49 protein-coding genes (2 of these 49 running past the window's edge) are annotated in these 57340 nt (G+C 71.8%); 23 read left to right on the top strand and 26 right to left on the bottom strand.

The genetic code is table 11. The features are described 5' to 3' along the window. The 8 genes from glmS to ACF1DX_RS01140 form a co-directional block, all read right to left on the bottom strand. On the bottom strand, positions 1 to 1118 hold the 5' portion of the coding sequence (gene glmS, locus ACF1DX_RS01105; protein ID WP_391789158.1) for a glutamine--fructose-6-phosphate transaminase (isomerizing). The gene continues 700 nt to the left of window position 1, outside the view; only the first 1118 of its 1818 coding nucleotides appear in the window; its start codon is at positions 1116 to 1118; its stop codon lies off the left edge, out of view. A 12-nt stretch (positions 1119 to 1130) separates the two neighbouring features. After that, positions 1131 to 1388: a hypothetical protein gene (locus ACF1DX_RS01110; RefSeq protein WP_030217181.1), complete on the bottom strand. Its 258-nt coding sequence runs from the start codon at positions 1386 to 1388 to the stop codon at positions 1131 to 1133. Between the two features lie 108 nt (positions 1389 to 1496). Further along, the gene (locus ACF1DX_RS01115) at positions 1497 to 2378 is read right to left on the bottom strand and encodes a DUF4429 domain-containing protein (protein WP_391789159.1); all 882 of its coding nucleotides are present in this window, start codon (positions 2376 to 2378) and stop codon (positions 1497 to 1499) included. 143 nt (positions 2379 to 2521) lie between these two features. Further along, the gene (locus ACF1DX_RS01120; RefSeq protein WP_391789160.1) at positions 2522 to 4294 is read right to left on the bottom strand and encodes an IucA/IucC family protein; all 1773 of its coding nucleotides are present in this window, start codon (positions 4292 to 4294) and stop codon (positions 2522 to 2524) included. Beyond that, positions 4291 to 4830 carry a GNAT family N-acetyltransferase gene (locus ACF1DX_RS01125; RefSeq protein ID WP_391789161.1) on the bottom strand — a complete coding sequence of 180 codons (540 nt, stop codon included), beginning with the start codon at positions 4828 to 4830 and terminating at the stop codon, positions 4291 to 4293. Before ACF1DX_RS01125 ends, ACF1DX_RS01120 begins: the two co-directional genes overlap by 4 nt. After that, positions 4827 to 6119 carry a lysine N(6)-hydroxylase/L-ornithine N(5)-oxygenase family protein gene (locus ACF1DX_RS01130; protein WP_391789162.1) on the bottom strand — a complete coding sequence of 431 codons (1293 nt, stop codon included), beginning with the start codon at positions 6117 to 6119 and terminating at the stop codon, positions 4827 to 4829. The genes ACF1DX_RS01125 and ACF1DX_RS01130 overlap by 4 nt, the downstream gene beginning before the upstream one ends. Then, entirely contained in the window at positions 6103 to 7545 is a 1443-nt protein-coding gene (desA, locus tag ACF1DX_RS01135) for a lysine decarboxylase DesA (RefSeq protein ID WP_391789163.1), read from the bottom strand. The genes ACF1DX_RS01130 and desA overlap by 17 nt, the downstream gene beginning before the upstream one ends. A gap of 184 nt (positions 7546 to 7729) precedes the next feature. Continuing rightward, on the bottom strand, positions 7730 to 8779 hold the full coding sequence (locus tag ACF1DX_RS01140) for an ABC transporter substrate-binding protein (protein ID WP_391789164.1): 1050 nt from the start codon (positions 8777 to 8779) through the stop codon (positions 7730 to 7732). Positions 8780 to 9206: 427 nt separating this feature from the next. Here ACF1DX_RS01140 and ACF1DX_RS01145 point away from each other — a divergent pair, with 427 nt between their 5' ends. Next, positions 9207 to 9407 carry a hypothetical protein gene (locus ACF1DX_RS01145; RefSeq protein WP_391789165.1) on the top strand — a complete coding sequence of 67 codons (201 nt, stop codon included), beginning with the start codon at positions 9207 to 9209 and terminating at the stop codon, positions 9405 to 9407. 287 nt (positions 9408 to 9694) lie between these two features. After that, positions 9695 to 10219: an ABC transporter permease gene (locus ACF1DX_RS01150; RefSeq protein WP_391789166.1), complete on the top strand. Its 525-nt coding sequence runs from the start codon at positions 9695 to 9697 to the stop codon at positions 10217 to 10219. A gap of 75 nt (positions 10220 to 10294) precedes the next feature. On the opposite strand, the gene ACF1DX_RS01155 is transcribed toward ACF1DX_RS01150, so the two are convergent. From ACF1DX_RS01155 to ACF1DX_RS01185, 7 genes are all read right to left on the bottom strand, one after another. Continuing rightward, positions 10295 to 10990: a hypothetical protein gene (locus tag ACF1DX_RS01155; RefSeq protein ID WP_391789167.1), complete on the bottom strand. Its 696-nt coding sequence runs from the start codon at positions 10988 to 10990 to the stop codon at positions 10295 to 10297. Positions 10991 to 11038: 48 nt separating this feature from the next. Then, positions 11039 to 11344 (bottom strand): hypothetical protein, encoded by a 306-nt coding sequence (locus tag ACF1DX_RS01160; protein ID WP_391789168.1) that lies wholly within the window; start codon positions 11342 to 11344, stop codon positions 11039 to 11041. Between the two features lie 32 nt (positions 11345 to 11376). Then, positions 11377 to 13581, bottom strand: coding sequence for a glycoside hydrolase domain-containing protein (locus ACF1DX_RS01165; protein WP_391789169.1), 2205 nt, complete (start codon positions 13579 to 13581; stop codon positions 11377 to 11379). 607 nt (positions 13582 to 14188) lie between these two features. Next, on the bottom strand, positions 14189 to 15349 hold the full coding sequence (locus ACF1DX_RS01170; protein ID WP_391789170.1) for an acyl-CoA dehydrogenase family protein: 1161 nt from the start codon (positions 15347 to 15349) through the stop codon (positions 14189 to 14191). A 5-nt stretch (positions 15350 to 15354) separates the two neighbouring features. Continuing rightward, positions 15355 to 16302, bottom strand: coding sequence for a hydroxymethylglutaryl-CoA lyase (locus ACF1DX_RS01175; RefSeq protein WP_391789171.1), 948 nt, complete (start codon positions 16300 to 16302; stop codon positions 15355 to 15357). After that, positions 16299 to 18308, bottom strand: a complete 2010-nt coding sequence (locus tag ACF1DX_RS01180; RefSeq protein WP_391789172.1) for a biotin carboxylase N-terminal domain-containing protein — start codon at positions 18306 to 18308, stop codon at positions 16299 to 16301. Before ACF1DX_RS01180 ends, ACF1DX_RS01175 begins: the two co-directional genes overlap by 4 nt. A gap of 14 nt (positions 18309 to 18322) precedes the next feature. Next, positions 18323 to 19939: a carboxyl transferase domain-containing protein gene (locus ACF1DX_RS01185; protein WP_391789173.1), complete on the bottom strand. Its 1617-nt coding sequence runs from the start codon at positions 19937 to 19939 to the stop codon at positions 18323 to 18325. A gap of 87 nt (positions 19940 to 20026) precedes the next feature. Here ACF1DX_RS01185 and ACF1DX_RS01190 point away from each other — a divergent pair, with 87 nt between their 5' ends. From ACF1DX_RS01190 to ACF1DX_RS01205, 4 genes are all read left to right on the top strand, one after another. Beyond that, positions 20027 to 20623: a TetR/AcrR family transcriptional regulator gene (locus tag ACF1DX_RS01190; protein WP_391789174.1), complete on the top strand. Its 597-nt coding sequence runs from the start codon at positions 20027 to 20029 to the stop codon at positions 20621 to 20623. Between the two features lie 115 nt (positions 20624 to 20738). Then, positions 20739 to 21896, top strand: coding sequence for an acyl-CoA dehydrogenase family protein (locus tag ACF1DX_RS01195; RefSeq protein ID WP_356313337.1), 1158 nt, complete (start codon positions 20739 to 20741; stop codon positions 21894 to 21896). Between the two features lie 35 nt (positions 21897 to 21931). Next, complete coding sequence (gene tesB / locus ACF1DX_RS01200) at positions 21932 to 22801, top strand: acyl-CoA thioesterase II (protein WP_391789175.1); 870 nt, start codon at positions 21932 to 21934, stop codon at positions 22799 to 22801. Positions 22802 to 23030: 229 nt separating this feature from the next. Further along, on the top strand, positions 23031 to 23552 hold the full coding sequence (locus ACF1DX_RS01205; protein WP_391789176.1) for a DUF4232 domain-containing protein: 522 nt from the start codon (positions 23031 to 23033) through the stop codon (positions 23550 to 23552). A 67-nt stretch (positions 23553 to 23619) separates the two neighbouring features. Here the strand turns inward: ACF1DX_RS01205 and ACF1DX_RS01210 are convergent, their stop codons facing one another. After that, positions 23620 to 24411 (bottom strand): phosphatase, encoded by a 792-nt coding sequence (locus tag ACF1DX_RS01210; protein ID WP_073931752.1) that lies wholly within the window; start codon positions 24409 to 24411, stop codon positions 23620 to 23622. A gap of 118 nt (positions 24412 to 24529) precedes the next feature. Then, positions 24530 to 26233 carry a helix-turn-helix domain-containing protein gene (locus ACF1DX_RS01215; protein WP_391789177.1) on the bottom strand — a complete coding sequence of 568 codons (1704 nt, stop codon included), beginning with the start codon at positions 26231 to 26233 and terminating at the stop codon, positions 24530 to 24532. 152 nt (positions 26234 to 26385) lie between these two features. On the opposite strand from ACF1DX_RS01215, the gene speB reads away from it, so the two are divergent. Beyond that, a complete protein-coding gene (gene speB, locus ACF1DX_RS01220) occupies positions 26386 to 27354 on the top strand; it encodes an agmatinase (protein WP_391789178.1) in 969 nt (322 codons plus the stop codon). Next, entirely contained in the window at positions 27351 to 29036 is a 1686-nt protein-coding gene (locus ACF1DX_RS01225) for a thiamine pyrophosphate-binding protein (protein ID WP_391789179.1), read from the top strand. The genes speB and ACF1DX_RS01225 overlap by 4 nt, the downstream gene beginning before the upstream one ends. 10 nt (positions 29037 to 29046) lie before the next feature. On the opposite strand, the gene ACF1DX_RS01230 is transcribed toward ACF1DX_RS01225, so the two are convergent. Next, complete coding sequence (locus ACF1DX_RS01230; RefSeq protein WP_391789180.1) at positions 29047 to 29403, bottom strand: peptidase inhibitor family I36 protein; 357 nt, start codon at positions 29401 to 29403, stop codon at positions 29047 to 29049. A gap of 544 nt (positions 29404 to 29947) precedes the next feature. Between ACF1DX_RS01230 and ACF1DX_RS01235 the strand changes: the two genes are divergently transcribed. The 5 genes from ACF1DX_RS01235 to ACF1DX_RS01255 all read left to right on the top strand — a co-directional run bounded on the left by ACF1DX_RS01235 (position 29948) and on the right by ACF1DX_RS01255 (position 34937). After that, entirely contained in the window at positions 29948 to 30367 is a 420-nt protein-coding gene (locus ACF1DX_RS01235) for a hypothetical protein (RefSeq protein WP_391789181.1), read from the top strand. Next, positions 30364 to 32589 carry a tetratricopeptide repeat protein gene (locus tag ACF1DX_RS01240; RefSeq protein ID WP_391789182.1) on the top strand — a complete coding sequence of 742 codons (2226 nt, stop codon included), beginning with the start codon at positions 30364 to 30366 and terminating at the stop codon, positions 32587 to 32589. The genes ACF1DX_RS01235 and ACF1DX_RS01240 overlap by 4 nt, the downstream gene beginning before the upstream one ends. Positions 32590 to 32728: 139 nt before the next feature. Next, on the top strand, positions 32729 to 34006 hold the full coding sequence (locus ACF1DX_RS01245; RefSeq protein ID WP_391789183.1) for an ATP/GTP-binding protein: 1278 nt from the start codon (positions 32729 to 32731) through the stop codon (positions 34004 to 34006). Further along, entirely contained in the window at positions 34006 to 34650 is a 645-nt protein-coding gene (locus ACF1DX_RS01250; protein WP_391789184.1) for an RloB family protein, read from the top strand. The genes ACF1DX_RS01245 and ACF1DX_RS01250 overlap by 1 nt, the downstream gene beginning before the upstream one ends. Beyond that, positions 34572 to 34937, top strand: a complete 366-nt coding sequence (locus ACF1DX_RS01255; protein ID WP_391789713.1) for a YgjP-like metallopeptidase domain-containing protein — start codon at positions 34572 to 34574, stop codon at positions 34935 to 34937. Before ACF1DX_RS01250 ends, ACF1DX_RS01255 begins: the two co-directional genes overlap by 79 nt. A 49-nt stretch (positions 34938 to 34986) precedes the next feature. Here the strand turns inward: ACF1DX_RS01255 and ACF1DX_RS01260 are convergent, their stop codons facing one another. Then, positions 34987 to 35793, bottom strand: coding sequence for an endonuclease I family protein (locus tag ACF1DX_RS01260; protein ID WP_391789185.1), 807 nt, complete (start codon positions 35791 to 35793; stop codon positions 34987 to 34989). A 143-nt stretch (positions 35794 to 35936) separates the two neighbouring features. On the opposite strand from ACF1DX_RS01260, the gene ACF1DX_RS01265 reads away from it, so the two are divergent. From ACF1DX_RS01265 to ACF1DX_RS01280, 4 genes are all read left to right on the top strand, one after another. Next, entirely contained in the window at positions 35937 to 36905 is a 969-nt protein-coding gene (locus tag ACF1DX_RS01265; RefSeq protein WP_391789186.1) for an esterase-like activity of phytase family protein, read from the top strand. 77 nt (positions 36906 to 36982) lie between these two features. Next, the gene (locus ACF1DX_RS01270) at positions 36983 to 40690 is read left to right on the top strand and encodes an ABC transporter ATP-binding protein (RefSeq protein ID WP_391789187.1); all 3708 of its coding nucleotides are present in this window, start codon (positions 36983 to 36985) and stop codon (positions 40688 to 40690) included. A gap of 110 nt (positions 40691 to 40800) precedes the next feature. Continuing rightward, on the top strand, positions 40801 to 41187 hold the full coding sequence (locus ACF1DX_RS01275; RefSeq protein WP_391789188.1) for a hypothetical protein: 387 nt from the start codon (positions 40801 to 40803) through the stop codon (positions 41185 to 41187). Positions 41188 to 41283: 96 nt separating this feature from the next. Continuing rightward, the gene (locus ACF1DX_RS01280; RefSeq protein WP_391789189.1) at positions 41284 to 42717 is read left to right on the top strand and encodes a S28 family serine protease; all 1434 of its coding nucleotides are present in this window, start codon (positions 41284 to 41286) and stop codon (positions 42715 to 42717) included. Positions 42718 to 42733: 16 nt separating this feature from the next. On the opposite strand, the gene ACF1DX_RS01285 is transcribed toward ACF1DX_RS01280, so the two are convergent. The 3 genes from ACF1DX_RS01285 to ACF1DX_RS01295 all read right to left on the bottom strand — a co-directional run bounded on the left by ACF1DX_RS01285 (position 42734) and on the right by ACF1DX_RS01295 (position 46737). Further along, a complete protein-coding gene (locus ACF1DX_RS01285) occupies positions 42734 to 43375 on the bottom strand; it encodes a hypothetical protein (protein WP_391789714.1) in 642 nt (213 codons plus the stop codon). 143 nt (positions 43376 to 43518) lie between these two features. Beyond that, positions 43519 to 45363 (bottom strand): glycoside hydrolase family 3 protein, encoded by a 1845-nt coding sequence (locus ACF1DX_RS01290; protein WP_391789190.1) that lies wholly within the window; start codon positions 45361 to 45363, stop codon positions 43519 to 43521. 456 nt (positions 45364 to 45819) lie between these two features. Then, positions 45820 to 46737 carry a LysR family transcriptional regulator gene (locus ACF1DX_RS01295; protein ID WP_391789191.1) on the bottom strand — a complete coding sequence of 306 codons (918 nt, stop codon included), beginning with the start codon at positions 46735 to 46737 and terminating at the stop codon, positions 45820 to 45822. Between the two features lie 90 nt (positions 46738 to 46827). On the opposite strand from ACF1DX_RS01295, the gene ACF1DX_RS01300 reads away from it, so the two are divergent. The 3 genes from ACF1DX_RS01300 to ACF1DX_RS01310 all read left to right on the top strand — a co-directional run bounded on the left by ACF1DX_RS01300 (position 46828) and on the right by ACF1DX_RS01310 (position 49516). Continuing rightward, the gene (locus ACF1DX_RS01300) at positions 46828 to 47757 is read left to right on the top strand and encodes an EamA family transporter (protein WP_391789192.1); all 930 of its coding nucleotides are present in this window, start codon (positions 46828 to 46830) and stop codon (positions 47755 to 47757) included. Between the two features lie 12 nt (positions 47758 to 47769). After that, on the top strand, positions 47770 to 48402 hold the full coding sequence (locus ACF1DX_RS01305; protein ID WP_391789193.1) for a GNAT family N-acetyltransferase: 633 nt from the start codon (positions 47770 to 47772) through the stop codon (positions 48400 to 48402). 232 nt (positions 48403 to 48634) lie between these two features. Continuing rightward, on the top strand, positions 48635 to 49516 hold the full coding sequence (locus tag ACF1DX_RS01310; protein ID WP_391789194.1) for an aldo/keto reductase family oxidoreductase: 882 nt from the start codon (positions 48635 to 48637) through the stop codon (positions 49514 to 49516). Positions 49517 to 49605: 89 nt separating this feature from the next. On the opposite strand, the gene ACF1DX_RS01315 is transcribed toward ACF1DX_RS01310, so the two are convergent. From ACF1DX_RS01315 to ACF1DX_RS01330, 4 genes are all read right to left on the bottom strand, one after another. Beyond that, positions 49606 to 50046: a winged helix-turn-helix transcriptional regulator gene (locus ACF1DX_RS01315; RefSeq protein ID WP_391789195.1), complete on the bottom strand. Its 441-nt coding sequence runs from the start codon at positions 50044 to 50046 to the stop codon at positions 49606 to 49608. 204 nt (positions 50047 to 50250) lie between these two features. Then, positions 50251 to 51489 (bottom strand): MFS transporter, encoded by a 1239-nt coding sequence (locus tag ACF1DX_RS01320; RefSeq protein WP_391789196.1) that lies wholly within the window; start codon positions 51487 to 51489, stop codon positions 50251 to 50253. A gap of 92 nt (positions 51490 to 51581) precedes the next feature. Beyond that, positions 51582 to 52382: a sugar phosphate isomerase/epimerase family protein gene (locus ACF1DX_RS01325; RefSeq protein WP_391789197.1), complete on the bottom strand. Its 801-nt coding sequence runs from the start codon at positions 52380 to 52382 to the stop codon at positions 51582 to 51584. A gap of 545 nt (positions 52383 to 52927) precedes the next feature. Next, the gene (locus tag ACF1DX_RS01330) at positions 52928 to 53974 is read right to left on the bottom strand and encodes a LacI family DNA-binding transcriptional regulator (RefSeq protein WP_391789198.1); all 1047 of its coding nucleotides are present in this window, start codon (positions 53972 to 53974) and stop codon (positions 52928 to 52930) included. A gap of 243 nt (positions 53975 to 54217) precedes the next feature. On the opposite strand from ACF1DX_RS01330, the gene ACF1DX_RS01335 reads away from it, so the two are divergent. The 3 genes in view from ACF1DX_RS01335 to ACF1DX_RS01345 are tightly spaced (at most 32 nt apart) and all read left to right on the top strand, a layout consistent with a single transcriptional unit that may run on beyond the window. After that, entirely contained in the window at positions 54218 to 55369 is a 1152-nt protein-coding gene (locus ACF1DX_RS01335; protein WP_391789199.1) for a Gfo/Idh/MocA family protein, read from the top strand. Further along, on the top strand, positions 55366 to 56523 hold the full coding sequence (locus tag ACF1DX_RS01340) for a dihydrodipicolinate synthase family protein (protein WP_391789200.1): 1158 nt from the start codon (positions 55366 to 55368) through the stop codon (positions 56521 to 56523). The genes ACF1DX_RS01335 and ACF1DX_RS01340 overlap by 4 nt, the downstream gene beginning before the upstream one ends. Positions 56524 to 56555: 32 nt before the next feature. Then, positions 56556 to 57340: the 5' portion of a sugar phosphate isomerase/epimerase family protein gene (locus ACF1DX_RS01345; protein ID WP_391789715.1), read on the top strand. Its footprint extends 13 nt past the window's final position; only the first 785 of its 798 coding nucleotides appear in the window; its start codon is at positions 56556 to 56558; its stop codon lies beyond the right edge, outside the window.

Below are 57340 nucleotides of genomic sequence, written 5' to 3' on the forward strand. Positions count from 1 at the left end.
CCCAGCACCCGCGCGCCCTTGCGCTTCAGCTCCTGCACGGCCGCCAGCACGTCGTACGTCTCACCGGACTGGGAGACCGCGACGTACAGGGTGTCGGGGTCCACGACCGCGTTGCGGTAGCGGAACTCGGAGGCCGGCTCGGCGTCGGCGGGGATCCGGGCCAGCTCCTCGATCATCTGCGCGCCGATCATGCCGGCGTGGTACGAGGTGCCGCAGCCGAGGATCTTCACCCGGCGGATCCGGCGGGCCTCGCGGGCGTCCAGGTTGAGGCCGCCCAGGTGCACGGTGGAGAAGCGGTCGTCGATCCGGCCGCGCAGCACGCGGTCCACGGCCTCGGCCTGCTCGTGGATCTCCTTGTGCATGTAGGTGTCGTGGCCGCCCATGTCGTACGACGCCGCCTCCCACTCCACGGTGGTCGGCTCGGCGGTCGTACGGGTGCCCTCGGTGGTGTAGGTGCGGAAGTCGTCGGCCTTCAGCGTCGCCATCTCGCCGTCGTCCAGCGTCACGATCTGGCGGGTGTGGGCGACCAGCGCGGCGATGTCCGAGGCGACGAACATCTCCTTCTCACCGATGCCGAGCACGACCGGCGAGCCGTTGCGGGCCACCACGATGCGGTCCGGGAAGTCGGCGTGCAGCACGGCGATGCCGTACGTGCCCTCGATGAGGCGCACGGTCTCGCGGACCTTGTCCTCCAGCTTCTCGGCCGTCGAGCGGGCGATGAGGTGGACGAGGACCTCGGTGTCCGTCTCGGAGAGGAACTCGACGCCGTCCGCCTCCAGCTTGCGGCGCAGGTCGGAGGCGTTGTCGATGATGCCGTTGTGGACGACGGCGACCTTGCCCTCGGCGTCCAGGTGCGGGTGGGCGTTCACGTCGGAGGGGGCGCCGTGGGTGGCCCAGCGGGTGTGGGCGATGCCGGTGGTGCCCTTGAAGCGCGCCGGGACCTTGGCCTCCAGGTCGCGCACCCGGCCCTTGGCCTTGACCATCTTCAGGCCGGACGCCTTCGGCGACGTGACGGCGATGCCCGCCGAGTCGTAGCCGCGGTACTCCAGGCGCTGCAGGCCCTCCAGCAGCAGGGGGGCGACCTCACGCCTGCCGATGTATCCGACGATTCCGCACATATCTGTATGTTCCTAGCCGTAGACGATGCGGCGCAGTTGCCGGAGCGAGAGCTCGGGCGGGGCCACCGCGCGGTATCTGAGGTCCGCCTCGATCCGTTCGAAGATCGTCGCGTTCACCAGGCCCTGGGCCTGGAGCTCGCGGTGGCGGCGACGGACGTACTCCTCGGTCGTCTCGTCGAAGTAGGCGAGCACGTCCTGGACCACGCGCAGCGCCTCGCCCCGGCTGAGGGGCGTGGACCGCGTCAGATGATCAACAAGTTCGTCGTGCACTTGATGATCCTGGGGTACCGGCCATGGTTTCGCAAGAAACCTGCCCGATTTCGGGCAGGACTCACAGGCGGGACCCAGGCTCGGCTCGTGGACGGGCCCGGGCCCGACTCACATACGCTTGAGGATCGCCTGTTTGGCCAGGGTGAACTCCTCGTCCGTCAGCACTCCGGACCGGTGCAGCTCGCCCAGCTCCCGCAGCCGGCGCAGCAGGGCGTCGTGGTCGTCCTCGGCCGGGGCCGCCAGGGGCTGTGGTGTGGCCTCCAGCTCCCGCGGGCGCTCGTCGGCGGGCGCGGCCGGGTGCGGAAGACGGGCCTGGACGGCGGCGGCGACGAGCGCCATCAGCGGGTCCTTCTTGAAGCCCCACAGCTCCACCGAGTTCGGGTCGTACTTGGCGGGGGCCTTGGTGGGGGAGTGCCGTACGAGGAAGCGGATGTGGCCGTTCTCCAGCCCGACCGCCGGCTGCCACTCCACGCCGGCCAGGTCCGCCAGCGCGAGGGTGCGGGTGCCGGCGGCGGCCTTGGCGTCCTCCGTCTTCCAGTTCCACTCCAGCCGTATGCGCTCGCCGTCGAAGCTGACCGTGCCGTCCCCGGCGGAGACGGACAGCGGCACGGACGGGCCGGGCAGCAGGTACTCGGTGACCGGGTCGGCGGGTACCTGGTCCAGCAGCAGGGCGGTGCGGACCTCCTCCGTGAAGTACTCGGCGACGCCGTAGCGGTCGGAGTCGACGATCAGCTGGTAGGGGTCGTGCGGCTCGGTGAGCCGGCCGCCGGTCGCGTGCAGCAGGGGGTCGGCGCCGTCGCGCAGCCGCAGCCTGAGCCGTCCCGACTTCTTGCCCTGCTCGAACGATATCCCCGCCAACGCCCTTAGGGGCAGTGCCAGTTCACCCAGGGTCTTGCGGAGCAGGCCGACGTTCTTGTCCCGGCCGGGGGTCAGCCGCAGGGTGTCCCCGTCGAAGGTCCAGGTACCGTCCTTCTGGATGATTTCCGCCATGGGGGGATTGTTCCACCGGAACTGCCGGAGAGTGGTCCGTACCTCGTTCGGATTCCCTTGTGGAACACCGGAGTTCACGGGTGCTCGTGCTGATGGGCGCCCCGGAGGACCGTACTCCGGGACGCCCATCGGTAGGGGGGCCGCTACCGCCCCGCGATCGGGTTCCTCAGGGTGCCCACCAACTGGAGCGCGCCGGAGGGGTCCGTCAGGTCCACCATCTGCTTGTTGTCGCGCAACTGGAGGCGGTTGAGGCAGGAGAGGGCGAACTCGGGGGCGAACATGTCGTACCGGGCGAACTTGTCCGCCAGTTCGGGGACCGACGTCTGGTACTCGCGGGTGATCTCCGCGACCGTGCCCCAGAAGACGTCCTCCGCCACGATGCCCTCCTCGGCGAGGGTCGCCGCGAGGAAGCGGAAGAAGCAGTCGAAGACGTCCGTGAAGATCGACAGCAACTTGGTGTCGTCCGGGACCTCGACGCGGATGCGGGACACCTCCGGCGGAAGCACCGCGTCCGGGTCCATCACCGCGATCTCCTCGGCGATGTCCTTGTAGACCGCCCGCCGCACCACCCCGTCCTCCAGCACGAGGATCACGTTCTCGCCGTGCGGCATGTACACCAGGTCGTAGGCGTAGAAGCTGTGCAGCAGCGGGACGTAGTACGCCCGCAGGTAGTGCCGCAGCCACTCGGCCGGGGCGAGCCCCGAGCGTGCGATCAGCGCACCCGCGAAGGACCTCCCCTCGTGGTCGACGTGGACCAGGGAGGCCATGGTGGCGAGCGACTCGCCGTCCTCCAGGGACGGCACCGGGCTCTCCCGCCACAGCGCGGCCAGCATCTTCCGGTACGGCGAGTAGCGGTCGGTCGCCTGCTCGTACTCCAGGTGCCGGTAGCCCACGGCGGCCCGCTCCCGGATGATCGACAGCCCCGTCGCCTTCAGCACCGGGTCGCCGTCGATGAGCCGGGCCAGCCAGTCGTTGATCGCCGGGGTCGCCTCCATGTAGGCGGCGGACAGTCCGCGCATGAAGCCCATGTTGAGGACGGACAGGGCCGTCTTCACGTAGTGCTTCTCGGGGTGCGAGGTGTTGAAGAAGGTGCGGATGGACTGCTGGGCCAGGTACTCGTCGTCGCCCTCGCCCAGGCAGACCAGGTGCCCGCGCGCCACCTCGGCGGCGAAGGTGACGGACAGCTTGTTCCACCACTGCCAGGGGTGGACGGGGACGAGGAGGTAGTCGGCGGGGTCGAGGTCCCGCTCGCGCAGGACGGCGTGGAAGCCCTCGACGGTCTCCTCGCCCAGCTCCTGCCGTATGAACGACTCGTACTCGATCCCCGCCCCGGCCGTGAACGCGGCCCGTGAGCGGTGCGCGGCCAGCCACACGAGCCTCACCGGGTTCGCCGTCTCCGGCGCGTACGCCAGGTACTCGTGGACGCCGAAGCCGAGCCGTCCGTTGTTGGCGACGAAGCAGGGGTGGCCCTCGGTCATCCCGGTCTCGATGGCCTGGAAGCCGGCGTCGACCAGCTCGGCGACCGGGACCTGCGGCTTGGTGAGCTTGTAGCAGGTGCCGGAGAGGGTGGAGGAGATCTCCTCCAGGTACACCGGCAGGACCTCCTCGCTCAGACCCAGCGACTTCCGCAGCTCGATGAAGAAGTCCAGGGCCGCGAGCTCGAGTTCGGTGTCGCCGCGGTGGCGGGTGATCGAGTCGGCGTCGATCACCCAGTGGTCCAGGGCGCGGAGCGTCGCCGTGAAGGTGTACCGGGTCAGGCCGTCGTCGCCGCGGACGACGTATCCGCCGTCGCCGGTGGCCTCCGGTGTGACGAGCCGCTCGTGGGCGAACTCGGCGAGTGCCTTGCGGATCAGCAGGCGGTTGGCCCGCGCCCAGCGGTGGGGGGACAGATGCGCCACGGCGTCGGACAGGGTCATACGGTTACTCCTCGCGAGGCCAGGAACTGTTCGCGCGTGCAGAAGCTCAGCAGCGCGCGCTTCTCCGGCTTGTCGATCTCACGCTCGGGCACGAAGCCCACGGCCTCGTTCAGCGCGTGCACGGCCTTGTTGCTCACGTCCGGCTCGACCACCACCCGCCGGGTGTCCGGGTCGGCGAACAGCTCCTCCATCACGGCGGTGATGACGGCCCGGGTGAAGCCGTGCACCGGCCGGTCGGTGGGGGCGACCAGGAAGTGCATGCCGACGTCTCCGGGCTCGGGGTCGTACAGGCCGACCAGTTCGACGTACCGGGGGTCGTACTTCTCCATCAGGAAAGCCGGTTCGCCGTCGTGCAGGCCCAGATAGGCGTGGTGGTGCTCGTGGGCGGCGATGCGCATGTACTCGCGCTCGACGTCCTGGAGCTTCGCGTCCTGCATCATCCAGAACGCCGCCTTGGGGTCGGTGACCCAGCGGTGCACCGACTCGGCGTCCCGCAGCGGGTCCAGGGGGCGGACGGTGAACGCACCGATGCTCATACGGAGAACTCCTGGAACGCGATGGTCTTCTCGACGGGGTAGTACTCGGTGCCGAGCAGCTCGCGGATGATGGTCGCGTTCCGGTACGGGCCCATGCCCAGGTCGGGGCTGGTGACGCTGTGGGTGTGGACGCCGGCGTTCTGCAGGAAGATGCCGCGGCCGGTGACGTCGATGGCGTAGTCGCGGCTCACGTCGAAGCGGCCGTGCCCGTCGAAGCGGATCCGGTCGCGGACGGGGTCGAGGAAGGCCGGCGGCTCGTAGTGGTAGCCGGTGGCCAGCACCAGGCCCTCGGTGCGGATCTCGAAGTCCTTGCCCTGCTCGTCCTGGTGGAAGCCGAGCGTGTAACCGCCGTCCTCGTACCGGGCTTCCGTGAGCGAGGAGTTGGTGAGCAGCCGGGTGGGGACGCCACGGCCGCCGCTCTCGACGTTCTTCTGGTACAGCAGGTCGAAGATCGCGTCGATCAGCTCCGAGTTGATGCCCTTGAAGAGGCCCTTCTGCTGCTTCTCCAGCCGGTAGCGGGTCTCCTCGGGCAGCGCGCGGAAGTAGTCGATGTAGTCCGGGGAGGTCATCTCCAGGGTCAGCTTGGTGTACTCCAGCGGGAAGAACCGCGGGGAGCGGGTGACCCAGTTGAGCCGGTAGCCGTGGACGTCGATCTCGGAGAGCAGTTCGTAGTAGATCTCGGCGGCGCTCTGCCCGCTGCCGACGACCGTGATCGACTCCTTGTCCAGCAGTTCCGCCTTGCGGTGCGTGTACTGCGCGTTGTGGAAGAGGCCCCCGTCCAGTCCGCGGCAGGGCTCGGGCACGAACGGCACGGTCCCGGTGCCGAGCACCAGGTGCCGGGCGCGGTACGTCTCACCGGCCGCCGTCGCCACGGTGTACAGCCCGTCGCCCTCGTCGTACGTCACCTCGGTGACCGTGGTGCCGAAGTGGATGCTGCTCAGCTTCCCCGCGGCCCAGCGGCAGTAGTCGTCGTACTCGACCCGCAGCGGGTAGAAGTTCTCGCGTATGTAGAACGAGTACAGCCGCCCCTTCTCCTTCAGGTAGTTGAGGAAGGAGTACGGGGACGTCGGGTCGGCCAGGGTGACCAGGTCCGACATGAACGGGGTCTGCAGGTGGGAGCCGTCGAGGAACATGCCGGCGTGCCACTCGAAGTCCGGCTTGGACTCCAGGAAGACGCCGTTCAGCTCGTCGATGGGCTCGGTGAGGCAGGCGAGGCCGAGGTTGAAGGGGCCCAGTCCGATGCCCACGAAGTCATAGGCGGTGTCAGGGGCTTCAGGAAGCGCGGTCAAGGGACTCTCCCAGGTACTGCTCGGCGTGGCCGGCGATCAGATCGAGGACGGCGGCGATGTCGGAGGTGGTGGTCTCGGGGTTGAGCAGGGTGAACTTCAGGTAGTGGCGCCCGCCCACCTTGGTGCCCGCGACCACCGCGTCACCGGAGGCGAACAGGGCCTTGCGGGCGTAGAGGTTGGCGCGGTCGATCTCGGCGGGGTCGGTGACGGCGGCCGGGACGAAGCGGAAGACCAGGGTGGACAGGCTCGGCTCGACCACGACGTCGAAGCGGGGGTCGGCGGCCAGCAGTCTCCAGCCCTCGGCGGCCAGGTCGCACACCTCGTCGAAGAGCTGCCCGATGCCGTCGGCGCCCATCACGCGCAGCGTCATCCACAGCTTGAGCGCGTCGAAGCGGCGGGTGGTCTGCAGGGACTTGTCCACCTGATTGGGGATACGTTCCTGCACCATGCGGCGCGGGTTGAGGTACTCCGCGTGGTAGGTGGCGTGCCGCAGCGTGGCCGCGTCGCGCACCAGCACGGCCGACGAACTGACCGGCTGGAAGAAGGACTTGTGGTAGTCGACGGTGACGGAGTCGGCGTGCTCGATGCCGTCGATGCGGTCCCGGTGCTTCAGGGAGGCGAGCAGTCCGCAGCCGTAGGCGGCGTCGACGTGCATCCACACGCCGTACTGCGCGCACAGTCCGGCGATCTCCGGCAGCGGGTCGATGGAGCCGAAGTCGGTGGTGCCGGCGGTGGCGACGACGGCCATGGGGACCAGGCCCGCCTCGGCGCAGCGTTCCAGTTCGCGGGCGAGGGCGACGGTCCGCATGCGCTTGTCGTGGTCGACGGGGACCGACACGACGGCGTCGGGGCCGAGGCCGAGCAGTTTCGCGGACTTCTTCACGCTGAAGTGGCTGACCTCGGAGGCGAAGATCCGCAGTTTCGCCAGGTCGTCGGTCTTGGCCTCCTCGCGGGCCAGCAGCAGGGCCTGGAGGTTGGACTGGGTGCCGCCGGAGGTGAACACGCCGTCGGCGGCCGGGCCGAGGCCGATGCGGCCGGTCGTCCAGTCGATGAGTTTCCGCTCGATGAGGGTGCCGCCGGCCGACTGGTCCCAGGTGTCCAGGGAGGAGTTGACGGCGGAGAGCACGGCCTCGCCGAGCACGGCCGGGATGACGACCGGGCAGTTGAGGTGGGCGAGGTAGCGGGGGTGGTGGAAGTAGACGGCGTCCCGGAGGTAGACGTCCTCCAGTTCGTCCAGCGCGGCGGTGGTGTCGTGCAGCGGCCGGTCGAGGTCGATGCCGTCGATGCGGGGGGAGAGCGCGTCGACGGTGACGCCGGTGAACGGCCGTTCGGTGGTGGCGAGTTTGGCCGCCACCCGCTCGACTCCTTCGGTCACGGAGCGGCGGTAGTGCTCCGCGGTGGTGTCGTTGAGCAGGTGCGAGCGCATGTGGGGGTCCTCCGGTGGGGACGATCCGGTGCGGGGAAAAGGCCGGCGGCGTGTTACTTAGGTTAGCCTAACCTAAGTAACACGCCGCGACACCGGACTCCGCCGTGACCGTGATCACTCCCGAGCCGGGAGTGACCGGACGTCACATCCGTTGTCCGCCGCCCTCGTCCGGGCGGTCAGGGGGTCAGCCGACCTTCTTGGCCTTCTCGATGGCCTCGGCGAGGTTGTCGAGGAGCGGCGTGCACTTGTCGTAGGACAGGATCGGCTCGGGGGAGCGGGCGATGACCTGGCCGGCCTTGACCGCGGGGAGCTGCTTCCAGGTCGCCTCGGTGATGTCGGCGGGCTGGATGGTCGAGGCGCGGTCGTCCATGATGATGACGTCGGCCGGGTACTTGTCGACGTTCTCCCAGCTCAGCGTCTCGAACCAGCCACCGGTCGCCTTCTTGGCCTCCTCCGGGGGCTCCACGATGTTCACGCCGAGGGCCTTGAAGTACTCCAGGTCGATGGAGAAGTTCGAGCCGGAGACGTAGAAGACGTCCTGCGCGGCGGAACCGGCCAGCACCCTGATCTCCGGGCGGGCCTTCGCGGCCTTGCGCAGCCGCTCGGCGGCGGCCTCGAACTTCTGCTTCGCCTCGACGACCTTCGTCGCCTTCATGTCGGCGCCCAGCGACTCGGCCAGCTCGGCCATGCGCTGCAGCGGCTTGGGCATCTGGCGGTCGTAGACGGAGACGGCCACGCTCGGGGCGAGCTTGGCGATCTTGTCCTTGGAGGCCTCCGGGACGTACCAGAGCGTCCCGGCCTCGTCGAACGTCGTGGAGATGAGCACCTCGGGCTGGAAGGCCGCGTACTGCTCGACGTTGAAGCTGTCGAACTTGTTGCCGAAGATCGTCAGCTTGCTGACGTCCATGTCGCCGGCCTGGACGTCGGCCTTGCCGTCCGTCGTCTTGGTCGGCCCGAAGACGCCCTTCACCTCGATGCCGTAGTCGAACAGCGCGGCGGCGACACCGGTGAACGCGACGATGTTCGTCGGCACCTCGTCGAGCTTCACGGTGGTGCCGCGGTCGTCCTTGAAGGTCCAGGGGCCGGACTTGGACGCACCGGACCCCGTCGCGTCCGAGCCGCCGCTCTTCGCGTCGTCGTCCCCGCAGGCGGTGAGCACGGCGCCGAGTCCGAGGGCGCCACCGGCGGCGAGCAGTCCCCGACGGGAGAAGCGGGCGGTACTGGCGTTCGACATGGGTGGGTCTGCTTTCGTGCGTGCGGGGCCGATGGCCTGAAACGCGATTAGGTTAGCCTAACCTCAAGAGATTGCTGAAGGCGGCCATCCTTGTGATGTGGGACACGATCCCGGTCGAGCGGAAGATGATCTTCCTGTACTGACTGGCGCCTCGACGGGACTGCGTCAAGGCTGTTCAGGGGGTCGTAGAGGGTTCTTTTCGTTCGTTCGCGGTGTCGAGACGTGTGATCGCCCCGGCCGTGCCGCGCTCATCCTTCACCTCCCCCTCCCTCCTCCTCTTTTCCTTGTGCCGCGTTCGGTGGGCCGGGTGCTGTCCGGATCCTCCGCACCTTGTGGCATGTACCTGATAATCCTGTTCTTGAGGAGTCCCGTTGAATCGCGTTCTGGGGCGGGTGCGCGCCGTCGGCGTTCTCGTCGCGGCCGTCCTGTGCGTCCCCGCCTGTTCCCGGGCGGGGACGCACAGGACGGTACGCGGGGCGCCTCGTCCGGTGACGACCCCAAGACCTGGACGCTGCCGCTGCAGTCCTACATGCCGGACGAGAAGCAGCAGCGGATGCTGACCGAGGCCCGGGCGCTGGTGTCCCGGCCGTTCTCGACCTCCTCGCGGAACTGCACTCCGACGGCATGACGATCGTGCTGATCACCCATGACCCCTCTGTGGCGGCCCGCGGCAACCGCACGGTGGCCATCCGGGACGGCGTCCTCAGCGAGCCCGGCGGCGCCGGTGGACAGGGGGAGCGGTGAAAGGCACCGACCTGCTGGGGCGACTCCGCCGGCCGCGCGGCGGGACCGTACGGCACCGTCCCGTCCCGCCGTCCCGGCTCACCGTGCGCGACCTGCTGGCCGAGGCCCTCGCCGGGGTCCTGCAACGCCCCGCGCGCTCGGGTCCTCACCTCCCTGGGCACCGTCCTCGGGGTGGGCGCCTTCGTCGCCGTCCTCGGCCTGACCGCGACCGCCTCGGCCCAGATCGACGACCGCTTCGACATGCTGAGCGCGACCGAGGTGGTGGTGGAGGACATCGCCCGCGAGCAGAACGAGTTCGTGGACCTCGCCTTCCCCGCCGACGCCGACGCGCGGGTGGGCCGCCTCAACGGCGTCGAGGACGCGGGCGTGTACTGGACCGTCGAACCGGGGGAGGGCGACACCCTGCACTCCGCGCCCGTCGCCCGCGCCTCGTCCGGACGCGCCGTGCAGGTCGTCGCCGCCTCCGCCGGGGCGCTCCGGGCCGCGGGCCCCACCCTGTCCCAGGGCCGGACCTTCGACTCCTGGCACGGCCGGAACCGGCAGCGCGTCGCCGTCGTCCGTGACTGGACGCCGGTGCTCCACCCGGCCGTGGCCGCCGGCGCCCCGGCGATCGGCCTGGGCACGGGGCTGTTCGCCGGGCTGTATCCCGCCTGGCGGGCCAGCCGCATCCAACCGGTCGAGGCACTGCGGCGCTGACCGCGCCGCCCGCGTACGAAGAGGGGCCGTCCCGTCACCGGAACCGGTGACGGGACGACCCCTCGTGCCGTCGGGTCAGTGCGCCCGCTGCTCCCGGTGCAGGCGCTTCGCGCGCTCGCGCCGGGACGGGGCCAGCACGTCCACGGTGACGCCGGCGCCCAGACCGGGCGTGACCTCCTGGACGCGGAACCGGTCGGCGACCTTCCGCACCCGGGCGTCGTCCGGGCCGAGACCGATGTAGAACAGCGACTCGTCGACGGGGTCGTCGTCGCCGCCCCAGCGCACCACGCCCTCGCAGTCGGCGAGGATGTCCCGCACGGTCAGCACCTGCAACGGGAAGAGCGAGCCGCTCGCGCCGGCGCCCGGACGGATCCGCACCGCGGTGCCGGAGGCGAGGTTCGACTCCGGCGCGTCCTTCTTCAGGCCGCCGATCGGCTGCCAGCCCGCGAGGTCGCCGCCGGGAAGCTGCTCGACCTCGTAGTGGTAGCGCCGCACGACGTGGAGCAGGATCGCCTCCACGTCGCCGATCCGGACGTCGACCTCCAGCCCGGTGCCGGACACCGGGCGCGTCCACACGGTGGAGACGTGGTTGGCCTCCTTCTCCAGGGACCAGCCGTTCGCCGACGTGGGCGCCTTCTTCCCCGGCGCCGCCACGGGCCCGGTCGTCGCGCCGTCCCGGGAACCGGCCAGGGCGGTGCCGGGGGTGACGAACCCCGCGGTGACCGCGGCGGTGATCACTCCGGTGGACTTCACCAGGACTCGTCTCGACATGCCGTTCACGCTGCCGCGCCTCTCGGTGTGCACGTCATTGTTCCCTTCTCACGGTGAGTAGATGATGAGCGCCGTGGTCGGCAGGAAGGTGGCCAGGGCGCTGAGCAGCCAGTAGGTGCGGGGTTCGAGCGGACTGCGGCGCCTGAAGGAACGGTTCACGGCGAGCCAGAGCATGACGTACGGGACGACGATGACTGCGACGATCGGCAGCCAGAACACCATGGGGTCGTCGTCCGTCGGTTCGGGACCGCTCGTCCAGCTCGCCGCGAGGAACCACAGCAGCCAGATCGGTATCACGCCCGGGATGCCGAGGAGCACGTTGACACCCAGGGCGACCTGCCACCGTCCGGTCATCGCGTTCTGCCCTCCTTCGTCCGCCGCCGCCACTAGCCGCGCGACAACGCGTTGTACTGCTCCAGGACGTTGTACAGACCCATCAGCTCCCGGCCGTACTGCTCGGCGTCCGGACCGGTGCCGTTGTACTGGCCGAGCACGGCCTCCGTGAGGTGGACGCTGCTGTTCAGGCCGGGCCGGTCGATGCCGAGCAGCTCCGAGTTCCAGATCAGCACGTAGGCGACCGTGCGGACGTTGTACTCCTGGTCGTCGTGGAGCTGGTACCAGACCTTGCGGAGGTCGGCCGAGGAGTTGTAGTCCATCCCCTCGCCGTTGATGATGCCTTCGCCGATGCAGTAGTTGCGGGCCTTGATGGCGGTCGCGGCGAAGATCTGTCCCCAGCCGGTGCTGCAGTCGTCCCTCTCGCCCGCCTTGACCGCCGCGTCGGCGATGAAGTCGAGCGGGTTGAGCTTGCGCAGCTCCCACAGGACCGGCGTCTGGATGAGCGCCTTGCGCATCCGCAGCGACCGGGCCAACGAGGTGAACAGCCAGTCCGCGTCCATCACCGCGTTGAACGCCTCGGTGGTGGAGATGCCGCCGAGGGAGGCCCAGTCCTTGTCGGTCCAGCCGTCGCCGCCGGTCTCCGGGACGCCGATCGACTCCAGGTACGCCTTCACGTCCTGGAGCAGCGGGGCCCGGTAGGCGTCCTTGTCCAGGTCGGTGTCCAGCTCGTTGATGTCGGCGCCCGGGTTGAAGTCGCTCTGGCCGTAGTCCCGTCCGGACACGATGTTGTTGTCGATCTCGATCGAGCCCGAGCCCGAGCCGACCGTGATGGTGGAGATCTGGTCGAACGCCCAGTTGGTGGGCAGCGGGTAACCGAGGTTGCCGGAGAAGCCGCTGGACATGTCGCAGACGAAGCTCGTCACCGCGTAGCCGGCGTCGGAGACGCGCTGGCAGACGTTGCGCGGGCCGTAGATGCCGACGCGGTAGCCGGAGTTCTCGCCGATGGTGCGCATGATGCCGCGGAAGTGCGGGATGACGTAGTCGGTGACCTCGCCGTCCATCGCGTCGTAGTCGACGGCGAAGTAGATGATGGTGCCGGCCTTGAAGCCGTGGTACCTGGCCCACTCGATCGCGCGGAACGCGTCGATGGTGCCCTGGTTGTGGCTGAAGTAGTCCGCGGACCGGCTCCACGTCTGGAAGATCGGGAAGCAGCTGAGCCCGTACTCCTTGATGGTGGCGAGCTCGCCCGGCTGGATCTGCTTCTCCGGCAGACTCGTGGCGGAGGGGTTGAAGAGGTAACGGCCGATGTACCTGTAGCCGGCGTCCTTCAGGGCCTGCGCACGCGCGGGCGTGATCTTGGTGACGCCGTCGCAGGCCGTGCCCTTGCGGGACTGGTCTCCGTAGGAGACGAGCAGTGAGGCCCAGGTCTGGAAGTCGCCCTTGCCGGTCACGGGGAGCTTGCTGAAGGACTGGAAGGTCTCCACGCCGGCCTGCACCGTGGAGGTGAAGTCACCGAAGGGGACGTTCCGCTTGTTCAGGATCATGGCCGCGGTGAAGAGCTGCGCCCAGACGCCGGTGGTGCCGTTCGACACGGTGTGGCTCTTCAGGCCCGACTGGGTGCCCGGTCCGAACACGCCGTTGGCGACGCCGTCCGCCATGCCCAGCTCGTACTGGATCGCGAACAGCATCGACTTGGCCACGTCACGGGAGTGGTAGCCGTCGCAGGGGATGACGTAGAAGTCCTTGCGCAGGATGTACCGGCCGTTCAGCCACTGCTGGATGGAACGGACGGTGTCCGAGCCGTTGCCGACGGTGACGTAGGCGTCCATGTTGAACAGCCCCTTGACCACCTTGGGCCACAGGGAGCTGCCCGGGTAGGTGCCCGAGACGCCCATGTTCTGGTTGAGCTTCACGACCGCGGCCTTGACCCGGTCGTTGTACTGTCCGTCGATCTCGCCGCCGTCGTAGCCCTTGCAGTACAGGGCGGACTGGATGATGCGGCAGAAGTTGGCCGACGGGATGGTCGTCTCGTCGAGCTTGCCGTACAGCTCCCCCAGCTTCCCGAGGGTGGTCGGGCCGAAGGAGTCGGACAGGGCGGTGATGCCCATCTCGTACTGGAGCGCCCGGGTCAGGGCGTACATCACGGGCCAGCCGGTCTGGCCGTTCTCGCTCAGCTTGGATATGCCCAGGGTCGCGCCGTCGTTGTACGTGGTGTTGATGAATCTCTGGGCGCGAAGCACCATCTCGTCAGCCATGGCTCCGTCTTCTCCTGTCGGTCCGGCACGGACGGGCTCTGTGGGGCCCGCTGGTCATGAGGTCGTTCGTGGTCGGTGCGGCTGCGCCGGGTGCGGCCTCGTCCGCCCGGTGGCGAGGGGTGACGGCGCGCGGGGACGTGTGACGGCCGCGGGCGCACGGCCGCCCCGCCCGGCGGCGGTTCCGCCCTTCAGGGGCGCGGGCCGGTGGGGTGTCCGCCACCGGATCGTGGCGCGGCGGCGTGGGGCGGGCCCCCGGGTGTCCGTGTACGCCGCCGCACGGTGGCGTGCGTCGCTGGAAGCTGTCGCGCGGACCGGGCGCCCCCTCGGCTCTGTGCCCGGCACGCCGGTCGCGTGCTCCGTGGCAACCTTCGTGATCTTGCTTTTGCCTTGACGTCCGGTCAAGTCCGCTATGGACGGACTGTGTTGTTCGGGTGGTCGAGGAGGGAGGTTCGTGATGAAACCGTGACCGAAGGGGAATGGGGATGGTGCACAGCCTGGAGGCCGTGTCGGGCGTCACGGGGTGCCACACGGGCGCCCGCACACGCCGACCGGCCCCGCGCCCGGTGGCGTGGGGCCGGTGTCCGCCGGGGTTCGGGCGGGCGGTGGCTCAGCCCGCCAGGCCCAGCTCCCGCGCGATCAGCATCCGCTGGACCTCGCTCGTGCCCTCGCCGATCTCCAGGATCTTGGAGTCGCGCCACATGCGGGCCACCGGGTACTCGTTCATGAAGCCGTACCCGCCGTGGATCTGCGTGGCGTCACGGGCGTTGTCCACGGCCACCGTGGACGAGTACAGCTTCGCCAGCGCCGCCTCCTTCTTGAACGGCTCGCCCGCCACCAGACGGCTGGCCGCGTCCCGCCACGCGAGGCGGGCCGTGTGGGCCTTCATTTCCATGTCCGCGATCTTGAACTGGATCGCCTGGTTGGCGCCGATCGGCCTGCCGAAGGCGTGCCGCTCCTTGGCGTACTTCACCGACTCGTCCACACAGCCCTGCGCCAGCCCCGTGCCCAGCGCCGCGATGGCGATGCGGCCCTCGTCCAGGATGCGCAGGAACTGCGCGTACCCGCGGCCCTCTTCGCCCAGGAGGTTCGCCGCCGGGACGCGCACGTCCTGGAAGGACAGCTCCCGCGTGTCCGAGGCGTTCCAGCCGACCTTCGAGTACGGGGCCGCCACCGTGAAGCCCGGCGTGCCCGACGGGACGATGATCGCCGAGATCAGCGGCCCCCCGTCGGGCTTGCGGCCCGTCACCGCCGTGACCGTGACCAGGCCCGTGATGTCCGTGCCCGAGTTGGTGATGAAGCACTTGGTGCCGTTGATGACCCATTCGCCGGTCGACTCGTCCAGCCGGGCCGTCGTACGGGTCGCGCCCGCGTCGCTGCCGCCGTCCGGCTCCGTCAGGCCGAACGCGCCCAGGATCTCGCCCGAGCACAGCCGGGGCAGCCACGTGCGCTTCTGCTCCTCGGTGCCGAAGAGGTGGACCGGCATCGCGCCGAGCGAGACGCCCGCCTCCAGGGTGATCGCCACCGACGAGTCCACCCGCGCCAGCTCCTCCAGGGCCACGCCGAGCGCGAAGTAGTCGCCGCCCATGCCGCCGTACTCCTCCGGGAACGGCAGCCCGAACAGGCCCATCCGGCCCATCTCCCGCACGATCTCGTACGGGAACTCGTGCCGCTCGTAGAAGTCACCGATCTTCGGCGCCACCACGTCGTGCGCGAACTCCTCCACGGTGCGGCGGAGTTCTTCCAGTTCGGGGGAGAGCTTGTGGTCCATGTCGTTCACTGCTCCTGGTGGGAGAGGGCTCGTACGGTGCGGGACGGGCTGGGTCGGCCCAGGTGGGCGGCCATCCAGACGCTTGTGGCGACCAGACGGCCGAGATCGACTCCGGTGTCGATGCCGAGGCCCCGCAGCATCCACACGAGGTCCTCGGTGGCGAGATTGCCGGTGGCGGACTTCGCGTACGGGCAGCCGCCCAGTCCGCCGGCGGAGGCGTCGACCGTGCTGACGCCCCGCTGGAGCGCGGCCAGCGTGTTGGCCAGGGCCTGGCCGTAGGTGTCGTGGAAGTGCACGGCCAGCGCGGACACCGGGACGTCCGCCTCGCCGAGCGCGGTGAGCAGGGCCGTCACATGGCCCGGGGTCGCCACCCCGATGGTGTCGCCCAGGCTCAGCTCGTCGCAGCCCATGTCCAGCAGGGCCCGGCACACCCTCACCACCTGGGCGACCGGGACCGCGCCCTCCCACGGGTCGCCGAAGCACATCGACAGGTAGCCGCGGACGTGGACGCCTTCCGTCTTCGCCCGCCGCACCACCGGCTCGAACATCGCCAGCGCCTCGTCCACCGTGCGGTTGAGGTTGGCCCTGGCGAAGGACTCCGTGGCGCTGGCGAACACCGCGACCCGCCGGGCACCCAGCGCCAGCGCGCGGTCGAGGCCGCGCTCGTTCGGCACCAGGACCGGCAGCGACACCGGCAGGTCGGACACCGCCGGGTACAGGTCCTCGGCGTCCGCGAGCTGGGGCACCCACTTGGGGTGCACGAAGCTCGTCGCCTCGATGGTGCTCAGACCGGTGCCGGCCAGGCGGCGGACGAACTCCGCCTTGACGGCCGTCGGGACGGTCGCCTTCTCGTTCTGCAGGCCGTCGCGCGCGCCCACCTCGTGGATCCGCACCCGGGCGGGCAGTCCGTCCGCCGGTACGGTCATGGGCAGGCCCAGTTCCGGGGCGTTCATGCCGTCTCCTCCTCCACGGGGGCGATGACCGCCAGCACCTGGTCCATCGCGACCGTCGTGCCCGGGGCCACGTCCAGTTCGGTGACCGTGCCGGCGTGCGGGGCGGAGATGACGTGCTCCATCTTCATCGCCTCCACCACCAGCAGGCTCTGGCCCGCCGCCACCTCGTCGCCGACGGCGACCTTCACCACCGTCACCGTGCCCGGCATCGGCGCGGTCAGCGAGTCGGCGCCCGCCTGACCCGCCCGGGTGAGGGACGCGGCGACCGGGTCGTGGTCGCGCACGTGCCAGGCGTCGCCGTCCCGGCCGAGCCAGGTGCCGTCCGGCAGGGCGGCGAAGGTGTGGGTGACGCCGTCGAGCGCGCAGGTGAACCGGTGCCCGTCCACCGGGCCCGCGGACCCCCGCACCGGGGCGCCGGCGCCCGGCAGCAGCAGTTCCGTCCCGCCGTCCGCCGTGCCGCGCACGCGCACGGTCACCGGGTCGTGGCCCGCCACCCGCAGGTGGTGCGCCGTCCACGCCCGCTCGCCGCCCATCCGCCAGCCGTCGGCGGCGGCGAACGGGTCGGCCCAGCCGGATCCGCCGGCGGGCTGCCGGAGGGCGGCCTGGCGCAGCAGCGCCGCCGCCGCGTACGCCTCCGTCGGCACCTCGTCCGCCACGAGCCCGGCCACCTCGCGCTCGACCAACCCCGTGTCCAGCTCCCCCGACACGACCGCCGGATGCGCGAGCAGCCGCCGCAGGAACCCGGCGTTGGTCGGCACGCCCAGCGTCACCGTCTCCGCCAGCGCCGCCCGGAGCCTGCGCAGCGCCGTCGCCCGGTCGGGGCCATACGCGATCACCTTGGACAGCATCGGGTCGTAGAGGCTGCCGACCTCCGTACCCTCGCTCAGCCCGGAGTCGGTGCGCACGCCGTCGCCCTGCGGCTCGCGCAGCCGCAGCACCGTGCCGCCGGAGGGGAGGAAGCCGCGCGCCGGGTCCTCCGCGCAGACACGGGCCTCGACCGCGTGCCCGGTGAGCCGGATGTCGTCCTGCCCGAACGGCAGCGGCTCGCCCGCCGCCACCCGGAGCTGCCACTCCACCAGGTCCAGCCCTGTGATCAGCTCGGTGACCGGGTGCTCCACCTGGAGGCGGGTGTTCATCTCCATGAAGTAGTACGACGACGGGTCGCCGCCCGGGACGATGAACTCCACCGTGCCCGCGCCCCGGTAGCCGCAGGAGCGGGCCGCCTGGACCGCCGCCTCGCCCATCGAGGCCCGGGTCCCCTCGTCGAGGAGCACGCTGGGCGCCTCCTCGATGATCTTCTGGTGGCGGCGCTGCAGGGAGCACTCGCGCTCGCCCAGGTGGACGACGCCCCCGTGGCCGTCGGCCAGCACCTGGATCTCGATGTGCCGGGGGCGGTCGACCCACCGCTCGACCAGGAGCGTGTCGTCACCGAAGGAGGCGCGGGCCTCGCGCCGTGCGGCGGCGATCTCGTCGGCCAGCGCCGACACGTCCCGCACCAGGCGCATGCCCTTGCCGCCGCCGCCCGCCGACGGCTTCAGCAGCACCGGCACACCGATCTCCCGGGCGGCCTCGGCGAGCTGCCCGTCCGTGAGGCCGCCGCCGCTGGAGCCGGGCACCACCGGCACGCCCGCCGCCCGCACCGTCTCCTTCGCGCGGATCTTGTCGCCCATCAGGGCGATCGCGTCCGCCGGGGGCCCGATGAACACCAGCCCCGCCTCCTCGCACGCCCGCGCGAAGGCGGCGTTCTCGGCGAGGAAGCCGTACCCCGGGTGCACCGCCTGCGCGCCGCTGCGGGCGGCGGCCCGGAGCAGCCGCTCCACCGACAGATAGCTCTCCGAGGCCGGCGCCGGCCCGATCCGTACCGCCGTGTCGGCCTCCCGCACGTGCCGCGCGTCGGCGTCCGCGTCGGAGTACACCGCCACCGAGCGCACGCCCATCGACCGCAGCGTGCGGATGACGCGCACCGCGATCTCGCCCCGGTTGGCCACAAGCACTGTCTCGAACATCGTTGTCCGTCCCCTCACATCCGGAAGACGCCGAACTGAGGGTCACTCAGTGGCGCGTTGGCGCACGCGGTCAGGGCCAGGCCCAGGACCTGCCGGGTGTCCAGCGGGTCGATCACGCCGTCGTCCCAGAGGCGGGCCGTCGCGTAGTAGGCGTTCCCCTGACGCTCGTACTGCGCGCGGATCGGGGCCTTGAAGGCGTCCTCGTCCTCGGCCGGCCACTCCTCGCCGCGCCCCTCCAGCTGGTCCCGCTTCACGGTCGCGAGGACGGAGGCGGCCTGCTCGCCGCCCATCACCGAGATCTTGGCGTTCGGCCACATCCACAGGAACCGGGGGGAATACGCCCGCCCGCACATCGAGTAGTTGCCCGCCCCGTACGACCCGCCGACCACCACCGTCAGCTTCGGTACGCGCGTGCAGGCGACCGCCGTGACCATCTTGGCGCCGTGCTTGGCGATACCGCCCGCCTCGTAGTCCCGGCCCACCATGAAGCCCGAGATGTTCTGCAGGAACACCAGCGGGATGCCGCGCTGGTCGCACAGCTCGATGAAGTGGGCGCCCTTCTGCGCGGACTCGGAGAACAGGATGCCGTTGTTGGCGACGATGCCCACCGGGTGGCCGTGGATCCGGGCGAAACCGGTGACCAGGGTCTGCCCGAACTCCGACTTGAACTCCGCGAAACGGGAGCCGTCCACGACCCGCGCGATGATCTCGCGCACGTCGTACGGCGTGCGGGAGTCGACCGGCACCGCGCCGTACAGTCCCGCCGGGTCCACCTTGGGCTCGACGGCCTGCTCCACCCTCCAGGGCAGGGTCCCCCGCGCGGGGAGCGTGGAGACGATGTTCCGCACGATCCGCAGCGCGTGCGCGTCGTCCTCCGCGAGATGGTCGGTCACGCCCGACACCCGCGAGTGGACCTCACCGCCGCCCAGCTCCTCCGCCGTGACCACCTCACCGGTGGCCGCCTTCACCAGCGGCGGACCGCCGAGGAAGATCGTGCCCTGGCCGCGGACGATCACCGCCTCGTCGCTCATCGCCGGGACGTACGCCCCGCCCGCCGTGCACGAGCCGAGCACCGCCGCGATCTGCGGGATGCCGGCGCCGGACATCCGGGCCTGGTTGTAGAAGATCCGCCCGAAGTGGTCCCGGTCCGGGAACACCTCGTCCTGCATCGGCAGGAAGGCGCCCCCCGAGTCCACCAGGTAGACGCAGGGCAGCCGGTTGTCGAGGGCCACCTCCTGCGCGCGCAGGTGCTTCTTCACCGTCATCGGGTAGTACGTGCCGCCCTTGACGGTGGCGTCGTTGGCCACGACCACGCACTCCCGGCCGCTGACCCGCCCGATCCCGGCGATCACGCCGGCCGCCGGGGCCTGCCCCTCGTACATCCCGTCGGCCGCCAGCGGGGCCAGCTCCAGGAAGGGCGAGCCGGGGTCGAGGAGGGTGTCCACGCGCTCGCGCGGGAGCAGCTTGCCGCGCGCGGTGTGCCGTGCCCGCGCCCGCTCGCCGCCGCCGAGCGCCGCCGCGGCCAGCTTGCCGCGCAGCTCCCCGACGAGGGCGCGGTGCGCCTCCTCGTTGGCCCGAAAGGCCTCCGACGCGGGATCGGCCGCGCTGTGAAGCTCCGGTGCCTCATGCATCCTGCGGGTCCCCTCACCTTGTTAATGAGCGTTAACGCATTTCCTTCAGGTTAACGACCGCTAACCGTGCTGTCTAGAATCGTCTTCATGGCCACCAGAACCGACGCCCCCACCCGCCGTGAGCAGATCCTCAAGGAGGCCGCCCGGCTCTTCGCCGACCGCGGCTTCCACGGCGTCGGGGTCGACGAGATAGGCGCCGCGGTCGGCATCAGCGGCCCCGGGCTCTACCGGCACTTCGCGGGCAAGGACGCGATGCTCGCGGAGCTGCTGGTGGGGATCAGCGGCCAGTTGCTGACCGGTGCGAAACGGCGCCTGAAGGAGGCCGACGGGGTGGCCCCCGAGGCGGTCCTCGACTCGCTGATCGAGGGGCACATCGACTTCGCGCTCGACGACCGCCCCCTCATCACCTTGCACGACCGTGAGCTGGACCGCCTCCGGGACACCGACCGCAAGCTGGTGCGCCAGTTGCAGCGGCAGTACGTCGAGCTGTGGGTCGGGGTGGTGCGCGAGGTGTACCCGGAGCTGGCCGAACCGGCCGCCCGCTCGGCGGTCCACTCGGTGTTCGGCCTGCTCAACTCCACCCCCCACCTGACCCGTCCCGGCTCCCTGCCCGGCCGCGCCGGCACCGCCGAACTGCTGCACCGGATGGCCCGGGGCGCGTTCGCGGCGGCGGGCTCTCCCTGACCCCGGCGGAGTGACGAGCGTTACGGGGCCTCCACTCTGGACGGCTGTGGATACTCGCCGGTACCTTTGATCTGAGCAAGCGCTTAGACATGCCCAGTTTCGGAGGTGGCGGGAAGTGCGCCGTACGGTTTTCAACGAGGATCACGAGGCGTTCCGGGAGACCATCCGCGCCTTCATCGAGGCCGAGGTCGTCCCCGTCTACGACGAGTGGTTCGCGGCGGGCCAGGCACCCCGCGACTTCTACTACAAGCTCGGTGAGCTGGGCATCTTCGGCATCAGCGTGCCCGAGGAGTTCGGCGGCGCGGGCATGGACACCCACAAGTTCGAGGCCGTCCTCTACGAGGAGACCGCCCGCGCGGGCGTCCAGTTCGGAGGCTCCGGCGTCCACGTGCTGCTCGCCCTGCCCTACCTCAAGATGCTCGCCACCGACGAGCAGAAGAAGCGCTACCTGCCGAAGTTCGTCACCGGCGAGGAGATGTGGGCCATCGCGATGACCGAGCCGGGCACCGGCTCCGACCTCGCGGGCATGAAGACCACCGCCAAGCTCAGCGAGGACGGCACGCACTACGTCCTCAACGGCGCCAAGACCTTCATCACCGGCGGCGTCCACGCCGACAAGGTGATCGTCTGCGCCCGCACCGCCGCCCCGACCGCCGAGGACCGCCGCCACGGCATATCCCTCTTCGCCGTCGACACCAAGTCCGAGGGCTACTCGGTGGGCCGCAAGCTCGACAAGCTCGGCCTGAAGACCTCCGACACCGCCGAGCTGGCCTTCGTCGACGTCAAGGTCCCCGTCGAGGACCTGCTCGGCGAGGAGAACAAGGGCTTCTCCTACCTCGGCCACAACCTCGCCTCCGAGCGCTGGGGCATCGCCTTCGGCGCCTACGCGCAGGCCAAGGCCGCCGTCCGGTTCGCCAAGCAGTACGTGCAGGAGCGCACCGTCTTCGGCAAGCCGGTCGCCCACTTCCAGAACACCAAGTTCGAGCTGGCCGCCTGCCAGGCCGAGGTGGACGCCGCCGAGGCCGTCGCCGACCGCGCCACCGAGGCCCTGGACGCCGGCGAGCTCACCCCCGCCGAGGCCGCCAGCGCCAAGCTGTTCTGCACCGAGGTCGCCCACCGCGTCATCGACCGCTGCCTCCAGCTCCACGGCGGCTACGGCTACATGAACGAGTACCCGATCGCCCGCCTGTACGCGGACAACCGCGTCAACCGCATCTACGGCGGCACCAGCGAGATCATGAAGACGATCATCGCCAAGGACATGGGGCTGTAAGGTCCCGGAAATCCCTGCCGTATACAACTGACCCCATGAGTCAGGCACTACAGGAACTCCTCGATCTGCTCGACCTCGAGCAGATCGAGGAGAACATCTTCCGCGGCCACTCCCGCAGCGCCGTCGTCCCCCGCGTCTTCGGCGGGCAGGTCGCGGCGCAGGCACTGGTCGCGGCCGGGCGGACCGTCCCCGAGGACCGGCCCGCCCACTCCCTGCACGCGTACTTCCTGCGCCCCGGTGACCCCGGCGCCCCGATCGTCTACACCGTCGACCGGATCCGCGACGGCCGCTCCTTCACCACCCGGCGGGTGGTCGCGGTCCAGCACGGAAAGCCGATCTTCCACCTCTCCGCGTCCTTCCAGACGTACGAGGAGGGCCTGGACCACCAGGACCCGATGCCGCCGTCCCCCGACCCGGCCACGCTGCCCACGTCGCAGGAGCGCCTGCGCGGGTACGCCCACCTCGACCCCGAGGTCGTGGAGCGCTTCTTGGAGGCCCGCGCCGCCGTCGACCTGCGCTACGTCGACGAGCCGCCCTACGGCCGCTTCGGCGAGCCCCGCGAACCCCACTCCCAGGTGTGGTTCCGCACCAACGGCAAGCTCGCCGACGACCCCCTGCTGCACGTAGTCCTCGCCACGTACGTTTCCGACATGACGCTTCTGGACTCCGTCCTCCTCGCCCACGGACGCGGCGGTTGGGCCGTCGGCGACGTCGTCGGCGCCTCCCTGGACCACGCGATGTGGTTCCACCGCCCGTTCCGCGCCGACGAGTGGCTCCTGTACGACCAGCAGTCCCCGTCGGCCCACGGCGGCCGGGGCCTCGGCCAGGCCCGCATCTACACCCAGGACGGCCGCCTCGCGGTCTCGGTCATCCAGGAGGGCGTGGTCCGGGTCCCGCGCTCCTGAGCCGGCTCCGGGCGCCTTCTTCCTCTCCGTGCCGCACGGGCCGGGCGGCGGTCCGCGTCCCAGCGGACCGTTCCAGGCGGCCGGTATCCGTGCTGGTCAGAGGCCGTTCCAGCGTTCCGGCGTCCCGTGCCGGGCGTTCGATGTGGCGGGTGGGACGGATCACGGCACAAGCTGCGGTCATCCCGGCAGCCCGCCGGCCGATCCACCACGTCACACCATGGAGACCACCATGCGTTCTCGCTTCGCCACCCGCTCCGCCCGCCTCGCCCTGGCCGCCGTCGCCGCGCTCGCCCTGGGCGGCGCCGCCACGGCCACGGCCACCGCCGACAGCGGCGGCTTCACCACCCGGCCCTGCGCGACCAGCGACCTGAACTTCAAGGTCACGTCCGAGACGCAGGCGGGCGGCTACTACCTGATCACCGCCAAGGCCAAGCCCGGCATCGTCTGCCACCTGGAGGGCGTGTTCCCCTCCGCCTCCTTCGGCTCCTCCCCCGACACCGCGGTCTCGCCCGCCGAGCAGAGCGCCGGCGACGACATCGTCCTCGGCGGCTCCACCGCCGCCTACGCCGGCATCAGCCCCAAGACCACCAACAACAACGACGGCATCCAGTTCGACCGGCTCCACCTCTCGGTCGCCGGTGACGAGGAGAACTCCGTCACGCTCCGTCTCCCCGACACCGCCACGGTCGACCGGCCGATCGCCACCAACTGGCACGCCGACGCCGCCGACGCCGTCCCGTTCCTCGGCTGACCCGCGCGTCCACCGGCTGCCCTCGCCGGCCGGGCGTGTTCCCCGCGCCCGGCCGGCGAGGGCGTTCTCACTGAGCCAGCCCGGCCTCCGCCAGCAGGTACGCCGTCATCGGGTCGTAGTGGCGGGGGCTGGTGACGTGGTCGTCGAGAGGGACCGTGACCTGGACGGTGCCCTCCGCCTCGGCGACGAACAGGGCCGGGTCGTTGCAGTCGGCGTAGCCGACGGAGTCGACGCCGTACTGTCCTGCCGCACCCGCCCAGCCGTGATCGGCGACGACCAGGTCCGGCAGCGGGCGGCCCTCGCGCTCCAGGGCGGTCAGGACGGCCTTCATCGGCTCACCGGAATGGGTGTGCCACAGCGTGGCGCCGTGCTCCAGCACCGCCACGTCCGCGAACTGCATCACATACCCCTCGTCCGTCGTCAGCCCGTCCGGGATGACGACGATCTCGCAGCCGACGGCCCGCAGCGCGGCGGCCGTCGCACGGTGCACGTCCAGCAGCCCGCCCGGGTGACCGGTCGCGAACAGCACCCGCTGCTGCCCGTCCGCCGCCTTGCGCAGCCGCCCGGCCATGCGCTCCAGCCCGGCCACGGTCAGCTCCGGGTCGATGGTGTCCTGCCCGTACCGGTACTCGGGATCGTCGTTGACGCCGACCCGCTCCGCCATCACCGCCAGCACGTCCTGCTCGTCGGTCCAGCGGTCGCCGAGCTCCAGACCGAGCCAGAAGTGGCGGTCGCCGTTCGCCAGTTTGCGGTAGTGGGAGAGGTTGTTCTCGCGCGGCGTGGCGACATCGCCCGCGATGCGCGTGGCGACCAGGTGTTCGACGAGTTCGGCGCGGCTGGGTGTCCCGGGTATCGGCATGCCCCCATTGTGGAGCAGCGTCCTGTGGGCGTCCCTGGCGTATCGCGCGCTGGGACGTGCGTCACGTACTCAGCCGGCTCCGTACGGCTACTCAGTCGCTCGGTGCCGCCCGTACGGCTCATGTCCGGCGCAGCGCGAACCACAGCTCCATCCGTACGTCCGGGTCGTCCAGGTCCGCCTCCAGCAGCGCCGCGCAGCGCGCGATGCGCTGCCGCACGGTGTTGCGGTGCACGGACAGTGCCACCGCCGTACGGTCCCAACTGCCGTGCAGGGAGAGCCAGGTGCGCAGGGTGTCGGTGAGGGCGGGAGCGGCCGCTATCGGCGCGAGCAGCGACCGGGCGTGGGCGTCCGCGTCGTGCGACGGGACGAGGTCGGCGAGGGCGGGACGGTCGCCGTGCCGGAACAGCGGGGCGCGGGTGGCGCGGGCCCGGGCCAGGGCGCGGGCGGCCTGGGTGTCGGCGTCCGGCCAGTCGGGCGGGGCGGCGGCGGCGCTGACGCCGAGGGTCCAGCCGGGAAGCGGCTCCACGGGGCGGTCGGCGGGCACCAGGACGCGGACGACCTCGCCGGCCGGGTCGACCAGGGGGGAGCCGAGCGCCGTGCCGAGCGCGGAGGTGGCCAGGGGGTCCGGTGCGGTGTGGCCGTCCGGCCGGGCGTGGACCACGTGCCACCGCTCTCCGCCCAGGAGTGGGGCCACGTCCTGGGGTGGGCTGCCCAGCAGGAGCCGTACGAGGGCGGAGGAGCGGGCCGCGGTGGTGCCGCTCTGCTGCTGGGAGGTGAGGAGGGTGAGCAGGACGGCTGCGACGGAGGCGATGGTGTGGTTGCCCGGGTCGCGTTGCGGCGAGGCCGCACCGAGTACGTATCCGGTGCCGAGGGCGTAGGCGGCGAGGTGGGTGCCGTCGACCGTGTCACTGGCGGAGGTGGGGGTGGGCGCCGCTTGTCGGTGCTTGCCGGGTGCGTGTGTCGTTTGCCGGTGCTCGCCGGGGGTGGGTGTCACTCGCCGGCGTTCGCCGGGTGCCGCCGCGCCCACCCTCTCCCACTCTCGGCTTCGCTCGAGCGGGGGGACCCCCATCGCCCCAGCGGCACGACTGCCCGCGGCTGGGGTGGCATGACTGCCCGTGGCTGCGGCGGTGCGACTGCCCGCGGCTGGGGTGGTGCGGCTGTCCGTGGTTGGGGCGGCTGCGTCGGGGCGTACCACCCTGGCCAGGTCTGCCAGGGACTGCCTCGGCTTCGGGGGCGGGGTGGTTCCCGCGGTGGCCAGTTCGGTGGTGTCCGGGGTGTACAGGACAGCCCAGCCGCCGATCCGTTGGGCCAGTTGGTGGAGGACCGGGCGGACCGGGTCCGGGCGGGACGCCGCGGTGGCGAGGCTCTGCTGGGCCTCCGTGACCCGGCGCAGCTCCGCGAGACGGGCCTGCGCCATGAGCTGCCAGACCGCCCGCGCCACCCCCGAGAACGTGGTCCGCGGCGGCACCTCCAGCAGCGGCAGTCCGTGCATCTCGCACGCCTCCGCCAGCGCCTCCGGCACCGCCTCGTGCACCGGTGCCACGCCGAACCCGAGCGCCGCCCCGCCCGCCGCCACGATCCGGGAGACGTACGCGTCGAAGTACCCCGCCCCCGCCCCCTCCGGGATGTGCACCCCCGCCGACAGCAGCAGCTCCCCGCCCAGCAGGTACGGGTACGGGTCCGCCATCTCCGAGGCGTGCGCCCAGTGCACGACGGTGCCGGGGTCGTCGGGCCCGGCGACCCGGCGCAGTCCGAGGTCCTCGCGTGCCAGGAGCGCGTCCAGGCGCACGGGCGGTGTGGGGGGAACCATGGGGTCCGACATGCTGGACACTTCCTCCATTCCGTGCGGCGGGAATGGAGGAAACGTACACTTCGCAGGTGCTTTCCGCCGCTCTAGGGTCGGGACAGACCGGCAGCCCGCGGGTGCGGGCGGATGCACGAGCCAAGGCGAAGAGCAGGAAAGAAGGCAGTCCCATGAGCAGCAACGAGACGCCCCGCGGCCCCGTCGACTCCTCCCGCGTCCCCCGGTACGCCGGCCCCGCGACCTTCGCCCGGCTGCCCCGCCTGGACGAGGTCGGCCGCGCCGACGTCGCCGTGGTGGGCGTACCGTTCGACTCGGGCGTCTCCTACCGGCCGGGCGCCCGCTTCGGCGGCAACGCCATCCGTGAGGCGTCCCGGCTGCTGCGCCCCTACAACCCGGCGCAGGACGCCTCCCCCTTCGCCCTCGCCCAGGTCGCGGACGGCGGCGACATCGCCGTGAACCCCTTCAACATCAACGAGGCCGTGGAGACGGTCGAGGCCGCCGCCGACGACCTCCTCGGCACCGGCGCCCGCCTGATGACCCTCGGCGGCGACCACACCATCGCCCTGCCGCTGCTCCGCTCCGTCGCCAAGAGGCACGGCCCGGTCGCCCTGCTCCACTTCGACGCCCACCTCGACACCTGGGACACCTACTTCGGCGCCGAGTACACCCACGGCACCCCGTTCCGCCGCGCGGTGGAGGAGGGCATCCTCGACACCTCCGCCCTCTCCCACGTCGGCACCCGCGGCCCGCTCTACGGCAAGCAGGACCTCACCGACGACGAGAAGATGGGCTTCGGCATCGTCACCTCCGCGGACGTCTACCGCCGGGGCGCCGACGAGGTCGCCGACCAGCTCCGCCAGCGCATCGGCGACCGCCCGCTGTACATCTCCATCGACATCGACTGCCTGGACCCGGCCCACGCCCCCGGCACCGGCACCCCCGAGGCCGGCGGCATGACCTCCCGCGAGCTCCTGGAGATCCTGCGCGGACTGGCCTCCTGCAACCTGGTCTCGGCGGACGTCGTCGAGGTGGCCCCCGCGTACGATCACGCCGAGATCACCTCGGTCGCCGCGTCCCACACGGCGTACGAGCTGACCACGATCATGTCCCGTCAGATCGCGGAGGCCCGCGCGCAGTGACCCACGACCACGACCTGGTGCTCCGCCCGACCGCCGCGCAGACGGAGGCCGCGCTGAATCCTCCCCCCGGCCGCAACGGCGGAGACCTGGTCGTGGAGACCCTGGCCGGGCTCGGCGCGACCACCGCCTTCGGCCTGCCCGGCCAGCACGCCCTCGGCGTGTTCGACGCCCTGCGCCGCTCCGACCTGCGGTACATCGGCCTGCGGGTGGAGAACAACGCCGGGTTCGCGGCGGACGCGTACGGCCGGATCACCGGCGAGGCCGCCCCGCTGCTGCTGTCGACCGGTCCGGGAGCCCTCACCTCGCTGGCCGCGCTCCAGGAGGCGGCGGCCGCCTCGGCGCCGGTGCTGGCGATCTGCAGCCAGGTCCCGACGGCCGGGCTGGGCGGTGGCCGCCACGGCTACCTGCACGAACTCCCCGACCAGTCGGCCTCGTTCCGCGGCGTGGTGAAGTCCGTCCACACGGTCCGTACGCAGTCCCAGATCCCGTCCGCGATCGCCGAGGCCTGGAAGTCGGCGCTGACCGTCCCGCACGGCCCTGTGTGGGTGGAGATCCCGCAGGACGTCCTGCTCGCGGAGACCGCCCTGCCGGTGGTGACGGCGATGGACGCCACCCCCGACGAGTTGCCCCCGCGCCCCGAACTCACCGCGCTCGCCGCCCACCTGCTGGCGAACGCCGCCCGTCCCGCGATCATCGCGGGTGGGGGAGTGGTCCGCTCGGACGCCTCCGGCAAGCTGAGGCAGCTCGCCGAGCGCGTCCAGGCCCCCGTCGTCACCACCCCCGGCGGCAAGGGCGCCTTCCCCTGGACGCACCCGCTGTCGCTGCAGTCCTGGCTGGAGGACCGCCACACCACCGACTTCCTTCAGGACGCGGACGTCCTGCTGGTCGTCGGCTCCGGCCTCGGCGAACTCTCCTCCAACTACCACACGTTCGAGCCGCGCGGCCGGGTCGTCCAGATCGAGGCCGACCTCGGCAAACTGGAGTCCAACCACCCGGCCCTCGGCATCCACGCCGACGCCCGCCTCGCCCTCCAGGCGCTGCTGGAGACGGTGGAGGCCCGCGAGGACGCGACCGCGCCCGAGCGCGTACGGGGAGTGCTGGACCGCGTCCGCGAGCGCCTCGCCGCCCAGGGACTCGCCCTGGAACAGCAGGTGCTGACGGCGGTCCGCCGCGCCCTGCCCACCGGCTCGCCGTCCTTCTGGGACATGACGATCCTGACGTACTGGGCCTGGTCCGCCTTCGACGCCATGGGCCCCAACCACCTGCACTCCGCCCAGGGCGCCGGTGGCCTGGGCTACGGCTTCCCGGCCGCCCTGGGCGCGGCGGTCGCCGACCCCACCCGTCCGGTGCTGGCGGTCTCGGGTGACGGCGGCGCCTTGTATTCCGTCGCCGAACTGGCCACCGCCCGCCAGTACGACCTCGACGTCACCTGGCTGATCGTCGACGACGGCGGCTACGGCATCCTGCGCGAGTACATGACCGACGCCTTCGGCGAACCCACGGCGACGGAACTGACCCGCCCCGACTACGTGGCCCTGGCGGAGTCCTTCGGCGTACCGGGCCTGCGGACCAGCCCCGAGACCCTGGAACAGGACCTCGCCGAGGCGCTGTCGACGCCCGGGCCCCGGGTGGTCGTGCTCCCGGCGGTCCTGCGGATGTTCGCGCCGACGCACCTGGGCTGAATCCGGCGGGTCAGCAGCCGCCCGGGCCCACCCCGTCGATCCGTCCGCCGAAGTCGCCGAGGTAGCGGGAGCGCCAGTCGCCGTTGAAGACGTCCCGCTTCTCGACCGGCTGCCAGTTCACGAAGCAGGCCCGGGTGCTCGCGACGACCGAGCCGACGTGGTCGTGGAGACGGGGCGGCATGTCGCGGTAGCCGCTGCGCGCGGTCCACTCCCAGTAGTCGCCGTCGAAGCCCTCCTTGCTCCAGAAGCACACGGACCCGTCGGGACAGGACGGGGGCGCGGCCGGCGCGGCGGACGCCGTGTGGGCGGGCAGCAGGAGCGCGGTCAGGGCGAGGACGGCGGCGAGGGACCAGGAACGAGTCTTCACGGCACTCTCCGGTGAGGTGTCGGGGACGGATCGCCCCGGCGGACGTGCCGGGGCGGTTCCATGCTCACGGCAGGGCGGGCCGGACCTGCCCGGTCCGCCGCCCACACCACCGGATGGAGCGAACCGGAAGCTCGGCGGCGTGGCCCCCGTCGGACACCGGGCCCGCACGCGCGGGGCGTGCGCGCCCGGTGACGCCGGATCGGTCCGGCGCACTCCGGGCGGCCGTCTTCCCCCTGCGCGCCGGGCCTCGTACGGAGGCGTTCCGCGCACCGTCTCCGCGCTCGATCCCGGGGCGAAGGACGAACCGGGTTTCTTCGAGGCGGACTTCGTCCCCGGAGGGGCCGCCGGACGTACGGGTCCGAGGTGGGCGGGAGCCGCGTCGAGGCCCTGGAGCAGGACCTCACGAAGGCCCTGACGACACCGGGCCCCGGGTGGTCGTGCTCCCGGAGGTCCCGCGGAGGTCCGCGCCGACGCCCGGGACCCGAACCCTTGCGCCGGGAGCGGTCCAGGGATCTAGGATCGGGAGCCGGCCGTAGGGGGGACCGTGGATCCGGAGATCGCCGCACTGGCAGGGACGGCGGGCACGACCGTCGTCACGTTGATGGTGACGAACGCCTGGGAATCGGCGAGGGAGGGCATGGTCGCCCTGTGGCGCCGTTTCCAGCCCGCCAGAGCCGAGAGCGTCGGTGAGGAGCTGGAAGCAGGCCGCGAGGAGCTGCTCCTCGCGCGCCGGGCCGGTGACGACGAAGCCGAGGCCGAGCTGACCGCCGAATGGCAGGGCCGCGTACGACGGTTCCTGCTCGCCCAGCCGGAGGCCGCCGACGAACTGCGGCGCATCCTGGACGAGTTGAACCCTTCGCTTCCGGAGGAGCCGGAGACGCGGCGGGTCCACCTGCAGGCCCGCGCGTCGGGCAGCGCCCGGATCTACCAGGCCGGACGCGACCAGCACATCACCGAACGATGAGCGTGCCGGGGTCGATGGAGGGACGCGCGTCGGGCAGCGCCCGGATCTACCAGACCGGTGGCGACCAGTACATCGAAGAACACGTCCACCACTACGCCCCGGGTTCGGCCCCGCTGTTCGGGCACCCGTGGGCGGGCCCGGCCGAACCCCGGCGGGCCGCTCCCGACTCCGTCCGCATGCCCCTGGTCGGTCGCGCGCCCGGCATCCTGCGGGACCGCACCGACACCATGGAGCGCTTACGGGCGGCCGTGGCCGGACCCGGCGGCGGTATCCAGGTCCTGCACGGAATGGGCGGCTGCGGCAAGACGGCCGTCGCCCACACCCTGTTCACCGAGGCCGTACGGGACCACGGCCGCGTCGGTCTGTGGGTCAACGCCTCCGAACGGGTGTCGCTGCGCGCCGGCATGCTCGCCGTCGCCGGTGACCGCGGTGCCACCGACGGCGAACTGGCCGCCGCGGCCGGCGGCCAACGCGCCGCGGCCGACCTGGTCTGGCACTATCTGGACCGCTCGACGGAACCCTGGCTACTGGTCCTCGACAACGCCGACGACCCCGGCATCCTGGAGGAAGGCGCCTGGTTGCGTCCGAGCCCTTCGGGGACGGTGCTGGTGACCACCCGCCACGCGGCCTCCCCGCTGTGGCGCACCCCGGAGGTGAGCAGCCACCGGCTCGGTGTGCTCCCCCTGGAGGACGCGACCCTGGTCCTGCGTGATCTGGCTCCGGACGCGGGTACCCGGGAGTCCGCGCGGAAGGTCGCCCGGCGCCTGGGCTGCCTGCCCCTGGCACTGACTCTGGCCGGGGCACATCTGGCCCACCAGCTGCTGGAGTCGTGGTCCATGGACGAGTACGACCGGAAACTGAGCGAGGAGTCGACGGCCCTGGTCGACCGTGGGGCGTCGGCGACCGGCGACGGCGGACAGTCCCGCCGCCTCGTGGGCCGCACGTGGCAGCTGTCGCTGGACACCCTGGCGGCGGGCGGCCTGCCGGAGGCGACGGCCCTGTTGCGGCTGCTGTCCTTCTGGGCGGCGGATCCCGTCCCGCTGTCGCTGCTGATGCCGGCGGCACAGGGCAGGGTCGACGGCCTTGAACACCTCGATCCGCCGCTGACCGCCGACCGGGTCGAACCGGCCCTGCGCGCGCTCCTCGACCACTCGCTGGCCGACCTGGTCGAGACGGACGGGCATCGCTGCGTGAAGGCCCACGGGGTTCTGCTGGACAGCGTCGCCGCAGGCGTGTCCGACGCGCAGCGCGAGCTTCTGGCGGGAGTGGCGGGCCGGCTGCTGCGGGCGGCACTGCCGCCGGAGGGTGCCGCGTCGCCGCAGGCCCGCTCCCAGGTGCGGCTCCTGGCGCCGCACGCGACCGGTCTGCTGCACCGGTCCCACCGCCACGGCCTGGTGACGGCGGAATCCGTACGGATCGTGGCGCGTGTCGCACGACTGGTGTACGAGGCGGGGGACTGGACCGCCGCGCTGGCCCTGGCCGCCACCGCCGCGAAGACGGCCGCGGAGCACCTGGGGGACGAGAACCCGGCCACCATCGAGGCCCGGTCGGGTCAGGGGCCCATCCTGTTCAGGCTCGGCCGGTACGCCGAAGCCGCCGGCCTCCTGCGGCCGGTCCACCAGGACGCGCTGCGCACGTTCGGACCCCATGACGCGCGCACCCTGGACGCGGCCTACGAACTGCAGCGGGTGCTGCACCGCCTGGGCGACCTGGCACCAGCCCGTACGCTGCTGGAGGCAGTCCTGGACGGTCGCCGCCACGCGCTCGGCGAGAACCACGTCGCCACCCTCAAGACCCGCTGCGAGATGCTGGAACTCCGCCTCGCACAGGACGAGTTCGACGGTTACACGGCGGCGGCCGAGGAACTGGCGGGGGACTGCGAACGCCGTCTCGGCCCCGACCACCTGGTGACCGTGTGGGCGCGTGACGCACTGGCGCGGGGACTCCTGCGCTCCGGCCGGGGCGCCGAGGCCGAGGACCTCTTCCGCCGGGTGCTCGCCGGACAGCGGGCCGGATACGGGGACGACCACCCCCTGGTCCTCGGGGTGCTCATCCAGCTCAGCCGCGCCCAGTACGCGCAGGGCAAGCGGGAGCAGGCCGCCGACAGCGCGCGAGAGGTGGCCGAGCAGCGGGCCGGGATCCTGGGCGAGGACCACCCCGAGACCGTCGCGGCCCGCGCCTGGTACGCCGAGGTCCGCGCGGAGCCGCCCGCGCAGGGGTGACACGGTGTTCCCAAAATGTTGATCATTCGATCGGCTACGGAGGCGATCCGGTGAACGGTATGTTCTCCGAGGCCTCAGGCTTCCCGGCCAGGTCGCTGTCGTACGCGGCGACTACCCTGAGCACGGAGAGGAGGGCAGCTTGCTACTGAGATTCCGCGTCGCGAACGTGCGGTCCCTGCGAGACGAACAGGAGCTGTCCTTCGTCGCGCCCGGCGACGGACAGGACGCATCGGCGAACCCGGTGGATCTCGTGGGCGGCGGATCCCTTTCCGTGCTCCCGCTGATCGGCGTTTTCGGGGCCAACGCCTCCGGCAAGTCCAACGTGCTGACCGCGATGACCGACATGCGCAACGCGGTCCTCGACTCCTACGCGCACTGGGCCTCTTACGACGGCATCCCGCGCCAGGTCTTCTCCCTGGACCCCAAGAGCGGGAGCGAACCCTCCTTCTTCGAGGTCGACGTCGTCATCGACGGGGTCCGCTGGACGTACGGCTTCGAGCTCGGAGCCACCCGTGTCGAGTCCGAATGGCTGCACAGCTACCCGCGCGGTCGCCGTCAGGAATGGCTCGACCGCGATGCCTCCCGGACGGATGTCTTCAAGTGGCCCGGTGGACGTGTCAAGGACCGGGCCCAGCTCGTACGCCGCACCCGGCCGAACGCCCTGCTGCTCTCCACGGCCGGCACGGACAACCACCCGCAGCTCTCCCCGCTGTTCCACTGGTTCCGCCGCAACTTCTGGATGATCAGCCCGGAGGTCGAGCGGGACGAGCGCGCGCGGTACACCACGAAGGAACTGTCCGGTCCGAGGGCCACCAGGATCCAGGAGCTGCTGAGGGTCGCCGACCTCGGCATCACCGGAGCGACGGTCGTCCGGGACGGTCCGGGCCGGGACACGGTGAAGCTGACGCACCACTCGGCCGCCGGGGACGTGTCCTTCGACTGGCAGGAGGAGTCCTACGGCACCCGGTCCTGGTTCGCCCTCCTGGGCCCCCTGCTCCTCGCCCTCGACGAGGGCGCGGTCCTCCTCGTCGACGAACTCGACGCCAGCCTGCACTCCCGTTTCGCGGCCGAGGTCGTCCGGCTCTTCCACGACCCGTACGCGAACCCCAAGGGCGCCCAGCTGGTCTTCACGTCGCACGACGCGACCGTGCTCACCACTCCGAGCGGTGAGCGGCTCCTCGACCCGGCGCAGGTGTGGCTGACGGAGAAGGACAAGGACGGGGCGACCGAGCTGTACCCGCTCACCGATGCGGAGCCGGGCGAGGACGAGGACCTCACGCAGTCCTATCTCGCGGGGACCTTCGGCGGGGTTCCGGCTCTCCTGGAAGGACAGATCGCGCGACGGCTGCTGGTGGCGCGCGAGGCCGGCACGTACGACGGGACGGGCGAACGAGCGGACGGGACGGGGCGCGACTGATGGGGCGGGCGCAGAAGGGCAGGGACTCGTGGGAGCGTCCGGCCCGGCGGGGCGGACAGCGCAAGCGCCAGGTCTTCATCTTCACCGAGGACAAGGTGACCGAGCCCTCGTATCTCGACATCCTCAAGGACCAGGACGTCCCGCTCGCCGACGAGGTCCCGGTGGAGATGCACATCGCCAACCGCAAGGCGGACAGCGGGCGCAAGCCGCTCGACCTCGTCGAGCAGGCGATCAGGCTGAAGCGCGAAGAGGACCGCAAGGCGAAGCGGGCGAAGCTGGAGGAGAAGTACCTGCCTCAGGTCTGGTGCCTCTTCGACCACGACAACTACACGTACGTCCGCGACGCACTGGACCAGGCGGACGCGGCGGGCATCGGGGTCGCCTTCTCGCATCCGTGCTTCGAGGTGTGGCGCCTCGCCCACTACAAGCCGGTCAGCGGCTCGTTCGCCGGGGTGTGCGACGGGGCGGCCGGGCGGCTCCCGTTCCAGCGGGGCTCCCAGGACGCCAAGACCCCCAAGATCGTCCTGCCGCACCAGGTCCTGGGCCGCAGGGGGGCCGGGCGGCGCTGGTCGACTGGTACTGCCGGGCCGGCCGGAACTGGACGGGACAGCGGCTTCAGCCCTGGGCGGCCCGCATGGGGGTGACCGAGCCGGATCTCGACGTGCGGGACCTGGGAGACCGATGGGGTTCGTACCGGCCGCCGCAGGCCGGAGCGGATGCCAAGGGTCTGATGAGTCTCGGGTGGCCGCTCTTCCAGCTGCCCATGCATCTGATCGACTACGTCATCGCCCATGAACTGGCCCACGTGAAGGTGTCCGGGCACCGGGAGGACTTCTGGCGGCTGCTGCGGACCGCGCTGCCCGAGTACGAGGGGCGGCGCGCGGACCTCGACGAGCTGGGGCGGCGGCTCTGGATGGGTGATGTCCGGTGAGCCGGGCCGGACTCCCTTTTCCAGAAAGGGAGTCCGGCCGCGGTGAGGCCTACCAGATCGCCTCGACCCACTCCGGGTGGTCGATGAACGGGTTCCGGTTGCCCTGGTAGTTCGTGTAGATGAGCTGGTTGCGGCGCTCCTCGAAGGCGTCCGGCGGGTCCTCGTCGTTCCAGGCTTTCAGGACCGAGAGCCGGCCGTGGTACGGCACGCTGCCGTTGGTGACGGTGTCGTTGGGCTCCAGGTCGGGCCAGCCGTCGGTGCCCTCGTAACGGACGGCCATGTAGAGGATCATGCGGGCCACGTCGCCCTTGACGGCGTCGCGGGGCTCGAAGGAGTTGGAGTCGGTCAGGCTGCCGCCGGAGTTGGTGAAGCCGCTGCCGCCGTTGTCGAAGTCCTTGTTGCCGCGGATGCTGTTCACCTGCACGTCCTCGGGGCGCAGATGGTGCAGGTCGGTGCCGGGGCCGGCGGAGGTGCCGAAGTCGCCGTGGGACTGCGCCCACACGTGCTCGCGGTTCCAGTTGCCGGTGCTGCCGCCGTTGAGCGACTTGCTGCGGGAGATGCCCGAGTACAGCAGCTTCACGTTGTTGCTGTTGCCCGGATCCTGGTCGGTGACCTTCAGCGCCTCCCAGACGGCGGAGTACGACAGCTTCGTCTGGGGGCTGATGATGGTGTGCAGCGCGCTCTTGAGGTTCGTACCGGTCTTGCCGACGGCGTTCTTGTAGTACGTGCTGTCGTAAGCGGTCGTCGTGGCCGCGGCGGGGGTCGCGGTGAGGGCGGGGGCGCTGAGCCCGACCAGGACGGCCGAGGTGGCCAGGGCGAGGCTCTTCCAGCGGCGGCGTATGGGTGTCACGGGCATGGGGGCGTCCGATCTACGCGAGTTGATTGAGCGGCCGAACGGAAGAGTGACATGGACATGTATGCGTGGGGGTGAAGAAGAGGTGTCGGTCGTGTGTCGGTAGGCGGTGACCGGCCGTCACCCGGCCGTCCTACGGTGGCGGCATGCGCCTGAGAACCCTCCTCGCCACCACCACCGCCGCTCTCGCCGCCGCGACCTGCCTGACCGCCGCCGGACCCGCCGGCGCCCAGCAGCACGGGACGCGCCACGCCTGCTCCACGTCCGTCTCCGTCGACCGCTTCTCCGACGCGCTCGACAAGACGACGTACGACGGCACCTACGTCGGCAACCTCTCCGCCCTCGCCCCGGACCGGCACCGCACGGTCGCCGCCCTCTCCGACCGGTCCGCCCTGTTCCGGCTGGACGCCCGCACCCTGCGGCCCGAGGGCGTGATCCCGCTCGCCGACGAGAGCGGGGCCGCGCTCGACTCCGAGGGACTGGTCGTCGACCGGGACGGCACGTATCTCGTCTCCTCCGAGACCGAGCCCACCGTGCGCCGCTACTCCCGTGACGGGAAGATCCTCGACCGGCTCTCCGTACCCGAGGAGCTCAGCACCCGCGCCCGCGCCAACGGCAGCTTCGAGGGCCTGACCCTCCTCCCCGGCGGCCGCACGCTGGTCGCGTCGATGGAGTACGCCCTCACCGGCGACCCCGCCGACCAGGTCCGTCTCCAGACCTGGCGGCGCACGGCCCACGGTGACTTCCGGCCCGGTGCCCAGTACACGTACACGACCGACCGGGGGCTCGGGGTCACCGAGATCACCGCCACCCCCGACGGACGGCTGCTCGTCCTGGAACGCGGCTTCACCTCCGGCGTCGGCAACACCGTCCGCCTCTACCTGGCCGACCGGCACGGCACCGCGTACGACAAGACCCTGCTCGCCGACCTCGCCGACTGCCCCACCCTCGGCGCCACCGCCAAACAGCCCCAGCCCAACCCGCTCCTCGACAACATCGAGGGCATGGTGGTCACGGGCCGCGACCACGGCCGGCTGAAGGTGCTCCTGGTCAGCGACGACAACCAGAACGAGAACCAGATCACCCGCCTCTACGCTCTCCGCGTACGCCTCTGAATGTTGCGGAGGGATGAAATCCGCTGCTGACCGCGTTGGTGCCTTCCGGTAGATCAGGACGATCGGAGGGCACCCGCGTGACACCGCAACGGGGATGGGCACGGCGACTGGCCGCATACGCGTGGCGGCATCCCAAGGACGTCGTCCTCGCGCTGGGCTCCTCCCTCGGCGGCATGGCCGTCATGGCGCTGGTCCCACTGATCACCAAGGTGATCATCGACGACGTCATCGGCGAGAAGACCAGGTCCATGGCGACCTGGGCCGGACTGCTCGTCGGGGCCGCGCTCGCCGTCTACGTCCTCACCTACATCCGCCGCTACTACGGCGGCCGGCTCGCCCTCGACGTCCAGCACGACCTGCGCACCGAGATGTACGGGACGATCACCCGGCTCGACGGCAGACGCCAGGACGAGCTGTCCACCGGGCAGGTCGTCGGACGCGCCACCAGCGACCTCCAGCTCATCCAGAGCCTGCTCTTCATGCTGCCGATGACCATCGGCAACCTCCTGCTGTTCCTGATCTCCCTGGTGATCATGGCGTGGCTGTCGCTGCCGCTCACCGCCGTCGCCCTCGCCGTCGCCCCCGCCCTGTGGTGGATCGCCAAACGCAGCCGCACCCGGCTGCACCCCTCCACCTGGTACGCCCAGGCACAGGCGGGAGCCGTGGCCGGGGTGGTCGACGGCGCGGTCAGCGGCGTACGCGTGGTGAAGGGCTTCGGACAGGAGGAGCAGGAGACCGGCAAGCTGCGCGAGGTCGGACGGCGGCTGTACGCCGGGCGGCTGCGCACCATCCGGCTGAACTCCCGGTACACCCCGGCCCTCCAGGCCGTACCCGCCCTCGGCCAGGTGGCGATGCTGGCCCTCGGCGGCTGGCTCGCCGTACGCGGGCACATCACGCTCGGCACGTTCGTCGCCTTCTCCACCTACCTGGCCCAGCTCGTCGGTCCGGTCCGGATGCTCGCCATGGTCCTCACCGTCGGCCAGCAGGCCCGCGCCGGCACCGAACGCGTCCTGGAGCTGATCGACACCGAGCCGTCCCTGACCGACGGCACCAGGGAACTGCCCGCCGACGCCCCGGCGACCGTCGAGTTCGACGGCGTCTCCTTCGGCTACGACCCCGACCGGCCGGTCCTGGACGGCCTCTCCTTCGAGATCCGCCCCGGGGAGACCCTCGCCGTCGTCGGCGCCTCCGGCTCCGGCAAGTCCACCGTCTCCCTGCTCCTGCCGCGCTTCTACGACGTCACCCACGGCGCCGTACTCGTCGGCGGCCACGACGTGCGCGAGCTGACCACCGAGTCCCTGCGGGCCGCGATCGGACTGGTCCCCGAGGACTCCTTCCTCTTCTCCGACACCGTGCGCAACAACATCGCGTACGGCCGCCCGGACGCCACCGACGAGCAGATCACCGCCGCCGCCCGCGCCGCCCAGGCCGACCGGTTCATCGACGAGCTGCCCGACGGCTACGACACCACCGTCGGCGAGCACGGCCTGACCCTCTCCGGCGGCCAGCGCCAGCGCGTCGCCCTCGCCCGCGCCATCCTCACCGACCCGCGCCTGCTGGTCCTGGACGACGCCACCTCCGCCGTGGACGCCCGCGTCGAACACGAGATCCACGAGGCGCTCAAGGGCGTCATGCGGGGCCGTACGACACTGCTGATCGCCCACCGCCGCTCCACCCTCAACCTCGCCGACCGCATCGCCGTCCTCGACGGCGGCCGGCTCGCCGACATCGGCACCCACGACGAGCTCCAGCGGCGCTCCGCCCTCTACCGCAGGCTGCTCACCGACCCCGACGAGCTGGGCGCCGTCTCCCCGGGCCACACCCCGCCCGCCGGACCGCGGGAGGAGGACACCTCGGTCCGCGCCGAGCTGGACGCCGAGTTCGACGCCGAACGCGGGGTCACCCCCCGGCTGTGGACCGGCGACCGCGAACCCAAGGACACCGCGCTGGCCGGCACCCCGGCCACCCCGGAACTCCTCGCCCAGGTCGAGGCGCTGCCCCCGGCGGACGACGTCCCCGACGTCGACGAGGAACAGGCCGTCCGGCCCGAGGACTCCTACGGTCTGCGCCGCCTCCTGCGCGGCTTCCGCACCCCTCTCCTCATCAGCCTCGGCCTGGTCGCCGTGGACGCCGGGATGGGCCTGCTGCTGCCGGTGCTGATCCGGCACGGCATCGACCAGGGCGTCACGCAGGCCGCACTCGGCGCGGTCTGGGCGGCCTCCCTGCTGGCCCTGCTCACCGTGGCCGTCCAGTGGGCGGCGCAGATCGGCGAGACCCGGATGACGGGACGCACCGGCGAACGCGTCCTCTACGCGCTGCGGCTGAAGATCTTCGCCCAGCTCCAGCGGCTCGGCCTCGACTACTACGAGCGCGAGCTGACCGGCCGGATCATGACCCGGATGACGACGGACGTCGACGCGCTGTCGACGTTCCTGCAGACGGGCCTCGTCACCGCGTTCGTCTCGGTGGTCACCTTCTTCGGCATCATGGCCGCCCTGCTGGTCCTCGACGTCGGGCTCGCCCTCGTCGTCTTCGCCACCCTGCCCCCGCTGATCGTCGGCACGTACTTCTTCCGCCGGGCCAGCGTGAAGGCGTACGAGCTGGCGCGGGAACGGGTGTCGGCGGTCAACGCCGACCTGCAGGAGTCGGTGGCGGGGCTGCGGATCGTGCAGGCGTTCCGCCGCGAGCGGGACGGTGGACGCCGGTTCGCCGAGCGCAGTGCCGACTACCGCGAGGCGCGGATACGGGGCCAGTGGCTGATCTCGGTGTACTTCCCGTTCGTGCAGTTCCTGTCCTCGGCCGCGGCCGCGGCCGTACTGGTCGTGGGCGGGGGCCGGGTCGACGACGGGACGCTGGCGATCGGCTCGCTGGTCGCCTACCTGCTCTACATCGACCTCTTCTTCGCGCCGGTGCAGCAGCTCTCCCAGGTCTTCGACGGCTACCAGCAGGCGTCCGTCTCACTGGGCCGCATCCAGGAACTGCTGCGGGAGCCGGCCTCCACGGGGACCGCCGTGAAACCGCTCGACGTACCGTCCCTGCGCGGCGAGATCGCCTTCGAGGACGTGCGCTTCGCCTACGGCGACGACGAGGAGGCCCTCGACGGCATCGACCTCACCATCCCGGCCGGGCAGACCGTCGCCTTCGTCGGCGAGACCGGCGCAGGGAAGTCCACCCTGGTCAAACTGGTCGCCCGGTTCTACGACCCGACCGGCGGGCGGGTCACCGTCGACGGCACCGACCTGAGGGACCTGGACATCACCGCCTACCGGCACCGGCTCGGCGTCGTACCGCAGGAGGCGTACCTCTTCCCCGGCACCGTCCGCGACGCCATCGCCTACGGCCGCCCGGACGCCACCGACGCCGAGGTGGAGGCGGCGGCCCGCGCGGTCGGCGCGCACGAGATGATCGCCACCCTGGACGGCGGCTACCTCCACGAGGTCGCCGAACGCGGCCGCAACCTGTCCGCCGGGCAGCGCCAGCTCATCGCGCTCGCCCGCGCCGAACTCGTCGATCCGGACGTGCTGCTGCTCGACGAGGCGACGGCCGCGCTCGACCTGGCCACCGAGGCGCAGGTCAACCAGGCGACCGACCGCCTGGCAGGACGTCGTACGACACTGGTCGTCGCCCACCGCCTGACCACCGCCGCCCGCGCCGACCGGGTGATCGTGATGGACCACGGCCGGGTCGCGGAGGACGGCACGCACGACGAACTGCTGCGGCGTGGCGGCATGTACGCCACGCTGTGGCGGACGTTCGTCGGGGAGGACGTGCCGGCGCCGGCATGAGGAGCGGCCCCGCCCCCATGGGGCGGGCGCGCGCAACCATCCGACCTACGTCATGCGTCCGTACACGCGTACGCCGCCTGGCGCGGCAGCCGCGGTACGGGAGGACGACTGTGGGCAGTGGAGCGATACGCCGGCGACTCGCGCTCGGCCTGGCGGTGCTGACCACCTCGGGACTGCTCGCCGTCGCCGCGCCGAAGGACGCGCACGCCGCCACGTACTGCGCCGGGCGCAAGGTGCGCACACTGCCGTTCTCCACCGGCTCGGTCGTCGTCTACAAGCGGGGCGGTTACGTCTGCGCCGTCACCCTCGCCAAGAAGCCCGGCACCAAACGGAAGATGTCGGTGAGCGTACGGGCGCGCGGCGGCCGCCCGGTCGTCGACGAGGGCACCTACAAGCACCACGCCGGACCGGTGACCGTGCACGCCGGCCGCCGCTGCGTATGGGTGAAGGGAAGAGTCGGCTCGGGGTCCGTCAGCTCCGGCTGGATCCTCTGCTGACCCCTCGCCGGCCGAGGGTTAACCCTATGTCCCCTGGTGCTGCGGGGAGTTGGTCCAGTAGCTTCCGGCGCACATCTGTCTCACAGGGGAGTGCGCATGCGCAAGGCGCTCAGATGGCTGCTGGCGCTCACGGTGCTCATAGGCACACTGAGTACGGCCGGGGCGGCCACCGCCGCCGAGCCGGAGGCCACCGGCACCACTGACATCAAGGAGAGACTGCTCTCCGTACCGGGCATGAGCCTGGTCGAGGAGAAGCCGTACACCGGGTACCGCTTCTTCGTCCTCAACTACACCCAGCCGGTCGACCACCGCAGGCCCTCCAAGGGCACGTTCCAGCAGCGGATCACCGTGCTGCACAAGGACACCGCGCGGCCCACCGTCTTCTACACCGGCGGCTACAGCGTCTCCACGACGCCGCGGCGCGCCGAGCCGACCCAGATCGTGGACGGCAACCAGGTCTCCATGGAGTACCGCTTCTTCACCCCGTCCCGGCCCGAGCCGGCCGACTGGTCGAAGCTGGACATCTGGCAGGCCGCCAGTGACCAGCACCGCATCTTCAAGGCGCTGAAGGAGATCTACTCCGAGAACTGGATCTCCACCGGCGGCTCCAAGGGCGGCATGACCGCCACCTACTACGAGCGCTTCTACCCGCGCGACATGGACGGCGTGGTCGCCTACGTCGCCCCCAACGACGTGGTGAACAAGGAGGACTCGGCCTACGACCGCTTCTTCCGCACCGTCGGCACCAAGGAGTGCCGCGACCGGCTGAACGCCGTACAGCGCGAGGCGCTGGTGCGCCGGGCGCCACTGGAGAAGAAGTACGAGGCGTACGCCGCCGAGAACGGCTACACCTTCGACACCATCGGCAGCCTGGACCGCGCCTACGAGGCCGTGGTCCTGGACTACGTGTGGGGCTTCTGGCAGTACAGCACCCTCGCCGACTGCGAGCAGATCCCGGCGGACGCCGAGAACGCCACCGACGACGAGATCTGGACCTCGATCGACACGATCTCCGGGTTCTCGTTCTACACGGACCAGGGCCTGAGCCCGTACACGCCGTACTACTACCAGGCCGGTACGCAGCTCGGCGCGCCGACCATCCACTTCCCGCACATCGAGAGGAAGTACGTCCGCTACGGCTACCAGCCGCCGCGCAACTTCGTGCCCCGCTCGATCGACATGGAGTTCGAGCCGTGGGCGATGCGGGACGTCGACTCCTGGGTCCGCCACAACGCCGAGCACATGCTGTTCGTGTACGGCGAGAACGACCCGTGGGGCGCCGAGCGGTTCCGTCTCGGGCACGGCGCGCGTGACGCGTACGTCCTCACCGCGCCCGGCATGAACCACGGTGCGAACGTGGCCGGTCTGGTCGCCGAGGAGAAGGCGCTGGCCACGGCCCGCATCCTGGACTGGGCGGACGTCGCCCCGAGCACGGTGCGGGAGAACCCGGCGGCGGCGAAGCCGCTGGCGAAGTTCGACGCCAGGCTGGACAAGCGGGACGTCGAGCAGGAGCGGACGCTGCGCCCGTAACGGGGGCGGGGCGGAACTACACCGGGCGGGCGCAGCCCACCGGTGACGTGCCGCCGAGCCGCACGTAGAGGGCCGTGGACGCCGGGCACTCGGACCGGTCGTCCACGGCCCTCACCACCTTGAACTCCGGTTCCCGCTGCTCGCTGCCGTCGCACGCGGTCTCGCGGACCTTGCCGTCGCCCAGGTCGTAGACGCAGTCGCCGACGATGGTGCGCGGCCCGCCCCCGCCGCCCGGATCGCCGGGGTGCGGCGGCTGGAGATGGCGCATGCAGGCGTAGCCGCGCGGCACCGCGCCGTCGCCATCCTCGTCGAAGGAGGGGCGCCGCTCGCTGATGTGCAGCACGAAGTCGGTGGTGGCCGGGCAGCGCGGCCCGTCGCGCACGGTCCCGTCGTGGCGGGCGACGACCCGGGCCGCCGCCCGTTCGCTCGTGCAGGACACCTCGGTGAAACTGGTCCGGCCGAAGGAACTGCACTCGTCGATCGCGAGGAACACCGCCCCGTACCCGGACTGCCTGGCCGGTGCCGGCGACGCCGTACGCCGCCCGCCCGGCCCGCCCTCCTTCTCCGCGCCGCCCGGCGCGCCCTGACAGCCGGTGAGCAGCACCGCGACCGCCGCCGCGAACGCGGCGCGCGTCCCCCACCCACTTCGCACGTGCATCGTCATCCCCCGGACACCCCCGCCCAGCGTGACCCGGTCCGCCGGGGCACGCCAGACATGTGGTGAGCTTTCACCACATCGGGGAAGGCGCGTCGGATGTGTGACGTACGCGTGCTACGTCCGGCAGGGGGCGCCGTGTGCGCCTAGTACCTCAGCCCGTGCCCGACCGGGTACAGCACCGTCGCCGGGTCGTCCGCCCGCTGCACCGGCACCGGCAGCGTGCCGCGCGGGTTCACCTTGCCCGCGATCACCCGTGCCGCCGCCCGCAGTTCGACGTCGGTCCAGGAGTACGTCGCCAGACACGCCGCCACGCCGGGCAGGTGGGCCACGTCGTAGGGGTTGCGGACCGTGACCGCGACCACCGGCCTCCCGGTCGCCAGCAGCCGCTCGACCAGCGTCTTCTGGCTGCCGGCCGCCGTGACGTTGTACGTCCCCACGACGACCGCGTCCGCGTCCCGGGCCGCCGTCACCGCCTTGGCGATGGTGGCGGCGGACGGTGCGGTGCCGGTGGACAGGGCGGTGACGGTGAAGCCCAGCCCGGTCAGGGCGTCCGCGAGGACCCCGGTCGGCGGTCCCGTCGTACCGGACGGGGAGGCGGGGTCGGCGCCGACCACCAGCAGCTTCCGCTGCCTGCGCCGGGACAGCGGCAGCAGGCCGCCCTCGTTGACCAGCAGGGTGGTGGTGCGCTCGGCGATCCGGTCGGCGGCGGCCAGGTGCGCACGGGTGCCGACGGTGCGGTCGACTCCGGCGTGCGAGACGTACGGATCCTCGAACAGGCCCAGTCCCGCCTTCAGCCGCAGCACCCGCAGGACCGACTCGTCGAGCCGGTCCTCGGTCAGCTCACCGTCGCGTACGGCGTTCAGCACCGCGTTCCAGGCGATGTCCAGGGAAGGCGGGTTGAGCAACTGGTCCACGCCCGCCTTCAGCGCCAGCACCGGTACCCGGTCGTCGCCGTACTTCGTGCGGACGCCCTCCATGCCGAGGGAGTCGGTGACCACGACCCCGTCGTAGCCCAGTTCCTCGCGCAGGATGCCGGTGAGGATGGGGCGGGAGAGCGTGGCCGGGTCCTCGGAGGCGTCGAGGGCCGGGACGACGATGTGCGCGGTCATGATGGAGTCGATGCCCGCGGCGACGGCGGCCCGGAACGGTGGCGCGTCCAGCTCCTCCCACTGCTCGCGGGTGTGGTGGATGTACGGCAGCTCGGCGTGGCTGTCGGTGACCGTGTCGCCGTGTCCGGGGAAGTGCTTGGCCGTCGAGGCGACACGGGACGACTCGTAGCCCTCGACCTCCGCCGCGACGAGGCCCGCGACCGCCTCCGGGTCGGAGCCGAAGGAACGGACGCCGATGACGGGGTTGGCCGGATCGACGTTGACGTCGGCCACCGGGGAGTAGTTCTGGCGGATGCCCAGGGCGCGCAGTTCGCGGCCCGCGATCCGGCCGAGGGCGCGGGCGTCGGAGCGGGAGCCGCCCGCGCCGACGGCCATCGCGCCGGGGAAGAGGGTGGCGGGCTCGCCCACGCGGGCCACGATGCCGTGCTCCTGGTCGGTGGAGATCAGCACGGGCAGCCCGCGCTCCAGACCGAGGGACGCCTTCTGGATGCCGTTGGACAGGTCCGCGATCTGGTGCGGGTCGCGGGTGTTGTGCGCCCAGGCGAAGTAGATGATGCCGCCGACCCGGTACTTGGCGAGCAGTTCGGCGGCCGTGCGGACGCCGATCTCCTCCAGGTTGGCGTCGACGTCGGCCTGGTCCGGGTCGGTGGCGGAGTGGCCGTAGACCCGCATCACGAAGAGCTGGCCGACCTTCTCCTCCAGCGTCATACGGGAGACGACGGCGCGCAGCCTTCTGTCGTCGTGCGCGGACCGGCCGCCGGCCGCGTGGACGGTGCCGCCGGCCGTGAGGGCGGTGGTGACGCCCGCCGTCGCGGCGAGGACGGTACGTCTGGACGGACGTGCGGTGCTTCCCGTGCTTCCGGTGCTGCTGTCGGGCACGTGCGCTCCTTTGGAAGGTGATCCGCGGGGACCGGGGATCCACTGAAGGACATCCTTGAAGGAAACTGCCGGGAGGTCACCAATATCCGGGAAGTTTCTGCCAGTCAAGGGAATGCGCAGCGACCGGGTGGGATCCGCATACTCCGGGGGCTCGGGGCTCGGGGCTCGGGGCTCGGGGCTCGGGGCTCAGGGGCGGGGGCGGAGGGCTGAAGGCCTGGGGGGGCTGAGGGCCTGGGGGCCGTCATCGGCGCGACGGGAGGGGGGCGCGCCGATGACGGCGTGCTGCCGGCCGCGGCACGGCGGAGAGGGTTGGTCAGCGATCGCAGCCAGCAGCGAGGGCCGACACCGCACCACGGAAACTCGTCCGGCAGCCTGCCCATGGGACGGACGGAGGCGGGGACGGGTTCCCCGGCGGGACCGGATTTCCCGAAATCGGGACCGGGGGTTCGGACGGGGTCAGCGGGGCGAGTGCGCCGACACCTCGGGCCAGTGCCCGCACAGCGTGCGGACGGTCTCCGCGATCGCCGGGCGGCGGGCCGCCCCGGTGCGCCACAGCGCGTACAGCCGTCGTACGGGCATCGGGTCCAGCGGCACCTCCACCACCCCGGCGGGCAGCGGGCCGCGACCCAGCCGGGGGATCAGCGCGATACCGAGCCCGGCCGCGACCAGGGCGACCAGGGTCGGGTTCTCGTCGGCCTGGTGGACGATCTCCGGCTCGTGCCCGGCCGTGCGCAGGGTGCGCACCAGCCACTCGTGACAGACCCGCCCCGGCGGCTGGCAGATCCACCGCTCACCGCCCAGCTCCTCCCGCCGTACCGCCGTACGCCCCGCGAGGGGATGGTCCTCGGGCACCAGCAGATCGCACAGGTCGTCCCCGATGACCGCCTGCTCCACGCCGGCCGGGGCGGGCAGCGGCGCGATGTCCCAGTCGTGCGCGACGACGAGGTCGACCGCGCCCTTGGCGACCAGGTCCACGGAGAGATGGGGGTCGATCTCGGTGAGCCGCGTGTCGAGCGCGGGATGGCGGCGGGCCAGGTCGGCCAGGACGGGCGGCATCAGCCCGCGGGCCGCCGACGCGAACGCGGCGACGGTCAGCCGCCCGGCCGGCACCCCGCGCCGCTCCTCCAGCTCGGTCTCCGCCCGCTCCACGATGGCGAGCAGCTCCCGCGCGGTACGCACGAGCTGATGCGCCTCGTCGGTCAGCCGCACGCCCCGGCCCTCCCGCTCCAGCAGCACCGTCCGCGTCTCCCGCTCCAGCTTGGCGATCTGCTGGGAGACGGCGGACGAGGTGTAGCCGAGCGCCACGGCGGCGGCACCGACGGTGCCGTGGACGGAGACGGCGTGCAGGGCGCGCAGCCGCTGGAGGTCGAGCATGACGGTTCCCCGATCGGTTAGTGATGCTTCATCCAACCATGCAGGAATCATCGCTGGTGCTGAAGTGTGGTGGGCGGTGATCCTCGACGTATGCGACCTTCCCACCTGTTCCTCGCCGTCCTCGTCACCGCCGTGTGGGGAGTGAACTTCACCGTCATCGAGGTCGGGCTCGACCACTTCCCGCCGCTGCTCTTCTCCGCCCTGCGCTTCCTGGTGGCGGCGCTGCCCGCGGTGTTCCTCGTGGGGCGGCCCAAGGTGGCGTGGAAGTGGATCGTGGGGGTGGGGCTGGCGCTGGGGGTGGCCAAGTTCGGGCTGCTGTTCGTCGGCATGGACGCGGGGATGCCGGGCGGGCTGTCCTCGCTGGTGCTCCAGATCCAGGCGGTGTTCACCGCCCTGTTCGCCTTCGCGCTCCTCGGCGAACGCCCCTCGCGCGTACGGCTGGTGGGCATGGCGGTGGCGCTGGCCGGAATCGGCGTGGCCGCGGTCGACGAGGGCACCTCCGGGCCGCTGCTCGGCTTCGCCCTGGTCGTCGCGGCGGCGGCCTGCTGGGGCGTCTCCAACATCCTCACCCGCAAGGCGGCACCCCCGGACGCCCTGAACTTCATGATCTGGGTGAGCACCGTGCCGGTGCTGCCGCTGCTGGGCCTCTCCCTGCTCCTCGAGGGCCCGTCGCGGGACCTGGACGCGCTGCGCGGCCTGGACTGGCAGGGCGCGGGCACGGTGCTCTTCGTCGCCTGGGTCGCCACGGTGTTCGGCTTCGGCGCCTGGGGCTGGCTGCTGCGCCGCCACCCCGCCTCCACGGTCGCGCCCTTCTCCCTGCTGGTCCCGGTCTTCGGCATGTCGTCGGCCGCGCTGTTCCTGGACGAGTCGGTGACCCCGCTGCGGTGGTGCGCGGCGGCGCTGCTGGTGGGCGGGGTGGCGCTGGCCTCGGTGACGCCGCGGCGGCCGGCGGCGGTGCCGGCCGTGAAACCCGTTCGACGGGCGGAGGCGCGTACGGAAGACTCCCCGGTCCGCGGATGAGGGAGAGCACGCATGGGTTTCGTTCTGGAAGGGCCGGTTCTCGAGGGCGTGCTGGTGCGGCTGGAACCGCTGGAACACCGGCACGCCGCCGAGCTGGCCCGGGCGGCGGAGGAGGACCGGGGCACGTACGCGTACACGTGGGTGCCTGGAGCCGACGAGGCCGGCGCGTACGTCGACGCGCAGCTCGCCCGCGCGGCGACCGGCCGGCTCGCCCCCTACGCGCAGGTCTCCCTCGCCACGGGGCGCGCGGTGGGCGCCACGGCGTACTGGGATCCCCGCTCCTGGCTGAGCGGGGACCGGCTCGACGCGATCGAGGTCGGCTTCACGTGGCTCGCCGGTTCCGCCCAGGGCACGGGCGTCAACGCCGAGTCCAAACTCCTGCTGTTCGGGCACGCCTTCGAGCAGTGGGCCGTGTCCCGCGTCGACCTGAAGACCGACGCCCGCAACACCCGTTCCCGCGCCGCGATCGAGCGCACCGGCGCCCGCTTCGAGGGCGTCCTGCGCAACTGGTCCCGCTCCTGGGCGCCGGGCGAGGAGGGCCGCCTGCGCGACTCGGCGATCTACTCGATCACGGACGAGGAGTGGCCGGAGTGCCGCCGCCGGCTGGAGCGGAGGGTGGCGGCCCGGACGCCGGGAGGCGTCTGAACCGGGCCGCCCCGGCCACAGGACGACGGCCGGCGGGACGGCGACGAGGAGCCCGCCGGCCGTGGGGCGAGGACACGGCCCGCTGCCGGGCCGCCGTCACTGTCGCCCTCCCGCCCACCCGTGAGTGCTCTACGCACTTCGAAGTGCCCTCTTCCTGCCGGAGAGTTACCTCCTGATGATGGTGCAAGGCACTGTCAGGTACCACTCCTGACCCGGCACGAAAGGCACAGTCATGAACACGTCTCCCGCCTCCCCCGCCCCGCTTCCCGGCGGTACCTGGACCCTGGGCGATCTGACCGTCACCCGGTTCGGCTACGGGGCCATGCAACTCGCCGGCCCTTGGGTCATGGGTCCGCCCGCCGATCACGACGGCGCCCTCGCCGTCCTGCGCGAGGCCGTCGCCCTCGGCATCACCCACATCGACACCGCCGACGCCTACGGACCGCACATCACCAACCGGCTGATCCGCGAGGCGCTGCACCCGTACCCCGCCTCGCTGCACCTCGTGACCAAGGTCGGCGCGACCCGGGACGAGCAGGGAGGCTGGCCCCCGGCCCGCAGGCCCGACGACCTGCGCAGGGCCGTCGACCACAACCTGGAGAACCTCGGCCTCGAGACGCTGGACCTGGTCAACCTCCGGCTCGGCGACGCCCAGGGCCCCCAGCCCGGTTCGCTCGCCGAGGCGCTCGAGACGCTCGTCGAACTCCAGCAGCAGGGCCTCATACGGCACCTCGGCGTGAGCAACGCGACGGCGGAACAGGTCACCGAGGCACGTTCGATCGCGCCGATCGTGTGCGTGCAGAACATGTACAACCTCGCCCACCGCCAGGACGACGAGCTGATCGACGAGCTCGCCGAGCAGGGCATCGCCTACGTGCCCTTCTTCCCGCTCGGCGGCTTCACCCCGCTGCAGTCCTCGGCACTCACGGCCGTGGCCTCGCGGCTGGACGCGACGCCGATGTCGGTCGCCCTGGCCTGGCTGCTGCGGCGGTCACCGAACATCCTGCTGATCCCCGGCACCTCGTCGGTGGCGCACCTGCGCGAGAACGTCGCGGGCGCGGGACTCCGGCTCTCCGGTGAAGACCTCACCGAACTGGACAGGATCGGCCGCTGACGGCGGCGTTCGGGAGCCGGAGCCGGAAGCCACCTGGTCGGCGTCCTCCGTCAGGGCGGTGAGAGGGCGCCGGGTGACGCGGTGCCCTCTCAGGTCGCACGGGTGTCGTACCCCTCGCGGTGGGCGAGCACCTCGTCCATGTGCGCCTCGGCCCAGGCCTTGACGCCACGCATCATCTCGTACAGCGACAGGCCGAGATCGGTCAGCTCGTAGGAGACGGTGACGGGCACGGTCGGCACCACGGTGCGGGTCACCAGGCCGTCGCGCTCCAGGGAGCGCAGCGTCTGGGTGAGCATCTTCTGGCTGACGCCGGCCAGCAGGCGTGCCAGCTCCGAGTAGCGCATCGCCCGGGGCTCGCCGGCGCACTCGGCGCCCGGCCGGTGCGCGCTGTCGCTGCCGAGCGCGGCCAGGATCAGCGTGACCCATTTGTTGGAGATCCGGTCGAGCAGCTTGCGGCTGGGGCAGGCCGCCACGAAGGCGTTGTACTCCACCTCGGCCCGTGCCCTCTGCCGGGCCGCCGTCGTCGCCATCTGCGGCTCCTCTCGCCTGGTGGGTGCCTCACGCACTCCGATGCGCCTTCTTCCCGTGAGGAAGCTGCATACCAATGATGGTGCAAGGCGCCGTCAGGTGCCACCCTCCGGCCCGGCCCGACGCCACCGGCCGCCCCCCGCCCCGGCCGCGCGAATCCCCGGAGGGCCGCCGGCCGTGCCGGGTGCTCGCGGCCGGGGCGACGGTCAGGGCGCCTCCGGCACGGTCCGGTCGTCGCGCAGCTCCCGCGTACTCGCGCCGACGTACACCACCGCGACCAGGCACAGCAGCCCGCCCGTCACCAGGGCCGTCGCACCGGAGGTCGCACCGGCCACCAGCCCCGCGCGCATGTTGCCGAGGTGCGGGCCGGCCTGCCCGACGATCTGCTCGGCGGCCGTGACCCGGCCCAGCAGGGCGTCGGGCGTCCGGGTCTGCACGATCGTGGTGCGGGAGAGCACCGACAGCGCGTCGGCCCCACCGGCCACGACCAGCAGCCCCAGACCGACCCAGGGGCTGCTCATGACCCCGAACGAGGCCAGCGCGGCACCCCACACACCGGCACCGAACAGCATCACGAGGCCGGGACGGGCCAGGTGGGTCACCGCCCCGGACAGCGCCGACGCCAGCACACCACCGATCGCGACCGCCGACAGGAACAGACCCAGCGTGCGCGGATCACCGCCGAACCGCTCGTCGTTGATCAGCGGGAACAGACTGACCGGCATCGACAGGACGGTGGCGGCGAGGTCGGTGACGAGCGCGCCGCGCACCACCCGGTGGCCGGCCAGGAAGCGCAGCCCGTCCAGCACCCCGCGCAGCCCGGCACGGGACGGCTCGCCCTCGGGCGGCAGCGCGGGCAGACCGAACGCGCCGTAGAAGGACAGCAGGAAGCTCAGCGCGTCGAGCAGATAGCAGACGCCGATGCCGAACCAGCCGAGCAGCAGGCCCCCGAGCGCGGGGCCGACGAACATCATCGCCTGGCCGGTGACCTGGTAGAGCGCGAGTCCGGAGGCCACCTGCTCCTTGGGCAGCAGCCGGGGCACGAACACGCCGGCCGCCGGACCGCCGACCGCCGCGCAGGCGGACTGGGCGGCGACCAGGGCGAGCACACCGCCCACCGGCACGTTCCCGGTGAACCCCTGGACCGCCAGCAGCAGCGAGCAGACCGCCTGGCCGACCGTCGCGGCCAGGAAGATCCGGCGCCGGTCGCCCCGGTCGGCCCAGGCGCCGGCGAACAGTCCGAAGCAGACCAGCGGCAGCGCCTGCGCGAGACCCACAGCGCCGCTCCAGGCCGCGCTGTGTGTCATCTCCCAGACCTGGTACATGACGGTGACCATGGTCATGAAGCCGCCGAGCGCGGACACCGTCCGCCCGATCAGCAGGCGCCTGAAGACCGGTGAGGTACGCAGGGGACGCACGTCGATCAGCGTGCGGGACAGGCTCACGAGGGCAGGACGGCGGGGCGGGGCACGGGCTGAGGCACGGCGGGGACGCTATCCGGCCGCCGCCCGCCCCGGCCAGTGGATTTCCCGTCCGGTCAGGCCGATTCGCCGAGCAGCCGGGCCAGGTGCTCCCGGCCGGGGGTGAGCAGGCCGGGCAGCGGGGCGGCGTCGGCGTACCAGCGCTTCTCGTACTCCCAGCAGAGCCAGCCGTCCCAGTCGTGCCGGGAGAGGACCTCCACGCAGTCGGTCAGCGGGAGGACACCGGCACCGAGCGGGAGCGGGGTCGTGTCGTCGGCGGAGGCGATGTCCTTGACCTGGACGTAGCCGAGGTGCGGGGAGAGGGCCGCGTAGCTCTCGGCGGGCTGTTCACCGCCGAGCCAGGTGTGCATCACGTCCCACAGCGCACCCACCTGACGGTGGCCGACCAGGCCGAGGACCCTGATCGCGTCGGCGCCGGTACGGTGCGAGTCGTGGGTCTCCAGCAGGATCCGTACGCCCAGGTCGGCGGCGTACTCGGCGGCTGTGCCCAGCCGGCGGGCGGCCGTCGCGTCCGCCTCCTCGGGGCTCTGCTCGCTGCCGCCGCCGGGGAAGACGCGGACGAAGGGGGCGCCGAGGTCCCGGGCGAGGTCGAGGAGGGCGCGGATCTCGGCGAGGACGGGTTCGTCCTCGCCGGGCGCGGCGACCCGGGCGTACCCGGCGAGCCCCAGGATCTCGATGCCGGACGCCTTGAACTCGGCGGCCACGTCGGTACGTTCGGCGGGGCCGAGCCCCGGATGGACGGGTTCCTCGGGGTGGGCGCGCAGCTCGACACCGTGGTAGCCGTGCGCGGTCGCGAGGCCCAGCACGTCGGTGAGGGGCAGCCCGGGGACGCCGAGGGTGGAGAACGCCAGCTTCATGGAATCGGACCCTACCCGCGACGGCCCGGACCGACTCCTCTTCCTCACCCTGGTGTCGGCGTCGCGAATCCGTGGGGGCTCGTCGCGCGGTTCCCCGCGCCCCCGGGAGTCTCCGCACCGGAGCAGCAGAGGATCCGTTGAACGACCCCCACGACCCGCACTCGACGACGCACCCTTCCAGGGGCGCGGGGAACTGCGCGAGTCCCCCCACGACCCGCACTCGACGACGCACCCCTCCAGGGGCGCGGGGAACTGCGCGAGTCCCCCCACGGACCCGCACTCGACGACACCCCCTCCAGGGGCGCGGGGAACTGCACGAGTCCCCCCACGGACCCGCACCTGACAACGCGCCTCTCCAGGGGCGCGGGGAACTGCGCGAATCCCCCACGGACCCACACCTGACGACACCCCCTCCAGGGGCGCGGGGAACTGCGCGAATCCCCCACGGACCCACACCTGACGACACCCCCTCCAGGGGCGCGGGGAACTGCGCAAAACCCCAACGAACCCGCACCGGCGGTGCAAGACCCCGGACCGAGGTCCGATCAGGCCCGCGGCCGCGCCGTGGACCCCCGCACCATCAACTCCCCCCGCACCGCCGCGATCCCCCCGTGCGGTGCCTCCTCCCGCCCCATGGCGATCCGCCCCGCCCGGGCCCCCGCCTCCGCCAACGGCAACCGCACCGTCGTCAGCGCCGGCACCGCGTCGATGCTGAACGGCAGATCGTCGAACCCGGCCACCGACACGTCGTCCGGAATCCGCAGACCCGAGTCCCGCAGCGCCGCGCACGCCCCCAGCGCGACGGAGTCGTTCGCCGCGACCACGGCCGTCAACGACGGATCACGCCGCAGGAGTTCGAGCGTCGCCTCGTACCCCGACCGCCGGTCGTACCGGCCGTGCACGGTCCACCGCGGGTCCTCCTCGATGCCGTGCGCGGCCAGCGCGTCCCGGTGGCCCTCGAGCCGGTGCCGCGTCGTGGTCCGCTCCACGGGCCCCGCGATGTACCCCAGCCGCCGGTGCCCCAGCCCGATCAGGTGCTCGGTGAGTTCCCGCCCGCCGCCCCGGTTGTCGAAGGTCAGCGCGATCGCCCCGGTCTCCGCCGCCGGCGGCCGGCCGCACAGCACCACCCGGGTCCCGGCGTCCGCCAGCTTCCGCAGCTTCGCGTCCATGGCCGCCTTGTGCGGCGCGTCCTCGATCGCGCCGCCGGTCAGCACCACCGCCGCCGCCCGCTGTCGCTGGAGCAGCGTGAGATACGTCAGTTCCCGCTCGGGCGAGCCGCCCGTGTTGCACACGACCGCGAGTCTCTCCCCGCCGGCCCGCCCGCCCGGCCCGCCGATCTCCGCCTGGATCGCGCTCGCCATGATCCCGAAGAACGGGTCGGCGATGTCGTTCACCAGGATGCCCACCAGGTCGGAGGTGGCGGCGGCGAGCGCGCTCGCGGGGCCGTTGAGGACGTAGTCCAGCTCGTCCACGGCCTTCAGCACCCGTTCACGGGTGGAAGCGGCCACGGGATAGTTCCCGTTGAGCACGCGCGACACCGTCGCGGGGGAGACCTGCGCGCGAGCCGCCACGTCCGCCAGGGTCACCGTCATGTCTCGTCCTCCGCCTCGCGCGTTCGCCGTACGCCGTCGTACACATCCACGCCCACACCCGTGGTTCCGAGCAGACCCTACGGCCATCCGCGCGGTTGTTCGCCCCCTCGAACAACTCGGGTACGCCGTGGTCTTGTCCGCACCGCCGTCCAGAGGCTAGCTTCTCTCTACATAGAAAGCGCTTGCTGACACGCTCACCAGTGGGGCGTACGCGGCGCGCGAACCGCGTACGAAGGGAATGACGTGACACGCAAGACGGTGCGTATCGCCATGAACGGTGTGACCGGGCGCATGGGCTACCGCCAGCACCTCGTCCGCTCGATCCTGGCCCTGCGCGAGCAGGGCGGGCTGGACCTCGGAGACGGCACCGTGCTGTGGCCGGAGCCGGTCCTGGTCGGCCGCCGCGAGCACGCGCTGAGGGCGCTGGCCGAACGGCACGGACTCGAGCACATCTCCACGGACCTGGACGCGGTCCTCGCCGACGACGGCGTCGACATCTACTTCGACGCCCAGGTCACCTCGGCCCGAGAGGAGGCGATCAGGAAGGCGGTCGCCGCCGGCAAGCACGTCTACACCGAGAAGCCGACCGCCACCGGCCTCGACGGCGCCCTGGAACTCGCCCGCCTGGCGAACGTGGCCGGCGTCAAGCACGGCGTCGTCCAGGACAAGCTGTTCCTCCCCGGCCTGCTCAAGCTGAAGCGCCTCATCGACGGCGGCTTCTTCGGCCGGATCCTGTCCGTGCGCGGCGAGTTCGGCTACTGGGTCTTCGAGGGAGACTGGCAGGAGGCCCAGCGCCCGTCCTGGAACTACCGCAGCGAGGACGGCGGCGGCATCGTCGTCGACATGTTCCCGCACTGGGAGTACGTGCTGCACGAGCTGTTCGGCCGCGTGACGTCCGTACAGGCCCTCACCGCCACCCACATCCCGCAGCGCTGGGACGAGAACGGCAAGCCCTACGACGCCACCGCCGACGACGCCGCCTACGGCGTCTTCGAACTGGACGGCGGCGTCATCGCCCAGATCAACTCCTCCTGGGCGGTCCGCGTCAACCGCGACGAACTCGTCGAGTTCCAGGTCGACGGCACCGAGGGCTCCGCCGTCGCCGGGCTGCGCGACTGCCGCGTCCAGCACCGCTCCGCCACCCCCAAGCCGGTCTGGAACCCGGACGTCCCCGCCACCGAGGTCTTCCGCGACCAGTGGCAGGAGGTCCCGGACAACGGCGAGTTCGACAACGGCTTCAAGGCCCAGTGGGAGCTGTTCCTGCGCCACATCTACGCCGACGCCCCCTACCACTGGGACCTGCTGGCCGGCGCCCGCGGCGTCCAGCTCGCCGAACTGGGCCTGAGGTCCTCGGCCGAGGGCCGCCGCCTCGACGTCCCGGAGATCGCGCTGTGACCCTCCACCTCCCCGACGCGAACGGCACCCTGCGCGCCCACGAGCCCCGCACCGAACCCCTCGCCGTCACTCCGGGAAGCGCTTTCACCTCCCGTACGGTCTTCTCGGCCGCGCACGTCGTCGCCGACCCGTACGCGGACGTGTCACCCGACTCGCCGGCCGCCGTCGACTGGGACGCCACCCTCGCCTTCCGCCGCCACCTGTGGTCGCACGGCCTGGGCGTCGCCGAGGCGATGGACACCGCGCAGCGCGGCATGGGCCTGAACTGGGCGGGCGCGGCCGAGCTGATCCGCCGCTCCGCCGCCGAGGCGAAGGCCGTCGGCGGCCGCATCGCCTGCGGCGTGGGAACGGACCAGCTCACCGCCGCCACCGCCACCCTCGCCGAGGTCCGGGCGGCCTACGAGGAACAGCTCGCGCTCGTCGAGGAGTCCGGCGCGCAGGCCATCCTGATGGCGTCCCGTGCCCTCGCCGCGACGGCGCAGGGCCCGGACGACTACCTGGAGGTCTACGGCCACCTGCTCCGCCAGGCCGCCGAGCCGGTGATCCTGCACTGGCTGGGCCCGATGTTCGACCCGGCCCTCGAGGGCTACTGGGGCTCCTCCGACCTCGACGCGGCCACCGGCACCTTCCTGGAGGTCATCGCCGCCCACCCCGACAAGGTCGACGGCATCAAGGTCTCCCTCCTCGACGCCCGGCGCGAGGTCGACCTGCGCCGCCGCCTCCCGCAGGGCGTGCGCTGCTACACCGGCGACGACTTCCACTACCCCGAGCTGATCGCCGGCGACGAACAGGGCTTCAGCCACGCCCTGCTCGGCATCTTCGACCCGCTCGGCCCGCTCGCGGCGGAAGCGGTCCGCGTCCTCGACACGGGGAACACGGAGGGCTTCCGCGCCCTCCTCGACCCGACCGTCGCACTCTCCCGCCACCTCTTCCAGGCCCCCACCCGCTTCTACAAGACGGGCGTGGTGTTCCTGGCCTGGCTGGCCGGCCACCAGTCCCACTTCACGATGGTCGGCGGCCTGCAGTCGGCGCGCTCCCTGCCGCACTTCGCCCGCGCCTACGAACTCGCCGACGGCCTCGGCCTGTTCCCCGACCCCAAGCTGGCCGAGGAACGGATGAGGACCCTGCTGAACCTGTACGGAGTGACCCCGTGACCGCCGACCTCACCCGCTTCAGCATCAACCAGATGACGGTCAGGCAGCTGTCGCTGCCGGACCTCGTCGACGCCTGCCGGGACCTGGGCGTCCCCGGCGTCGGCCTGTGGCGCGAGCCCGTCCAGGCGTACGGCGTCGAGGCGGCCGCGAAACTGGTCCGCGACGCGGGCCTGGCGGTGACGACCCTGTGCCGGGGCGGCTTCCTCACCGCGACCGACCCCGGCGAGCGGGCCGCCGCCCTGGCCGACAACCGCCGCGCCGTCGACGAGGCGGCCGCGCTCGGCACCGACACCCTGGTCCTGGTCTCGGGCGGCCTGCCGGCCGGCTCCAAGGACCTGCGCGGCGCCCGCGAGCGCATCGCGGACGCCCTCGCTGAACTCGGCCCCTACGCCCAGGAGCACGGGGTGAGACTGGCCATCGAGCCGCTGCACCCCATGTTCGCCTCCGACCGGTGCGTGGTCTCCACGCTCGCCCAGGCCCTGGACATCGCGGAACGCTTCCCCGCCCACCAGGTCGGCGTCACGGTCGACACGTACCACATCTGGTGGGACGACCGGGCGCCCGCGCAGATCGCCCGCGCGGGCGCCCAGGGCCGCATCCACACCTTCCAGCTCGCCGACTGGACCACCCCGCTGCCCGAGGGCGTCCTCAACGGCCGCGGCCAGATCGGCGACGGCGCGGTCGACATGCGGGAGTGGAAGGGCTACGTGGAGGCGGCCGGCTACACCGGCCCCATCGAGGTCGAACTCTTCAACGAAGCCCTCTGGTCCCGCGACGGCCGCGAGGTCCTCGCCGAGACGGCGGCACGGTTCGTGGA

It is taken from the genome of Streptomyces sp. NPDC014676 (assembly GCF_043084105.1).
GTDB lineage: Bacteria > Actinomycetota > Actinomycetes > Streptomycetales > Streptomycetaceae > Streptomyces.

Excerpts from the sequence above, each read along its gene's own strand:
- ACF1DX_RS01115 (WP_391789159.1), bottom strand. The coding sequence starts at position 2,378 with ATGGCGGAAATCATCCAGAAGGACGGTACCTGGACCTTCGACGGGGAC.
- ACF1DX_RS01120 (WP_391789160.1), bottom strand. The coding sequence starts at position 4,294 with ATGACCCTGTCCGACGCCGTGGCGCATCTGTCCCCCCACCGCTGGGCG.
- ACF1DX_RS01125 (WP_391789161.1), bottom strand. The coding sequence starts at position 4,830 with ATGAGCATCGGTGCGTTCACCGTCCGCCCCCTGGACCCGCTGCGGGAC.
- desA (WP_391789163.1), bottom strand. The coding sequence starts at position 7,545 with ATGCGCTCGCACCTGCTCAACGACACCACCGCGGAGCACTACCGCCGC.
- ACF1DX_RS01140 (WP_391789164.1), bottom strand. The coding sequence starts at position 8,779 with ATGTCGAACGCCAGTACCGCCCGCTTCTCCCGTCGGGGACTGCTCGCC.
- ACF1DX_RS01155 (WP_391789167.1), bottom strand. The coding sequence starts at position 10,990 with ATGTCGAGACGAGTCCTGGTGAAGTCCACCGGAGTGATCACCGCCGCG.
- ACF1DX_RS01160 (WP_391789168.1), bottom strand. The coding sequence starts at position 11,344 with ATGACCGGACGGTGGCAGGTCGCCCTGGGTGTCAACGTGCTCCTCGGC.
- ACF1DX_RS01165 (WP_391789169.1), bottom strand. The coding sequence starts at position 13,581 with ATGGCTGACGAGATGGTGCTTCGCGCCCAGAGATTCATCAACACCACG.
- ACF1DX_RS01170 (WP_391789170.1), bottom strand. The coding sequence starts at position 15,349 with ATGGACCACAAGCTCTCCCCCGAACTGGAAGAACTCCGCCGCACCGTG.
- ACF1DX_RS01175 (WP_391789171.1), bottom strand. The coding sequence starts at position 16,302 with ATGAACGCCCCGGAACTGGGCCTGCCCATGACCGTACCGGCGGACGGA.
- ACF1DX_RS01180 (WP_391789172.1), bottom strand. The coding sequence starts at position 18,308 with ATGTTCGAGACAGTGCTTGTGGCCAACCGGGGCGAGATCGCGGTGCGC.
- ACF1DX_RS01185 (WP_391789173.1), bottom strand. The coding sequence starts at position 19,939 with ATGCATGAGGCACCGGAGCTTCACAGCGCGGCCGATCCCGCGTCGGAG.
- ACF1DX_RS01190 (WP_391789174.1), top strand. The coding sequence starts at position 20,027 with ATGGCCACCAGAACCGACGCCCCCACCCGCCGTGAGCAGATCCTCAAG.
- tesB (WP_391789175.1), top strand. The coding sequence starts at position 21,932 with ATGAGTCAGGCACTACAGGAACTCCTCGATCTGCTCGACCTCGAGCAG.
- ACF1DX_RS01205 (WP_391789176.1), top strand. The coding sequence starts at position 23,031 with ATGCGTTCTCGCTTCGCCACCCGCTCCGCCCGCCTCGCCCTGGCCGCC.
- ACF1DX_RS01210 (WP_073931752.1), bottom strand. The coding sequence starts at position 24,411 with ATGCCGATACCCGGGACACCCAGCCGCGCCGAACTCGTCGAACACCTG.
- ACF1DX_RS01215 (WP_391789177.1), bottom strand. The coding sequence starts at position 26,233 with ATGTCGGACCCCATGGTTCCCCCCACACCGCCCGTGCGCCTGGACGCG.
- speB (WP_391789178.1), top strand. The coding sequence starts at position 26,386 with ATGAGCAGCAACGAGACGCCCCGCGGCCCCGTCGACTCCTCCCGCGTC.
- ACF1DX_RS01240 (WP_391789182.1), top strand. The coding sequence starts at position 30,364 with ATGAGCGTGCCGGGGTCGATGGAGGGACGCGCGTCGGGCAGCGCCCGG.
- ACF1DX_RS01250 (WP_391789184.1), top strand. The coding sequence starts at position 34,006 with ATGGGGCGGGCGCAGAAGGGCAGGGACTCGTGGGAGCGTCCGGCCCGG.
- ACF1DX_RS01260 (WP_391789185.1), bottom strand. The coding sequence starts at position 35,793 with ATGCCCGTGACACCCATACGCCGCCGCTGGAAGAGCCTCGCCCTGGCC.
- ACF1DX_RS01265 (WP_391789186.1), top strand. The coding sequence starts at position 35,937 with ATGCGCCTGAGAACCCTCCTCGCCACCACCACCGCCGCTCTCGCCGCC.
- ACF1DX_RS01280 (WP_391789189.1), top strand. The coding sequence starts at position 41,284 with ATGCGCAAGGCGCTCAGATGGCTGCTGGCGCTCACGGTGCTCATAGGC.
- ACF1DX_RS01285 (WP_391789714.1), bottom strand. The coding sequence starts at position 43,375 with ATGCACGTGCGAAGTGGGTGGGGGACGCGCGCCGCGTTCGCGGCGGCG.
- ACF1DX_RS01295 (WP_391789191.1), bottom strand. The coding sequence starts at position 46,737 with ATGCTCGACCTCCAGCGGCTGCGCGCCCTGCACGCCGTCTCCGTCCAC.
- ACF1DX_RS01300 (WP_391789192.1), top strand. The coding sequence starts at position 46,828 with ATGCGACCTTCCCACCTGTTCCTCGCCGTCCTCGTCACCGCCGTGTGG.
- ACF1DX_RS01305 (WP_391789193.1), top strand. The coding sequence starts at position 47,770 with ATGGGTTTCGTTCTGGAAGGGCCGGTTCTCGAGGGCGTGCTGGTGCGG.
- ACF1DX_RS01310 (WP_391789194.1), top strand. The coding sequence starts at position 48,635 with ATGAACACGTCTCCCGCCTCCCCCGCCCCGCTTCCCGGCGGTACCTGG.
- ACF1DX_RS01315 (WP_391789195.1), bottom strand. The coding sequence starts at position 50,046 with ATGGCGACGACGGCGGCCCGGCAGAGGGCACGGGCCGAGGTGGAGTAC.
- ACF1DX_RS01325 (WP_391789197.1), bottom strand. The coding sequence starts at position 52,382 with ATGAAGCTGGCGTTCTCCACCCTCGGCGTCCCCGGGCTGCCCCTCACC.
- ACF1DX_RS01330 (WP_391789198.1), bottom strand. The coding sequence starts at position 53,974 with ATGACGGTGACCCTGGCGGACGTGGCGGCTCGCGCGCAGGTCTCCCCC.